This is a genomic window from Psychrobacter sp. 78a-MNA-CIBAN-0178 (assembly GCF_040309625.1).
GTDB classification, from domain to species: Bacteria; Pseudomonadota; Gammaproteobacteria; order Pseudomonadales; family Moraxellaceae; genus Psychrobacter; species Psychrobacter okhotskensis.
The window spans coordinates 230,687-288,357 of sequence record NZ_JBEOOZ010000001.1 but is presented as its reverse complement, the minus strand read 5'-3'; the positions used below and the strand labels follow the sequence as shown (position 1 = coordinate 288,357).

General features: G+C 43.7%; 44 protein-coding genes (1 of these 44 cut by a window edge). 32 read left to right on the top strand and 12 right to left on the bottom strand.

The genetic code is table 11. The annotated features are described in order from the left end of the window. The 4 genes from gltS to AAEY80_RS01250 all read right to left on the bottom strand — a co-directional run. On the bottom strand, positions 1-1,150 hold the 5' portion of the coding sequence (gene gltS, locus AAEY80_RS01265; RefSeq protein WP_025651675.1) for a sodium/glutamate symporter. 125 nt of this gene lie to the left of the window's left edge; the window shows 1,150 of its 1,275 coding nt (coding positions 1-1,150); it begins with the start codon at positions 1,148-1,150; its stop codon lies off the left edge, out of view. A 117-nt stretch (positions 1,151-1,267) separates the two neighbouring features. Beyond that, a complete protein-coding gene (locus AAEY80_RS01260) occupies positions 1,268-1,615 on the bottom strand; it encodes a barstar family protein (RefSeq protein ID WP_173239117.1) in 348 nt (115 codons plus the stop codon). Position 1,616: 1 nt separating this feature from the next. Beyond that, positions 1,617-2,381 (bottom strand): ribonuclease domain-containing protein, encoded by a 765-nt coding sequence (locus tag AAEY80_RS01255; protein ID WP_350587772.1) that lies wholly within the window; start codon positions 2,379-2,381, stop codon positions 1,617-1,619. A 123-nt stretch (positions 2,382-2,504) separates the two neighbouring features. Next, entirely contained in the window at positions 2,505-3,806 is a 1,302-nt protein-coding gene (locus AAEY80_RS01250; protein WP_350587771.1) for a glutamate-5-semialdehyde dehydrogenase, read from the bottom strand. A 560-nt stretch (positions 3,807-4,366) separates the two neighbouring features. Between AAEY80_RS01250 and AAEY80_RS01245 the strand changes: the two genes are divergently transcribed. From AAEY80_RS01245 to AAEY80_RS01180, 14 genes are all read left to right on the top strand, one after another. Further along, positions 4,367-4,690, top strand: a complete 324-nt coding sequence (locus AAEY80_RS01245) for a hypothetical protein (RefSeq protein ID WP_201582397.1) — start codon at positions 4,367-4,369, stop codon at positions 4,688-4,690. Between the two features lie 335 nt (positions 4,691-5,025). Then, positions 5,026-5,826, top strand: coding sequence for an ABC transporter ATP-binding protein (locus tag AAEY80_RS01240; protein ID WP_025651670.1), 801 nt, complete (start codon positions 5,026-5,028; stop codon positions 5,824-5,826). Between the two features lie 344 nt (positions 5,827-6,170). Then, on the top strand, positions 6,171-6,971 hold the full coding sequence (locus AAEY80_RS01235) for a transporter substrate-binding domain-containing protein (RefSeq protein WP_025651669.1): 801 nt from the start codon (positions 6,171-6,173) through the stop codon (positions 6,969-6,971). A gap of 89 nt (positions 6,972-7,060) precedes the next feature. Beyond that, positions 7,061-7,999, top strand: a complete 939-nt coding sequence (locus AAEY80_RS01230) for a transporter substrate-binding domain-containing protein (protein WP_173239120.1) — start codon at positions 7,061-7,063, stop codon at positions 7,997-7,999. A gap of 197 nt (positions 8,000-8,196) precedes the next feature. Further along, positions 8,197-9,057 (top strand): ABC transporter substrate-binding protein, encoded by an 861-nt coding sequence (locus AAEY80_RS01225; protein WP_413772500.1) that lies wholly within the window; start codon positions 8,197-8,199, stop codon positions 9,055-9,057. Between the two features lie 470 nt (positions 9,058-9,527). Beyond that, on the top strand, positions 9,528-10,262 hold the full coding sequence (locus AAEY80_RS01220; RefSeq protein WP_025651666.1) for an ABC transporter permease: 735 nt from the start codon (positions 9,528-9,530) through the stop codon (positions 10,260-10,262). 12 nt (positions 10,263-10,274) lie between these two features. Continuing rightward, positions 10,275-11,000, top strand: a complete 726-nt coding sequence (locus tag AAEY80_RS01215) for an ABC transporter permease (protein WP_025651665.1) — start codon at positions 10,275-10,277, stop codon at positions 10,998-11,000. 95 nt (positions 11,001-11,095) lie between these two features. Then, the gene (locus AAEY80_RS01210; RefSeq protein WP_227523234.1) at positions 11,096-11,812 is read left to right on the top strand and encodes a fumarylacetoacetate hydrolase family protein; all 717 of its coding nucleotides are present in this window, start codon (positions 11,096-11,098) and stop codon (positions 11,810-11,812) included. Positions 11,813-12,071: 259 nt separating this feature from the next. Then, positions 12,072-14,276, top strand: coding sequence for a PhoX family protein (locus AAEY80_RS01205; protein WP_350587770.1), 2,205 nt, complete (start codon positions 12,072-12,074; stop codon positions 14,274-14,276). Positions 14,277-14,510: 234 nt separating this feature from the next. Further along, positions 14,511-15,992 (top strand): alpha/beta fold hydrolase, encoded by a 1,482-nt coding sequence (locus AAEY80_RS01200; protein ID WP_350587769.1) that lies wholly within the window; start codon positions 14,511-14,513, stop codon positions 15,990-15,992. 221 nt (positions 15,993-16,213) lie between these two features. Beyond that, the gene (locus AAEY80_RS01195) at positions 16,214-17,602 is read left to right on the top strand and encodes a DNA methyltransferase (RefSeq protein WP_201565787.1); all 1,389 of its coding nucleotides are present in this window, start codon (positions 16,214-16,216) and stop codon (positions 17,600-17,602) included. Next, complete coding sequence (locus AAEY80_RS01190) at positions 17,599-18,567, top strand: phosphoribosyltransferase-like protein (protein ID WP_201565789.1); 969 nt, start codon at positions 17,599-17,601, stop codon at positions 18,565-18,567. The genes AAEY80_RS01195 and AAEY80_RS01190 overlap by 4 nt, the downstream gene beginning before the upstream one ends. Before the next feature lie 12 nt (positions 18,568-18,579). After that, the gene (locus AAEY80_RS01185) at positions 18,580-20,616 is read left to right on the top strand and encodes an ORC-CDC6 family AAA ATPase (RefSeq protein ID WP_201617239.1); all 2,037 of its coding nucleotides are present in this window, start codon (positions 18,580-18,582) and stop codon (positions 20,614-20,616) included. Between the two features lies 1 nt (position 20,617). Then, positions 20,618-21,556 carry a hypothetical protein gene (locus tag AAEY80_RS01180; RefSeq protein WP_201565793.1) on the top strand — a complete coding sequence of 313 codons (939 nt, stop codon included), beginning with the start codon at positions 20,618-20,620 and terminating at the stop codon, positions 21,554-21,556. Positions 21,557-21,643: 87 nt separating this feature from the next. On the opposite strand, the gene hslO is transcribed toward AAEY80_RS01180, so the two are convergent. Next, positions 21,644-22,624: an Hsp33 family molecular chaperone HslO gene (hslO, locus tag AAEY80_RS01175; RefSeq protein WP_025651661.1), complete on the bottom strand. Its 981-nt coding sequence runs from the start codon at positions 22,622-22,624 to the stop codon at positions 21,644-21,646. Between the two features lie 417 nt (positions 22,625-23,041). On the opposite strand from hslO, the gene AAEY80_RS01170 reads away from it, so the two are divergent. The 13 genes from AAEY80_RS01170 (at position 23,042) to AAEY80_RS01110 (ending at position 39,997) form a co-directional block, all read left to right on the top strand. Next, a complete protein-coding gene (locus tag AAEY80_RS01170; RefSeq protein WP_272487607.1) occupies positions 23,042-24,022 on the top strand; it encodes a glutamate/aspartate ABC transporter substrate-binding protein in 981 nt (326 codons plus the stop codon). 99 nt (positions 24,023-24,121) lie between these two features. Continuing rightward, complete coding sequence (locus AAEY80_RS01165) at positions 24,122-24,868, top strand: amino acid ABC transporter permease (RefSeq protein WP_025651659.1); 747 nt, start codon at positions 24,122-24,124, stop codon at positions 24,866-24,868. Next, positions 24,865-25,536 (top strand): ABC transporter permease subunit, encoded by a 672-nt coding sequence (locus tag AAEY80_RS01160; protein ID WP_101211769.1) that lies wholly within the window; start codon positions 24,865-24,867, stop codon positions 25,534-25,536. The genes AAEY80_RS01165 and AAEY80_RS01160 overlap by 4 nt, the downstream gene beginning before the upstream one ends. A 193-nt stretch (positions 25,537-25,729) precedes the next feature. Then, positions 25,730-26,461, top strand: a complete 732-nt coding sequence (locus AAEY80_RS01155) for an amino acid ABC transporter ATP-binding protein (RefSeq protein WP_173239201.1) — start codon at positions 25,730-25,732, stop codon at positions 26,459-26,461. 212 nt (positions 26,462-26,673) lie between these two features. After that, complete coding sequence (locus tag AAEY80_RS01150) at positions 26,674-27,900, top strand: FAD-dependent oxidoreductase (RefSeq protein WP_350587768.1); 1,227 nt, start codon at positions 26,674-26,676, stop codon at positions 27,898-27,900. Between the two features lie 342 nt (positions 27,901-28,242). Next, entirely contained in the window at positions 28,243-30,030 is a 1,788-nt protein-coding gene (locus tag AAEY80_RS01145; protein WP_350587767.1) for an AMP-binding protein, read from the top strand. 282 nt (positions 30,031-30,312) lie between these two features. Beyond that, complete coding sequence (locus AAEY80_RS01140) at positions 30,313-32,067, top strand: AMP-binding protein (protein ID WP_201565801.1); 1,755 nt, start codon at positions 30,313-30,315, stop codon at positions 32,065-32,067. Between the two features lie 145 nt (positions 32,068-32,212). Beyond that, on the top strand, positions 32,213-33,823 hold the full coding sequence (locus tag AAEY80_RS01135; RefSeq protein ID WP_201577492.1) for a carboxyl transferase domain-containing protein: 1,611 nt from the start codon (positions 32,213-32,215) through the stop codon (positions 33,821-33,823). A gap of 256 nt (positions 33,824-34,079) precedes the next feature. Then, complete coding sequence (locus tag AAEY80_RS01130) at positions 34,080-34,874, top strand: enoyl-CoA hydratase/isomerase family protein (protein WP_201577494.1); 795 nt, start codon at positions 34,080-34,082, stop codon at positions 34,872-34,874. Between the two features lie 166 nt (positions 34,875-35,040). Next, entirely contained in the window at positions 35,041-37,164 is a 2,124-nt protein-coding gene (locus AAEY80_RS01125) for an acetyl/propionyl/methylcrotonyl-CoA carboxylase subunit alpha (RefSeq protein ID WP_350587766.1), read from the top strand. A gap of 36 nt (positions 37,165-37,200) precedes the next feature. Continuing rightward, positions 37,201-38,121, top strand: coding sequence for a hydroxymethylglutaryl-CoA lyase (locus AAEY80_RS01120; protein ID WP_101211776.1), 921 nt, complete (start codon positions 37,201-37,203; stop codon positions 38,119-38,121). 79 nt (positions 38,122-38,200) lie between these two features. Then, positions 38,201-39,388: an isovaleryl-CoA dehydrogenase gene (locus AAEY80_RS01115; RefSeq protein ID WP_025651649.1), complete on the top strand. Its 1,188-nt coding sequence runs from the start codon at positions 38,201-38,203 to the stop codon at positions 39,386-39,388. 123 nt (positions 39,389-39,511) lie between these two features. After that, positions 39,512-39,997, top strand: a complete 486-nt coding sequence (locus tag AAEY80_RS01110) for an energy transducer TonB (RefSeq protein ID WP_201565812.1) — start codon at positions 39,512-39,514, stop codon at positions 39,995-39,997. A gap of 91 nt (positions 39,998-40,088) precedes the next feature. Here AAEY80_RS01110 and AAEY80_RS01105 read toward each other — a convergent pair whose 3' ends face one another. After that, complete coding sequence (locus AAEY80_RS01105; RefSeq protein WP_350587765.1) at positions 40,089-40,817, bottom strand: pantothenate kinase; 729 nt, start codon at positions 40,815-40,817, stop codon at positions 40,089-40,091. 37 nt (positions 40,818-40,854) lie between these two features. Next, positions 40,855-41,805: a biotin--[acetyl-CoA-carboxylase] ligase gene (locus AAEY80_RS01100; protein ID WP_025651646.1), complete on the bottom strand. Its 951-nt coding sequence runs from the start codon at positions 41,803-41,805 to the stop codon at positions 40,855-40,857. A gap of 179 nt (positions 41,806-41,984) precedes the next feature. On the opposite strand from AAEY80_RS01100, the gene AAEY80_RS01095 reads away from it, so the two are divergent. Next, entirely contained in the window at positions 41,985-42,788 is an 804-nt protein-coding gene (locus AAEY80_RS01095) for a sulfite exporter TauE/SafE family protein (protein WP_025651644.1), read from the top strand. Position 42,789: 1 nt separating this feature from the next. Here AAEY80_RS01095 and AAEY80_RS01090 read toward each other — a convergent pair whose 3' ends face one another. Continuing rightward, positions 42,790-43,089 carry a DUF4298 domain-containing protein gene (locus AAEY80_RS01090; RefSeq protein ID WP_025651643.1) on the bottom strand — a complete coding sequence of 100 codons (300 nt, stop codon included), beginning with the start codon at positions 43,087-43,089 and terminating at the stop codon, positions 42,790-42,792. 139 nt (positions 43,090-43,228) lie between these two features. Here AAEY80_RS01090 and AAEY80_RS01085 point away from each other — a divergent pair, with 139 nt between their 5' ends. The 4 genes from AAEY80_RS01085 to AAEY80_RS01070 all read left to right on the top strand — a co-directional run bounded on the left by AAEY80_RS01085 (position 43,229) and on the right by AAEY80_RS01070 (position 52,450). Then, on the top strand, positions 43,229-47,200 hold the full coding sequence (locus AAEY80_RS01085) for an AAA family ATPase (protein ID WP_350587764.1): 3,972 nt from the start codon (positions 43,229-43,231) through the stop codon (positions 47,198-47,200). Between the two features lie 258 nt (positions 47,201-47,458). Continuing rightward, positions 47,459-48,475, top strand: a complete 1,017-nt coding sequence (locus AAEY80_RS01080) for a cell division protein ZipA (protein WP_025651641.1) — start codon at positions 47,459-47,461, stop codon at positions 48,473-48,475. Positions 48,476-48,712: 237 nt separating this feature from the next. Next, the gene (gene ligA / locus AAEY80_RS01075; RefSeq protein WP_502945547.1) at positions 48,713-50,827 is read left to right on the top strand and encodes an NAD-dependent DNA ligase LigA; all 2,115 of its coding nucleotides are present in this window, start codon (positions 48,713-48,715) and stop codon (positions 50,825-50,827) included. Between the two features lie 3 nt (positions 50,828-50,830). Further along, a complete protein-coding gene (locus AAEY80_RS01070) occupies positions 50,831-52,450 on the top strand; it encodes a DUF2971 domain-containing protein (RefSeq protein ID WP_201556097.1) in 1,620 nt (539 codons plus the stop codon). 48 nt (positions 52,451-52,498) lie between these two features. Here the strand turns inward: AAEY80_RS01070 and AAEY80_RS01065 are convergent, their stop codons facing one another. From AAEY80_RS01065 to AAEY80_RS01050, 4 genes are all read right to left on the bottom strand, one after another. Next, positions 52,499-53,062 carry a hypothetical protein gene (locus AAEY80_RS01065; RefSeq protein ID WP_227522862.1) on the bottom strand — a complete coding sequence of 188 codons (564 nt, stop codon included), beginning with the start codon at positions 53,060-53,062 and terminating at the stop codon, positions 52,499-52,501. 432 nt (positions 53,063-53,494) lie between these two features. Next, positions 53,495-53,905 carry a hypothetical protein gene (locus AAEY80_RS01060; protein WP_101204281.1) on the bottom strand — a complete coding sequence of 137 codons (411 nt, stop codon included), beginning with the start codon at positions 53,903-53,905 and terminating at the stop codon, positions 53,495-53,497. A 329-nt stretch (positions 53,906-54,234) separates the two neighbouring features. Then, on the bottom strand, positions 54,235-56,682 hold the full coding sequence (locus AAEY80_RS01055) for a YgiQ family radical SAM protein (RefSeq protein WP_350587763.1): 2,448 nt from the start codon (positions 56,680-56,682) through the stop codon (positions 54,235-54,237). 233 nt (positions 56,683-56,915) lie between these two features. Further along, the gene (locus AAEY80_RS01050) at positions 56,916-57,671 is read right to left on the bottom strand and encodes a YidX family protein (RefSeq protein ID WP_350587762.1); all 756 of its coding nucleotides are present in this window, start codon (positions 57,669-57,671) and stop codon (positions 56,916-56,918) included.

Below are 57,671 nucleotides of genomic sequence, written 5' to 3'. Positions count from 1 at the left end.
CCTGCATATTGGCAATCGCCGTCGGGGTTGCGCCCATACCAAAACCACAATGACCCGCTGACAGCACGGCCGCATCGTAGTCCTTACCCATGACTCTAAAGGTAATAAAGTAAACATAGATAATCATAATCAAGGTTTGCACCAGCAAAATAATCAGCACAGGGCCCGCTAAGTCAGTCAACTGCCAGAGCTTCAATGATAACAGCGCCATCGCCAAGAATAGACTCAAGGACGCATTACCAATGACATCGATAGCACGGTCAAACATATCAAAGTTGAAGACGATAGTTAACGAGTTACGAATAATTACCCCAGCCGCTAGCGCCCATACGAACGTTGGCAGTTGGAACCAAGTGCCTTCTGCGACGATGGTCATTATGTCGGCGAAAGCTAAGGCCGCCGCAAACAGTGCTAATGATTCAATCGTAGATGAGGCGGTAATAAGGCGGATGTTATCAGGTTTTTCAAACATCTCTTCCTGTCTATGATCCCCATCTTCGGTATGTTTGGTGCTGTATAACGACTGTTCGCCAGCCAGTTTTTCGACATCGCTTGGGTTTGGATTAGCCGGAGTCGGTTTTAGACCAAGACGTTGAATCAAGCGACGAGCGACAGGTCCACCAATGAGACCACCGGCCACCAAGCCATAAGTGGCAACAGCGATACCAAGTGTCGTCGCACCGACCACGCCATACTCTTCTTCTAATACCACGCCCCAAGCCCCTGCCGTACCGTGCCCACCAGTGAGCGCGATAGAACCAGTCACCAGTCCAAGCAAAGGATCGAGTCCCAGTGCGCTCGCCATCGCGACGCCAACGACGTCCTGCAAAATGATAAACACCGAGACCACAACCGTGAAAATAAATAATGGCGAACCACCGGCTTTTAGTCGTCCAAAATCGGCACTGAGACCAATAGAGGCAAAAAACATCAGCATAGTCGCTGTTTGCAGACCTTGATGAAAGTTGAAACTGTAGCCCCAAATTAAGTTAAGCGCGTAAACAATCATCGCGGCGACCAAGCCACCCACGACAGGCTCTGGAATATTAAAATCCTCTAATACCTTGATTTTTTTAATCAAAAAACGTCCGAGTAATAGCACGAACGTTGCCAAGATCAGCGTGTAATATCCATTTAAAGTAATTTCCATGAGTTGATCCTTTTTACAAATATAAATTAACCTGAATGTAGGACAGAATCAGTGCTGTCTTACATTTAGGTTTTTTCAATAAGGCACTAAAGCATGTCATCGATGACACACCCCAAATTATTTATCTTTACTCGATACCACAATCCATAACTGCGGCTTACCAAAATCTCTATACGCATCTTCGATGATACTTTTAAATATAGTAAAGTCTTCAGTATTTATGTTTTTTACCCTTGTTAAATCAAGCTTTAACTGCGTGACCTCGCTATCGGTTAAGCAGTCCCATGCACTGTCCCAGTTATGCGAAAAGTAGCTAGGAAAATCACAGGCTTTAGCCAAACTGACTAAAAGTGCGCGCTTATCAAGCACCTCATCGAGTGGAATGTCGATAGCGTGTGCAGGAACAGAAGCGATGTCGTTAAGCTCGCTGTTGGCTGAGTCAATATAATAAATGGCGTCACTCATCTTAATTCACCTCCAGTTTGCTAAAGCTATCATAATGGTCCACCGTCAAATAATAAATGGTCGGCGGGTTGCCACCGGTGACAATGCGCCGCGCCCCGCGATGAGAAACGCTAGGAGTAGGGACGGTATATTCGTGATAGTAGCCTTGCGACTGAGCAGGTAGTAGGCCTTCGCGATTATAGAACGTCGTGCCATCTTTATTTGGATAGGGAAACGGCCCGCCTTGCTTTATCAGCGCAATGGTAGTGTCAATCTGTGCATCACCAGTAATGGCTGACGTCTGTGCTTGACCCGCTGCTATAGAGGAAGTCTGTGATATGGGCGTCGACTGAGTATTGTCAGCAAGAAGGGTGGATTTTAGATCGGCAAAGAAATAAACCGCTACCGCTATGATCGCAATCAAACTAAATAAAGTCGAGAGCGGGCTTTTTTTCTTTTGATGACCACGACTCTTTTTAACATTATTATTTTGAGTCGTGTGGCGTTTATGCTGCTGGCGGTCTCGTTCAGTATTATTGGAGGAGCGGGCAGCAGGTGTGATGTCTGAGGTTTCTAAAATACTTAAGTCCCTAGAAGTAACTTCAGTGGCGCGTAATTGGTTTTTGTCATTACGCTGACTATTAAAGTAAACGCGCTGACCTTCACCGATGGGCTGTGACAAGCGCACGATACTCACATGAAAAAACACGTCTTCGTTTTGATCGTCTACATCGATAAAGCCGTAGCCTTTATCTTGATTCCAGTGCTTAATTTTGCCACTTTGCATCAGTATGTCGTCCTCTAAGCTTCCTGTTTTTATAACTCATAAAAAACGCCAGCAATTAAGCTGACGTTTTTTTTGGATTATACGTTAATTTAGACGGTAGATGATAGGGCGGGGCGCAATAAATTAGGCGCGTGTCTCACCATGACCATAAACGATCCATTTTTGTGAGGTCAAACCTTCTAGTCCAACAGGACCACGCGCATGAATTTTGTCGGTTGAGATGCCAATCTCTGCACCCAGACCATATTCAAAACCATCAGCAAAGCGGCTAGAGGCGTTAATCATCACGCTGGCTGAGTCTACTTCGCGGATAAAACGCTGCGACTTGGTGTAATTATCCGTAATGATGACGTCGGTATGATGACTGCCGTGAGTATTGATGTGTTCGATGGCCTCATTAATGCCTGATAATACTTTGATCGCTAAGATAGGCGCAAGGTATTCGGTATCCCAATCCTCAGCAGTTGCGGCAGATAAATGACCAGCAAGCTTAGCGTTGTCACTTAAGATGGCTTGCGACTTGTCATCAAGACGTAGTTGCATGGCATCATCGGCTTGAATAATAGCTTCAGCGATTTTTGGTAATAGCTCACCCGCGACTGATTCATCGACCAAGAGGGTCTCCATGGTATTGCAAGTACCATAGCGATGGGTTTTGGCATTGACGCTGACTTTGATAGCAATCTCAGGATCGGCATCACTGTCAATAAAGGTATGGCAGTTACCATCTAGATGCTTAATCACAGGAACTTTGGCATCGCGGCTAATACGCTCAATCAAACCCTTACCGCCGCGTGGCACGATTACATCGACATATTCTGTCATCGTAATCAGCTCGCCGACAGCAGCGCGATCGGTCGTTTGTAGTACTTGCACACTGTGCTCAGACAGTCCGACTCTTTTTAGACCTTCTAAGATACATTTGGCGATTGCTTGGTTGGATTCGAATGCTTCAGAACCACCGCGCAATATAATCGCATTGCCCGACTTTAGAGCAAGAGAGGCGGCTTCCAATGTGACGTTAGGACGCGACTCATAAATCATACCGACCACGCCGAGTGGTACACGCATTTTGCCCAAATGAATCCCTGATGGCTGGTAAGTCATGTCAGTGACTTCGCCGATAGGATCAGGTAACGCCGATACGTCTTTTAAACCTTGTAGCATACCGTCGAAGCGCGCATCGTTTAGCTCTAGACGGTCAAGCAAGGCGGCGTCTAAGTTGTTTTTTCGACCATTGTCCATATCGATTTTATTGGCAGACAAAATATCCTGTTTGGCGTTCAGAAGGACGTCATAAATCGACATCAAAGCGGCATTTTTGTCACCCGTATTGGCCGCAGCTAAAGCACGTGATGCGGCGCGCGCTTGTTTGCCAACAGATTGCATATAGGCGGTAACGTCTGTGGTGTTCGATTGACTCATAAATCTTTTTCCTTATATTTCTAATTTAACGATTCGTAGACTAAGTAATGACAGACACTCAATTTTTATCAAAGGGTTACTTTTGTCAAATAACTGCTTTGATCAAATAATCGCTTTTATCAAATGATCAGTTTTATTAAATCATTATTTCTATTAACTGATTAAAAGTAACAAAAATAACTAAAGTAGCTGCAAAAATACCTAAAAAGGCAGAAAAACTGCCAAATATCATCAATAGTCTACAAAAAATGCTTTTGAGCGCGGTTATAACGCTATGCCATTTAACATAGAGCAGATTAGGTCGATAGTAAAGTTGAATTTGTGAACAGAACCCGCTTTACAAAGCGCTTATAGAGGTTTTTTATAGCGAGGTGGTTGTAATTGCTAACCTAAAATAAAACGATATGAGTGTCATTACAAAATGAATTGATAATTACGTGTTTTTAACAGAACTGCGCTGCAATTACTAAGGACGCCAGTGTCGATGGTCAGTATAGTCATTACTAAGTCTACAAATTGTTGACTATCAATTTATCGATTAACGAGCATGGAGAAGGACAATGGCTATCATTAATGACAAGAATGACAAGGGTAAAAAATGGTTGTATGCCACGCTAGCCGCTGCAACCTTAATGCTAGGCGCTTGTGCTGATAAAGAAGCAACAACGGCTGAGGCCGGTACCGCGACTGACGCCCAAGTCGAAGTCGAGCAAGGCGCCACTGGTGTCTCAACGGCTGACAAAGCGACAGAAAATGATATAGCCATTGCTAGTGCCGACGATGAGGCTATGGCAGTGGGCAATAAAGATGATGTGGCTGTCGCGACTGCTGATGACGACGTATTAGACGGCTCTGAACAACAAGAGCACGTCTCAACCTATTAAATGAGTACGTCAAAAATCGTCTTAAGACGTCAGGTTGAAGTATGATGACTCGATGCTCAGATAAAACAACGTCTTGTACGCTAAAGTGATAAAATAAAGCCCAGCGCTTAAATGCAGTCTGGGCTTTTTTGTGCCAGTCATTTATTGGCTGATTCATGAGCCAATGCTGTGCAAAGTTTGCGTTTTCTCTGCATTATAGGAGACAATACCTCTCTTATGGCACATCAGTCATCGCGCTATCATATAAAGCGGTCTATAGAGCATTGATTTATACTATATATAGTGCTGTTTTTTATTCTCGTATTCACTCATATTTATTGGAAGTCTGCTGAACCATGCTTGATATTGCAAAAAATCCGACTCGGCCTATCGCCTTAGATTTACAAGACGTCCATAAAAGCTATGGCTCATTGGCAGTACTAAAAGGGGTGTCGCTCACCGCCTATGATGGTGATGTGATCTCTATTTTAGGCTCGTCTGGCTCTGGTAAATCTACCTTATTGCGCTGTATTAATCTGCTTGAAAAGCCCAATCAGGGTCGTATCATCATTGGTAACGACGAGCTGATGTTAAAGCCCAGTAAATCAGGTGAGCTTCAAGCCGCAGATATCAAGCAATTAGAGAGTTTGCGTGCGCGGGTGGGCTTCGTCTTTCAGAACTTCAACTTGTGGCCACACAAAACGATTTTGCAAAACATCATCGAAGGGCCAACGCAAGTTTTAAAGATTAAAAAAGATCAAGCCATTAGCGATGCTGAAAAACTGCTCGATAAAGTGGGCCTGCTGGATAAAAAAGACGCTTATCCTGCCAATTTATCCGGTGGTCAGCGCCAGCGCGTCGCTATTGCCCGTGCCCTTGCTATGCAGCCACGAGTATTATTGTTTGATGAGCCAACGTCAGCGTTAGATCCAGAGCTGGTGAATGAAGTACTGGCAGTCATGCGTGAATTGGCAGAAGAGGGGCGCACCATGCTAATCGTCACTCATGAGATGCGTTTTGCCCGTGAAGTCTCCAGCCAAGTCGTATTCTTACATCAAGGAATCGTTGAAGAGATGGGTACGCCCGAACAAGTCTTTGACAATCCTACCTCTGAGCGTGTCAAAGACTTTATGGCATCGCATCGTCAACACCTATAACCACTGACGCTTGACCAATAATATTTAGCCAATGACATTTAGAATGATGATGCATTCCGATAAAATGCATCGTCGCTCATGGTGATTAAGCTTTTATTGCACATGGGCTTATGCTGCGCAAACTGCTGATTGGTAAGTACCGTTGACCATTTATTACCCAATAATAACAGTCGGTATGCAAAACGTTTGTTTTTGATATTTTACTCAGGTATTATCAAAAGGTTGACAGGCGGTCGTTAATAACGGTTGCTTGCATTTTCTGCTATCTATATTGCTTGTCTGGCAGGGAAGTCAGAGAACAAAATATCAGAACCCTAAAAAACCCATTAGAACTTAAGGAATGTATGATGTCGAATTCTCGCCTATTATGGTCATCGATGACCGTCACTGCAGCGTTAATGCTGAGTGCTTGTAGTCAACCTGCTGATGAAACGGCTGCTACCAACGCCGATGCGCCAGCAGCAGAAACGGCTGGCAAAACCATTCGTATCGCAACCGAAGGCGCTTACCCTCCTTTTAACTACACCAATGCCGATGGTACGCTGGCCGGTTTTGATATTGACGTTGCCAATGCCCTGTGTGATCAGATGCAAGCCAAATGTGAAATCGTTGCCCAAGATTGGGACGGTATCATTCCGGGTTTGTTGGCACAAAAGTATGATGCTGTGGTCGCTGGTATGTCTATCACCGCTGAACGCCAAGAAAAAGTCGATTTCAGCGAGCCCTATTTTGCCAATACTATGGTATGGCTGACCGATACCAAAGGCAGCTTTGATCCGATGGCAATCAAAAACCTAACCCTTGGCGGTCAACGTTCAACGACGCCAGGCGCGTACCTACAAGACAACTATGAAGGCAAAGACGGCAACACCGTCAAGCTTTATGACAATTATGACAATGCTTATTTGGATCTAAAATCTGGACGTAGCGATGCGGTATTGGCTGAAAAAGTCTCAGCCAAGTCATGGTTAGCAGACAATACTGAAGGCTTCGGCGTCGTTGGTGATGAGATTGATAACGACGATAATATTGCTATTGCTGTCCGTAAAGGCGACCCACTCAGAGACGAATTTAACAAAGCGCTTAGCGAAATCCGTAGTAATGGTGAGCTGGCACGTCTTGAGCAAATTAACTTTGATCAGTAAGCGTTGATGAATATGCTTTAACGAATAAGCGTCGATCAACGAATAGTGGGTTAATACACGGCTGGTAAATATATTAAGGAATAGCAAACATGACCATTTCAATGACATCATTAATGACCAAAAAAGCCTTTTGGCTTGCGCCGCTCAGCGCTGCCATGCTAATGCTAGCAGGGTGTAATAATAGCTCAGCACCAACAGACAGTGCCGAAGCTGATGCGGCAACTGATACACCGTTGAACATCAAAATCGCCACCGAATCAAGCTATAAGCCTTTTAGCTACACAGATGCCGATGGCAAACTGATCGGCTATGAGATTGAGCTGGTCGATGCACTATGTGCGCAAATGAAAGCAGAGTGTGAAGTCATCTCCCAAGATTGGGATGGTCTGATTCCGGGACTGAATGCACAGAAATTTGATGCGGCCATCGCAGGGATGTCAATCACCCCTGAGCGTAAAGAAGTCGTGGAATTTAGCGACCCTTACTTCCACAGTGGCATCATCTTAATCGGTAAAAAAGGTGATGATATCAGCGTAGAAGCTCTCAAAGGCCAGCCCGTCGCCTCACAGCGCTCAACGGTTGCGTCACAGTACTTGCAGGACGAACATGCCGATGCCGATGTCAAGCTTTATGATACTCAGGACAACGCTTATCTAGATCTCACCTCAGGTCGTGTACGTGCGATGATGTCTGATAAAGTAACGGGTATTGACTGGCTAAAAACGGAAGCGGGCAAAGACTACGAAGTCAAAGGTCAAGAGATCAGCACCAATGATGACGCCATGGGTATTGCCTTCCGTAAAGGCGATCCACTAGTTGCCAAATTTAACGCAGCATTGGCAGAGCTAAAAGCCAATGGCACCTATGATCAAATCACTGGCAGCTATTTTGGTACTAGCACAACGGCTGCTGCACAAAAAACAGCCGCTAATGGTAGTGTTGAGCAAGTGGTTGTCGTTGATGAAGGTAATGTCGATGCCAATGCAGTGATTGCTGAAGAAGAACAAACAGAAACGGCAACCAACTAGGACGAGTTTGGCCTAGGGCATGTCCTAATATGAGACACGCCCTAATAAAAGGCAGGCGTTGTTTTACTAAGCTGTTTTCTACTGTATAAATATCAAGGATGATCATGAGCCACTATCTTATCCCAGCCCTCAATATGACTCGTACCTCAATCAGAACGCTGGTAACGACCAGCCGCTGGTCTATGCCGCTGTTGGGCATGGCTGCTGTCTTTACTTTAGCGGGTTGTAACAACAGTCAAAACAGTGCTGACGACAGCAACTCTGCAGCTAATGAGACCACTGAGACCGCAACTGCGGCGACAGAGGAGGTGCTACGTATCGGTACTGAAGGCGCTTATGCTCCTTTTAACTATACCAATGCAGATGGCACACTCGGCGGCTTCGATGTGGATATGGCCAATGCCCTTTGCGATGATATGCAAGTCACCTGCGAGATTACTGCCCAAGACTGGGATGGTATTATCCCTGGTCTCAAGGCTGGTAAATATGATGCCATCGTCGCGGCGATGTCAGTGACCCCTGAGCGTGAGCAACAAGTTGCCTTTACGAATCCTTACTTTAGTAATACGTTGGTTTTTTTGGCCAAAAAAGACAGCAGCTTTGAGCCAAGCAACAGCGATGATATCAATGCGCACTCGATTGCCGCGCAGCGCTCGACCATCTCTTCGCAGTGGTTAGAGAATACGTATCCAAAAGCCAATATGAAGCTCTATGATACCTTGAGTAATGCCTTTTTAGATTTGGGTTCCGGTCGCGTTGATGCAATGATATCTGACAAACTACCGGCGTTAGAGTGGCTTAGCTCACCCACAGGCAGTAATTATGTGCTAAAAGGTGATGAGATTGATATTAATGATAACTTTGCCATAGCGGTGCGTCCTAATGATGAGGCACTACAAGCAAAGATCAATCAGTCATTAGCCAATCTAAAGGCCAATGGTACTTATGACAAAATCAATCAAAAGTACTTTGCCGTGCCAGCCGCTAGTAACAGCATAGTTACGGACGCTACGTTAGAAAATACTGAGCAGCCAGTGGTAGATAGCACCGCGCAATAACCGTTTAATATAAATATTATCGTAAGGTTTGAAACTTTAGTATTAATAACGAGGACATTACTATAATGGTGATGTCCTTTTTTATTGTTTTATAGAATGCCTTATAACCTTTTGTGTAATAATTTGAACGCTTCGATGACATCTTGCTGATTGAATCAATATTGAGGGTCAACTTTGGTCAAATCTTGCTTATTTATTTTCTTTTTGTAGAGATAAGTGGCGATTTAGGGCGCGCTTTTACGTGTCAGTATTAACATAGCGGCGAGCGAATATGATAAAATCGGCGCTCATTTCTACTGTGTCAATTACCGCTTCTATGATGGTATTAATCTGTTGTCGTGCTATTAAACAGATTGTCCGTATCAATTTGATATAAAATACGGTTATAGGCAGCGCTCAGCTATTGATGCTGATTCTTTTAACTCATATTTTGCTAATATTGCTAATATAAAGAGACTGAGTGGATAATTGTGTTTGATTTACAAGGATTTGGCGCGCTTCTATTAAGCGGCGCTACCGTCACCATACAACTTGCCATGACCAGTTTAGTCATCGGCATGTTTTTAGGTCTGCTCGGTGCCACAGCTAAGCTGTCAAATATCTGGCTGCTACGTAAGCTTGCGACTGTTTATACCGCCACGATGCGCGGGATTCCTGAGCTGCTCTTGGTGCTGTTCATCTATTATGGCGGTTCTATACTGCTGATGAGCATTCTCAAAAAGTTCGGCTATAACGACTATGTCGAAATTAGTGCTTTTTGGGGCGGCGTCATGGCGTTGTCGATTGCTTTTGGTGCCTATGCGACTGAAATTTTTCGCATGTCGATTCAAGAGATTCCGATAGGCCAACGTGAGGCGGCGCAAGCGATAGGCATGCGTCCTTTTCAGACCTTTTATCGTATTACCCTACCGCAAGTATGGCAGATTGCGCTGCCCGGATTGGGCAATCTATTCTTGGTGTTGCTCAAGGACACGGCATTGGTATCGGTGGTTGGTCTCAAAGATATCATGTATCAGTCTTCGCGCGCGGCGCAGTCAACACAGCAGCCGTTTACTTTTTATATGGCGGCGGCGATTATCTATCTGGGTTTAACCGTGCTGATTACGGGTTTTATGATGTGGCTTGAATGGCGTGCCAACCCAGCGGCGCGCTATGCTAAAAAGCTGAGTCGTCAATCCGTTCAACGTCAATCGACCATAGGATAGAGGAGAGATACTATGGATTGGAATTGGCAGGTTATTTTTGAGCATATCCCTGACTTACTAGGCGGCGCGGTTTTGACCGTTCAGCTTGTGGTCATCTCAGGTATTATAGGACTGTTCTTTGGTCTGATTTTAGCGCTGTTACGACTGTCTAAAAATTGGGTGGTACAGATACTGCCCTTTTTATATATCTTCTTTTTCCGTGGCACGCCACTACTGGTGCAGATATTTTTGATTTATTATGGTCTTGGTCAGTTCGAAGCGGTACGTGATTCATTCTTATGGGAGCCAGTGCTGAGCCAAGCCTATTGGTGTGCCATCATTGCCTTCACGCTCAATACCAGCGCTTATTTGGCAGAAATCATTCGCGGCGCGATTCAAAACATTCCCGTGGGCGAGCTCGAAGCTGCTGATGCGATTGGGATGTCAAAATGGCAGAAGCTGACTCGTATTACCTTACCGCGTGCTTTTGGCATTGTGATTCCCGCTTACAGTAACGAAGTTATCTTTATGCTAAAGGGCAGCGCTCTGGCGTCAACCATTGCTTTGATGGATATCACGGGCGTTGCTCGTACGATTAGTGCCCGTACTTATACCTTGATGGAATTGTTCTTTGCAGCCGGTATCGTCTATTTGTTGTTATCGTGGGTGATCTTATTTAGCTTTAGACTGTTTGAAAAAAGAATGAACCGTCATGCCAGCTATGTGCCACCAGATGTGATGACCAATACGATTCCTTAATGATTTATTATTAAAGTGATTTATCGCTAAAGTCATATTGGATAATGCTAAATTTGCCAATAAAAATTTCCATAATTTTGCTGTGAGAATCTAGTATGAGCCAATCACCACATATGTCACTAGTCGATGCCATTGCCGCAAATGTCAATGATGATGACGGCGCTGCGAGTGCCAATCAGAGCTTACGCGCACCCATCGGAAAGGTCGTCTGCGTCGGTCGTAACTATGCCGCTCATGCTCACGAATTGGGTAATGAGGTGCCAGCCGCGCCCATGCTATTTATGAAACCCGCCTCTGCGGTGGTCTCTATTCGTCAAGGCGTTATCCGCCCAAATCCAGAAGTATTTGGTGAGACCCATTACGAAGCAGAGCTATGCGTTCAGCTGTCAGCTGACCTGTCGGCTGCGACCATTGGGCAAGCTCAGCAGGCGATTGGTGGCGTGACCTTAGGACTAGATTTGACCTTGCGTGACTTGCAAACTGAGTTAAAAGAAAAAGGTCATCCATGGGAGCGTGCCAAGTGTTTCGACGGTGCTTGTGTACTCGCTGACTGGCTCGATCCGCAAGCGTTCGGTGACTTTACCGATGTGCACTACCAACTGACCATCAATGACACGCTTAAGCAAGATGGCGAGAGCGCTTTGATGTTGTTTCCGGTTTATGAATTATTGGCCAATATCAGTCATGCGTTTAGCTTACAAGCAGGCGATGTCATCATGACTGGTACGCCAAGCGGCGTTGGGATATTGCATGCAGGTGATAAGCTCATGCTAAAGTTGGGCGCACATGAATGGCAGGCGCAAGTACAATAAACTTGCTAAAATTAGTCTCAAGTATGAAGTATCAAAAATCCCAAGTTAACGCTTGGGGTTTTTGTTTTATCAGTGTCTATAAAAGCTGTCCATCAGCCATTCTTTATCAGAAATATTGTCATCAAACTGTCATCTGGCTTTCAACGTACTGTCATAAATGCTCGGTAGACTTAAGCGTAATTCGTATTGTTGTGGCGGACAAAATACCGCCGCAACGAGCCTTTTTATGCCAATCCAGCCAACAGCAAGGTGACTGATAATGACCGTATTGAATAATAAGCAACTGCTTGCCCATGAAGTTGTTGAAGACTCTAATCCTACTAATAATATTGACTTTCAAACCATTATTAGCCGCCGCTTGAACCGCCGCAGTATCTTAAAAGGTGGCACGGGATTGACGGCTGCTGCTTTTTTTGGTGCGCTGCCGTTGGTCGGCTGTAGTGACGACGATGACAGCAATACCATCAATAATAGCGCAGGCAACAATGCTGCTATTCCTGCACAGGGCGATCTTAAGCGTCCGGAAGCCTTGAAGTTTACCGCAGTAGCGCATTCGACTGCCGAAACGATGAGCGTGGCTGAAGGCTACAAAGCGGAGATGATATTACCACTGGGTACGCCGCTCATGTCTGGTATCGATGATTGGAAAGACAATCGTGAGCAGTCTGCCGAGTCGTTCGAATGGCGCATGGGTGACAACCATGATGGTATGTGGTTCTTTGGCAAAAAAGGCGGCGCATATGATGCCAAAGCGTCAGACAATGGTCTGCTGGTCATGAACCATGAGTACGTGAATAGTAGCGAGCTTAGCCCGTTTGGCTACTATGTGACTCAAGATAATGATGCTGCGCCGATATTCCAGAACCGTCGCCTCGCGAGCGATGTACGCCGAGAGGTTAATTGCCATGGCGTTGCGGTGGTTGAGATGAGTCGACGCGCCAATGGGATAGGCTATGAGATGGTGACTGATTCAAAATACAATCGCCGTATTACCAGTAGTACCACGACGCAATTGGCGGGGCCTGTTGCTGGTTCTGATTTGGTTAAGACCAAATTTGACCCGACCGGTTTTCAGACTCGCGGCATCAATAATAATTGTGGTGCAGGGCTGTCACCTTGGGGCACGTATCTGACCACCGAAGAGAACTTCCTAGGGGTATTCGCGCGTGGACAAGATGCCAGTCAATTGAGTGCTGAACATAACTATGGTCGTAAGCGCTATGGGGCAACAGAGAACTTTGCTGGCTTTGAATATTTATGGCACACACCTGAGGCCAAAGACGCCAAAATCCCTGACGAATTCTCACGTTGGGACATGACTGCCGTTGGAGCAAGCGCTGCCGATGATTATCGTAATGGCTTTAATACCTTTGGTTATATCACAGAAATCGACCCATTTGAGCCGCAATCCGTACCACAAAAGCGTACCGCACTAGGGCGTTTCGCGCATGAAAACTGTGCCTACGCGCCTGTTGAGCAAGGCAAGCCCGTGGTCTTTTATATGGGCGATGATGCACGCGGTGAGTATATCTATAAATTCGTCTCCAAAGCCACATGGTCAAATACTGATATCGGTGGCGGCCTAAAAGCTGGCGACAAGTATATGAATGAGGGCACGCTCTACGTCGCGACCTTTAATGAAAATGGTCGAGGCGAATGGAAGGCACTGATTCATGGTCAAAATGGACTGGACGCTTCTAATCGCGACTTGCCTTTTAATGGACAGGATGAGGTTTTAATCTTTGCCCGTGCTGCTGCTGACGCGCTAGGTGCAACCAAGATGGATCGACCTGAATGGGTGTCAGTCAGCCCCATGACTGGCGAGGTGTACGTGACCTTGACCAATAATAAATATCGCGGCGAGCGTGACGACCAGCCCGTTTCAGCGTCCAATCCGCGCAGCTATGAAGCAGGTGGCAAAGCACGTGGCAATGACAATGGGCATATCATCCGCTGGGCAGAAGCGGGCGGCGATCATGCGGCAACGACCTTTGAATGGGATATTTATCTGTTTGCTGCGCCTAGTGGTTTGTCCGCAGAAAACTTATCGCAGTTAAATGCCAGCAATGATTTGTCTTCGCCAGATGGCTTATACTTTGACCCACGTGGCGTGTTGTGGATTCAGACCGATGACGGCGCTTATACCGATACCACGAACTGCATGTTACTGGCGGCGCTACCGGGCAAGGTGAGTGATGGTGCGCTTACCACCACCTCGGCTGGTCAACAAACGCCAGTCGGCATGCTTGCTAGTGATGATAATATCAAACGTTTTTTCGTTGGTCCCGAAGGCTGCGAAGTGACGGGTATTACCATGACCCCAGACTTCAAAACGTTATTTATCAATATTCAGCATCCTGGTAATACTTGGGGCGCCATCGCTGGCGGCAAGACACCACGCTCAGCTACAGTTATGATTACGCGCGAGGATGGCGATGTCATACTGGCCGAGTCATTTATATAAGCAATTAACACTATATGGCAGATTTATAAAAAATTAATCAGTCAAAAAAATCCCAAGTAATGGCTTGGGATTTTTTTGTTTTATGAGACCAATGACATCGTCTAAGGCCTATCTCTATAAAATTATTAAGTTATTTACCAACAAACATACTCGAAAGGCAAATCATTCCCTTCTATTTAGCTCATTTAAAGGATAATATGTAAAACTATCTCCTTTGCTGAATATTTCAATATTATGAATCGTCCAAATTTATCTTATGCTGATAGTGTTATCCCTGATAGCGCTAACAGCGATGCCCGCAACCGCCATGAACTTGAGGCGCATTTCGTCTCAGACGATAGCATGCCGCTGCATGGTGATTTGTACGAGCAAATAGACCAGCTTGAAGCCATCGATGTCGATGAGTTGGTCAAACTATTGGCAGATGATAATAATGCGACAACGTCGCGTGAGCCTATCTCGTTGGCTGATTTTTTTGAGGGCTTAGCACAGCTGGCGACGATGGGGGTGGTTGAGGTCACTGAGATTGTAGAAGCCATCCACCGCGAAGTTATCTTGCGTCCTTTGGGGCGTTTTAACGAAGGCAATGTTAACAATTGGCAACGTGGTATCACCGGACGCATCTATGGCACGATACGCCATATCATGCTGATGGTGGGCAATAATCTCGCATCGGTGCTGCGTATCTACAAAAACATCATTAGTCAAAAAAGTGCGCGACCACTACCAGATTCGTTAAAAAAGCTGGTCAATGTCCTCAATGGTGTCATGGGCGATCACCTCGTGAATAATGGTAATGCGCTTGCGGTGCCGATGGTGCTATACGACAGAGACGGCAATCTGCAACGTGACGCGCTATCAGGGCGTGTCACCATTTTGTGTCATGGTTTGTGTATGAGCCACTTGAGCTGGCAATCGCGAGAAGGTAATGGTATCGATGATGCCATCAAGAACACCCAGCCAGACACTACTGTGCTGTTGCTGGACTATAATACTGGCCGACGCATCTCACGCAGTGGTCGTAAATTTTCGCAATTGCTAAAAGACTTAGTGGATAACAATCCAAACATCAGTCAGATAGATCTGGTCGGGCACAGTATGGGCGGCTTGGTCGCTCGTAGTGCACTGTTTTATGGTCAGCAAGAACGCTTGGATTGGGTCAAACGGGTGGGCAATCTTATCACGTTAGGCTCGCCGCATCATGGGGCTGTCCTTGAGCGCATCGGCAACCACGTCCAAGATATTATCGCCAAGCTACCCTTTGCAGGCTCACTTGCCAAGTTAGGCGATATGCGAAGTGCCGGTATTATTGATCTGCGTCATGGTAGCATTCGGGATGCTGATTGGAAGTCTCTAGAAGGTCGTAGCGTGCTACCACAAGATTTCCGCCATCCTGCACGGCTGCCAAGTGGTATCAAAACATATTTTGTCGCTAGTGCCTTGGTCGAGACTCATTATGATTCAAAGATGACAGATTTACTTGGCGATAGCTTGGTATCGGTCGCATCAGCGCTAGGCGAGGATGATGCCGAGCATGCGTTATTTGTCCCAGATGGTCATAAAGCGGTGTTTTATGGCGTCAATCATATGAACTTAATTCATAGTAGAAGGGTGCGTGAGCAAGTCGTTGAATGGTTGCTTGATAATGGAAAAAGCGATTATGCTGGTAGAACGCGCATATATTCTTATCCTAGAAGTTTGGCTGTGGCGGTGTAGGGAATTTTATTTTTCAATTCATTGTGAGCTCTGATAGTATCTTAAGTGTTAATGAGAACTTAAGTTTCTGTAATAAGATGTTTATTCAGAGCTATAGTAATACCTCAAGTCGCTTAACTAATATGATATTATGTGTTTTAGTTAAAGTCGATTTTCTAAAACACTGGCTAACATTATTAATAACCTAACCAGATAAGTAAAAGAGAGTGTTTGATAGTTATATGAAAGTTATTGATGCTGATTGTTTGATTGAAGACTCTTGTTTAGAAAGTGCCGACATTCCAACGTATATTGACTATATTCTTGATAAGTTGATAGAAGCATATTCTGAAGATAAAACCCCAATTCAAGTTGATTTCAGGAAGTTAGTATATTGGGTACCATATGCTGATTCCTACACACATTATATACATCCATATCCAGCTAAATTGATTAAGCACATTCCTATATTTTTCTTAAACTCTAAACGAATGCTTAATGGTACAAACAGAATAGTTTTAGATCCATTCTGTGGGTCGGGTACAGTTTTATTAGAGGCCATACTACATAATTACAATGCTTACGGTTGTGATGCTAACCCCTTAGCTACCCTGATTAGTAAGGTGAAAACTACATCTTTAAATCCAGAATTACTTTTAAGTGTAACTGAAAAAATTATAACTAATGCAAGGCGATATAGAAAATACGACTTACGTAATGTTGTAAACGTTGATCTATGGTTTTCCAAAGGAACACAACATGATCTATCACGTTTATTAAAAGCAATCGAAAAAATAGAGTCGCAAGAGGTAAGAGATTTCTTTTTGGTAACTTTCTCATCGATTATAAAAAAATGTAGTTATTCTGACCAAAACATGAATGTTCCAGTAAGAATAAATCCAGATAAATATAAATCAGTAGAGATGCAAGAAAAACTCAGGGAAAAACTGAAACTGTTAGAAAGCATTGATGTGTTTTCAGTATTTAGGAGGCAAGTAAGAAATAATATTCTAAGAATGGAAAAGCTTTATGAGAAATCTATTTTGCATAAAGCTAAAATTATTAGTAGTGACGCGAAGAACCTATCAAAATCCGAAGTTTTTGATAAAGAAAAAGTAGATTTTATTATAACATCACCGCCTTATGCTGGTGCACAGAAATATATTCGCTCCTCTTCTCTAAGCCTAGGTTGGCTTGGTTTTTGTGAAGATAAAAATTTACGTGATTTTGAAAAGTTAAATATTGGTAGAGAGCACTATAGTAAGGGTGAATATAAATCCTTAGCGAATACTGGAATCCGAATAATAGATGAAATGCTCCAGTCGATATGGACTATAAACCCTTTAAGAGCACATATAAATGGTAACTATATTATCGAGATGGAGCTATCGATAAGAGAGATGTATAATGTTCTTAATAAAAATTGTTATTGTGTAATAGTAATGGGAAATAATAAGGTTTGTGGTCTCGATTTTGAAACACAAAAGTATATTCAACTAATAGCAGAGAAAGTTGGTTTCTCAACCGAGTTAGTCTTAGTTGATGATATTCACTCTAGAGGATTAATGACTAAAAGAAATAAAACCTCTAGTGTTATGAACTCAGAATGGATTTTGGTTTTTAAAAAATGAATGAATTAAATTTTGAGGATAGTCTCACAGTTAAGATAAAGAAACTTTCAGAAAATATATGGGAGAACAAAGTTGATAATGTGGATATTGATAAATGGTTAGATAATTTTACAATCACTAACTTTGATACTGATATAGACAAACAAAAACTACATGCACTGTATTTGCTAAGTTGTTTCATGTATTTCGGTAATCGTGAGATAAGAGAAATGCTTAAATCAGTATTTAGAGATAAAGTTAAGCATCCCTTAATTAAATCTATAAGAAAGAGTAATAGTAATTCAAATAATTTCCAATTAATCAACAGTCAATATTTGAATAGTTTGAGGAAGGTTAGATTTATTGGCGTAGGTAATCCTGCTGAAAGTGGAACACATTTATTATATTATTTTCGACAAGAGAATAATTTATCGAGTAAATTATTTATAAATCAAAGCGAAATATTTAATTTTACTAACAATGAGAATGGTGTCGTTGGCGTAACTATACAGGATATGTCAATTAATAGGTATGTTTTTCTAGACGATCTGAGTGGTACAGGTACACAGGTTATCAAGCGTACTGCTGAAACTATTAAGACGATTAAAGCTCAGAATAGTGAAGCAGTGATTCAGTATGTAGCATTATTTGCTACAAAAGAAGCAATTAATAAAATTAAGGAAAAAGTAGACTTTAATGATGTTGCATGTATTTTTGAGTTGAATGATACATTTAAATGTTTTTCTACAGATTCTCGGTGCTTTCCTACTACAGTAAACCCTTCCATTGATAAGTCATATCTTGAAAAAATGAGTAGAACTTACGGAAAAAAAATATCAAGAAATCATGTTGATGCTTTGGGATATAATGATAGCCAATTATTACTTGGATTCACTCATAATACTCCAAACAATACATTGCCTATTTTTTGGTCAGTACGTAAACAGTGGCAACCAATATTCAAAAGATATAGTAAATTAAGCTAAATGGGGTAAAATATGGAAATGAATAAAAATCCTTTTACTACAATTAAAGCAAACGATTTGAATGATGATGAAGTAAATAAAAATTGGGTAGATTTAAGTGAGGCGAAGGGGTTGTTAGAGTATTTTTCGGCAAAATCCTTGGTAGCTAAGTACATTATTGGTGGTAAAGGTAGCGGAAAAACGCATCTAATGAGGTATTTTTCTTCTAGTGCACAGTTACTTAGAAATAAAGAAAATGAATTAAATGGTATTAAAAGTGATGGGTATTATGGTATTTATTTTCAATCTAGTAGTTTACACGGTTCCCGATTTGATAATTTAAACATACCACAAGATCAGATTGATAGATTGTTTTCATATTCATTTGATTTATGGTTGGCAGGATTGTTTCTTGACTCATTGGTCAGATTAAAAGAAGAAAATAATTTTTTCGATAATGAAATGCAGTTTTGTAAAGATATAATAGATATATTCCAAAAAAATGATGATATGCAAGGTATTAAGAATATAGTAGAGTTAAAATATTGTATTGACGAAATTTCTCGGAAAATAGACTATGAAATAAACAATTCATTATTCAAGACAAGTATAAATGTTGAAATTTTGACTAATTATGGTGATCTTATTTTTGGAATACCAATAGCTCTAAGAAAATATTCTTCTTATTTTAAAAATGTCAATTTTCTTTATCTAGCAGATGAGTTAGAGAATATAAGTTTTAACCAGCAGAAATATATTAATACTTTAATCCGAGAGAAAAAAGATCCGGTAACTTTTCGTATTGGTGTTAGAAAACATGGTATGAAAACTTATGAAATAATGGGGTCTAACGAGAGTAATAAAGAGGGCCATGAGTTCGATGTTTTGCGACTTGATAGCATATTATCAGAAGAAAACTCCAATTATGAAAATTTTGCGATAAAATTAATAGTAAACAGACTGGTTTCTTCTGGTCTCGCAGAGGATGTTTTGTTGGTCAATAGCAAATTAAGCGAAGAAGAATTAGCTAGCAAGAGGAAAGAATATTTATTCAATCTATTTGAAAATCCTAATATAGAATATCTTGTACAACAAGACAAAAATTATTCTGAAAAAACTTTAGTTAAATTTGTCAATAAGTGTAATAGAAAGTTAGGAAAAGAGAGTAGTGAATACATCAAAAAAAATCTATATGTTGAGAAAAATCCAGTCGTGGAAAAGGCTGCAATTCATCTATTCAGTCAAAGATGGTCTAAGTGCAAGCCCACTGAAGAAGAGCTCTTAAAAGTTTCTGATAAAATAAAAGTAAACTTAGATGAGTTTGAAGCGACAGGAAAAGGTGATATAAAGGTTAAGCTTGATAAATACAGAACTAACTATATAGGCGCTATTTTGAGGGAAAAGCATGGAAATAATTCATATCAATACGTAGGTTTGCCTAATTTACTATTAATCACTAAAGGGTTTCCTAGGCATATTATTACCTTGCTTAGGCATATATATCAGTACGAAGTATTTGCTGGAAGAAAACCGTTTGATCCTAATTTTAAAATTAGTGCCAAATCCCAAATATTATCTCTGAAAGAAGCTGCAGACTGGTTTTACAATGATAGCGTGAGTGAAGGTGAGTTAGGTAAAGAGGTAGCATTATTTATTAATAAACTATGTGAGATATTTAGAATTGAGATGTATGCAGATAAACCAGTTGAATGTTCTGCAATTAGTTTCTCAATTAATATGTCTCAGTTAAGTCCTGATTTTGTCAATATAATTAGGTGGGCAGAGAGAATACGAGTTATTATTTCTCACGATGATAAACGACAGGATAAAAATTCACAGAATATCTCGGATAAGTATCATTTAAATGGGCTGCTCTGCCCTAGATGGGGGCTTCCAATTAGTAGAAGAGGATCTTTATCACTAACAACTAACAATGCTGAACTGCTCATAGACTCTACTAAGGATGAGCTATTCAATAAGTTTAAAAATGAATTTGAAAACTCTAGGAATGCTCCATTCTCGACCACTAGTATTTCTGAAGTATTAACACAACAGCTATTGGATTTTTAGAATGGATTTTTCTTTTTTTTATCGAGATGAATTAGAATTAAATAACGATATTAATTGGGACTTATTTCTATCTTCATTTAATAATAGTGACCGAGTTAAAGACGTTTTCAGAGATATTACTGCTACGTCTAAATTTTGGCTAATACAGCCAGAGTACGACTTTTCGACAGCTGAAATACCAAATTCAAATGTAATAGTGGTAAAAGGAAAAAATGAACTAGAACAGTTGCAATCTCTAGATAGCTCTTTAAATCTGAGTCAGTATATTGATCAACGCGTATGTATTGATATAACAGGATTTATGAGACCACAACTAATTCTCCTACTGAGGTATTTAAAAAACGAGAATTTTAAGTCAGTAGATTTTATTTACAGCGAACCAAGTATATACAAGAGTAAGGAGAAAACAGAATTCTCTTCGGGATCTGTATATGAAACTAGACAAATAACAGGTTTCCAAGGTAGTAATAATGCTAATGATAAAAGAGATTTGATCATTATTTTAGCAGGATACGATAAAAATTTGATAGGGAGAGCTGTTCAATATAGTGAAAATGCTGATGTTGTGATGCTTTTTGGTTTTCCTTCCTTACAACCTGATATGTACCAAGAGAATATTTTATGCACTGTTGAGGCTTATGACTCCATGGGTGAGAAACCTAAAGATCCATTGTTTGCTCCGGCATGGGATCCATTTGAGACAGCCTCTGCTTTAATTAATTATATAGACGACAATAAGTGCTTACGCAAGTATAGGCACGTGTATATTTGTCCACTCTCTACTAAGCCACAAGCATTAGGAGCAGGATTAGCTTGGATGTCACGTTATGAAAATGAAGCTGTAAGTTTAATATATCCTTTTACAAAGAATTATCAAAAAGAGACTTCAACTGGTGTTGCTAAAACTTGGCTATACACAGTTGAATTTGATAACTTGTAAATATAACCTTGATTTAGACTAAACAAAAACCCCTCAAGCAGCATACTTGAGGGGTTTACTATAAATACTAATTTATAGTAATAAAAACTAGTCAGCAAATACCGCTGCGACATCGTCTTTATTAAATTTATAAACTTCACCGCAAAAGCCGCAATCCATCTCAAACGTACCGCCTTGCTCTTCGACGATCTCTAAGGCTTCTGCTTCACCGATTTGCTCAATCGCCATTTCACACTTCTCGCGTGAGCAGGTACAACCAAATGCCAAAGCAACAGGATCGGGCGCTACGACGTTTTCTTCGTTATATAAGCGATAAATAATCTCGTTGGCATCCAGCGTGGTCAATTCTTCTGCTTTTACTGTACGAGTTAGCACACTTAAACGTGTCCACAAATCATCATCGATGCCCGCGTCTTCGTTTTGCTCGACCTCATAGGTTTCCTCAGCCGTACGCGGTAGCATCTGTACTAAAATACCACCTGCCTGTAGGCCATCAGACGCCAAGTTAATCAGCGTTGGAATCTGCGCAGATTGCTTTTGATAATGCGCTAAGCAGTCAGCCAAGTTGTCATGACTGCGCTCGACGATACCTTGGTACGGCTCGCCGCCATCAGGCTGGATATTGATAAACAATACGCCTTGTCCCGTCGCGCCCAACTCAGCAAAGGCTTCTTTGGCATGGGTCATATCATTCCAAGCTTGCACTTGTTCATCGGTGTCGCCTTTCCAGCTGGCAAGGGCGCGGATGATACCGTCTTGATCACATTCTGCCATTGCCCAATTGAGCAGGCTATCGCTGTCTGATGATTGCAGTTGAATCGATAGACGACCATTGATTTTAACGGTACTGATCAGCAAACTTGCCGCTGTCAGCATTTCACCCAATAAGCGTTTTAGCGCTTCAGGATAAGGCTTTTGAGCAATGGTGCTCGCATAGCTGCGTGATAGGCGCACCACGTCACCGCGTACGGGCGAGTCTTCGATAAAAAAGCGTTGGCGGATATCGTTATCAGTAGGGTTGCCAGCAGTTTGGTTGTCCACATTTGGGACTTGAGTATCTTGGGTCATAAGTCATTTGTAGTATTAAGAAGTTGTTAGCTTTATGGGGATTGCTCAGGATTTATCAATCGTATTTACTCGATTGCTTTAAAGTCTGAAGACATTTATTTAGCATAAATGTCATTATTAATTAACCTGATGTTTATCAACATGTCTGTCATTGTGTACCTCGATGTATCTGTCGATATTTCTTGCAATGGCTGGCTTTCATTCAATCGTTGCGTCTTGGTATAGCACTTAAAAATGAAAGTCGTCGTTTCATTAAAAAAAGTTTACCACCACCCGCAAATTTGTTGTACAGTAACATTAAGTTGCATTATGATAAATAACAGCAACAACTGCACGGATGCAGGGCGATACTGTCAAATCAATAAGCTTCATGTCGCTCAAGTATCCTTTCAATATTGTGATAAAAGGATGTATCTCATGACCTACTTATTCTCCAAACCGTTGACTCTGGTTGCGTTTATGGCATTAGCCCTAACGGGCTGTAATAATAGCAACCAAACCACTGACGAGTCAGCAGCAGGCGATGCGACCGCCACAGAAGCGGCAGCAAATCCTAACGGTACGCTACAAAAAATCAAAGATTCAGGCACTATCGTCGTCGGTCACCGTGACTCCTCTATTCCATTCTCCTATATCGCTGATGATCCTAATCAGCCTATCGGCTATGCCCATGATTTAGAAATGAAAGTGGTGGAAGCAGTCAAGCAAAAGTTAAACATGCCCGATCTAAAAATTCGTTATAACCTGATCACCTCACAAACCCGTATCCCATTGGTACAAAACGGTACGGTAGATTTCGAATGTGGCTCAACGACCAACAACGAAGAGCGCCAAAAACAGGTAGCGTTCTCCAATGGTTTCTTCGAAATCGGCACTCGTCTATTGACCAAAAAAGATTCAGGTATCAATGATTTTGCTGACTTAAAGGATAAAACCCTAGTCACCACATCGGGTACGACCTCAGAGCGTTACATCCGTCAGTACAATGATGATAATAAAATGAATACCAATATTATCTCAGCAAAAGATCATGGCGAAGGCTTCTTAATGCTAGAAAACGGCCGTGCGGATGCCTTTATGATGGACGATGTCTTGCTGGCTGGCGAAAAAGCCAAAGCAAAAAATCCTGATGAATGGGTCATCGTCGGTGAGCCACAATCGTTTGAGATCTATGGTTGTATGATGCGTAAAGATGATCCTGAGTTCAAAGCTGTGGTCGATGAAGCGCTTGCCAATGTTTATAGTTCTGGTGAGATTAATAGCATCTATGACAAATGGTTCTTGAACCCAATTCCACCGAAAAACGTCAATCTAAACTTTGAGATGTCAGACAACTTAAAAGCTTTGATTGCCAATCCGCATGATAGCGCTCAGCCTAAAGCTGCGACTGCGCAATAACGTTACTTGTCCCACCACATAGCTTGCTGACGTGCTCAGAGTCATAGGTAAAACCCATCTGGCGCGTCGGCTTATCAATCGCTGCTCGGAGAGCCAACCATGAATTATAGCTGGAACTGGGGTGTGCTCTTTGAGCATACCGGTATCGGTAGCGAGCTTTATATCCATTGGATGATGACGGGTCTTGGCTGGCTGCTATTGATTGGTAGTATTGCTTGGACAATCGCCATGGTCGTCGGTACCGTCTTTGGTATCATGCGCACCTTACCCAATAAGACCGCGCGGACGATCGGTACGGCGTATGTGACGTTTTTTCGTAATATTCCTTTGCTTGTCCAGCTATTTTTTTGGTTCTATATCGCCCCCGGCTGGTTGACACCAGCGATACAGGACTGGTGGTATCGGGACCTATCGCCCAACACTTCAGCCATGCTTTCAGCCAGTATTGGTCTTGGTTTGTTTACCGCCGCTCGTATCGTCGAACAGGTACGGACAGGTATCGAGTCATTACCCCAAGGGCAGATCAATGCCGCTTACGCGCTGGGTTTTAGTATTCCACAAGTCTATAAAGAAGTGCTGTTACCGCAAGCCTTCCGCATCATTTTGCCCCCGCTGAGCTCAGAGCTGACCAACTGTTTTAAGAACGCGTCTGTCGCTTCCTTAGTGGGGGTGATGGAGCTGATTAGCCAAACCAAAACCATCAGCGAGTATACGCAAAATAGTATTGAGATTTATACGTATGCGACGATTATCTATTTAGTATTTAACCTGTCATTGATTGCCATTATGGGCTTTATTGAACGCAAACTGCGTGTGCCGGGGCTTATTGCAGGGAGTCAGAAATGAGTATGATGACCGAACTTGCTACTGCTTATCCTGGTCTCATGGGCGGTATGCTCATGACTTTAAAAGTACTGTTTTTGGCGATTGTTGGTGGCATCAGTTTAGGCACGGTATTGGCATTGATGCGCTTGTCAGGTATCAAAGCGCTTGAAATACCAGCAAAGTTATACGTTAATTACTTCCGCTCTGTACCATTGTTATTGGTGCTGCTGTGGTTTTATTTTGCCGTACCGATGATTTATTTTTGGGTAGCAGGTAAGTACCTACAGCTTGATGCCGCTTTTGCTTCTTGTGTCGTCGCCTTTATGATGTTTGAGGCCGCTTACTTTTCAGAAGTGGTGCGTGCTGGTATCCAGTCGATTGGTAGTGGACAGGTTAATGCCGCTAAAGCCTTGGGCATGACTTATGGGCAGACCATGCGCCTTGTGATTTTGCCACAAGCATTTCGCAAGATGCTGCCACTGATTTTGCAGCAGTGTATTATCTTATTCCAAGATACGACGCTAGTTTTTGCCATTGGTTTGACGGATTTTTTCCGCGCCGCTTACGTTCGTGGTGAGTTGATGGGTCTATTGACGCCTTATATCTTAGGTGCTGGAGCAATTTACTTTATCATCAGCTTGAGCGCCTCTATCGGCGTGCAGCAATTACAAAAGCGCTTAAGGTTTTAAGCGTTTTAATCAAAGCTTTTTAGTTGAATAGGTTGAGTCTGATACTTTTACTAAAGTACTTTTATTTAATAATGATTACCGAACATAATGTGGTTAGGAGCCAGTGATGAATGAGCCAGTGATAAATAGTGCTGACACTTATACAAATGACTTTGGCGGACTGGTCACAAATAATGGTCATGCGACTGATGAGATGGTCATTGAAATAGACAGTGTCAGTAAGTGGTATGGCGACTTTCAAGTGCTGACTGACTGTACCGCTCATGTCCATAAAGGCGATGTCGTCGTGGTCTGTGGTCCATCAGGTAGTGGGAAATCCACCTTGATTAAAACGGTTAATGGACTTGAGCCTTTCCAAAAAGGACAAATTATCGTTAATGGTATCTCTGTTGGCGCACCTAAGACTAATTTACCTAAGCTGCGTAGCAGTGTGGGAATGGTATTCCAGCATTTTGAGCTGTTTCCGCATTTGACCATTATCGATAATCTGACGGTCGCGCAGATTAAGGTATTGGGTCGTAAAGAGAGCGAGGCCAAACAAAAAGCCATGGCCTATCTTGACCGCGTCGGACTGACGGTACAAGCCGCGAAATATCCTGCGGAGCTATCTGGCGGTCAGCAGCAGCGGGTGGCGATTGCGCGGGCCTTGGCGATGGATCCGGTAGCCATGCTATTCGATGAGCCAACCTCTGCGCTTGATCCAGAGATGATTCAAGAGGTGCTCGATGTGATGGTAGAGCTGACCCGTGATGGTATGACCATGATGTGTGTGACCCATGAAATGGGCTTTGCCAGTCAGGTTGCCAACCGGATTATCTTTATGGATGAAGGTCATATCGTCGAAAACTGTAGTAAAGATGAGTTTTTTGAAGGCGCAAAAAGTGAGCGCGCGCAGATGTTCTTGTCAAAGATTCTCAATCATTAGAGATGGCTACTAAAAACAGCTACTTTGTTATTTGAAGCTTTTATAAGTAATATTTATCAATAGCGTCTATTAATAGGCGCTTTTTTTGTGCCCACAGCATATCAGTAGATTTATATAGGACTGACTATATATGAGTGAATGGCTGTTTACTGATACAATAGCAGCCAATATGTCAAAAATTAAAATAATTTATAAACGATATTGGAGCTAATATGAGTGTAGAAAATTCATCAGTAGTGGCGAGCAATCCATCGGCAGGTATTGTCATTGTTGGCGCAGGATTGGCTGGCTGGCACGTGATTGATGCGATCCGGACTAAAGATAAAGACATTCCGATTACTTTAATTACTGCTGATAATGGTGATCGTTATCATAAACCAATGCTAACGATGGCGATTAGCCAGAAGAAAAGCGCCGCCGATTTGGTGCGGGCTACAGGTAGTGATGCCGCAGAGGCTGCGCAAGTGACGTTGCTGGCTAATACGCATGTGATAAATATTGATCCTGTGAGTCAAACATTGCAGATTGCATCTAGCACGCAGTCGGAGACATCGACAGCGATAAGCTATGACAAGATGGTACTGGCAATGGGCGCACATCCTATTTTCCCAAAAAGCTTGCCTGAGGATTTGGTCTGGCACGTCAATCATATTGAGCGTTTTGGTCAGCTGCAAGAAAAGCTAGCAAGCGGCAGTCAGCACGTTGCCATTGTAGGGGCGGGCATGGTTGGGACAGAAATCGCCGAGGATTTACTCAAGGCTGGTCATCAAGTAACGCTGATTGATTTAAATGATGCACCGCTTTCACAAATGCTACCGTCAAAAGCGACGGCACGTATTGCTCAAGCGGTCAAATCACAAGGGATTAACTTTTTGGGCGGCTATCAGATAACTGAAGTTATTCGAATAAGTGATGGCAACAATATTGGAAAGTTACAAGTCAGCTATGAGCCATTAGATGCACAAAACACAGTGTCTTCGCAGTCCGAACCATTAATCGTCGATCACGTGATTGCCAGTACCGGGCTGACGGTTGATGATAAATTGCCTGCTGCTGCTGGCGTTGAATTCAATCGACGTACCGGTATCGTGGTTGATGCGACAACGTTGCGTACTAATACTTCTAGTATTTACGCCATTGGTGATTGCATGTCTATCAATGGCGTCGCTTGTCGTTATGTTGCACCGCTGCGTGCGCAAGCTGCGACCATTGCCGATGATATTTTAGGTCATGACCACGACGGCTATGAGCATAAGCCTCCGATGATTCGTCTAAAAAATAAAGCCATCTCTGTCATGGTTACTGGCGTACCGCAAGCGGCAGGTAATTGGCAGATAACTACTGAAACGGATGAAGAGTTAATCATGAATTTGTTAGATGATAACAATGAAGTCAGTGCGACAGTAACGATTAAAGCGCCCGTTATACTTAAATCGTAATGGTTAAAAGAAAAGCTTCTAACGTTAAGTCAGTGTTGCCATCCTAAGGCAGCGCTGGCTTTTTTTATTCACATGTACCACATCTCTTGTATCGATATTAGACTTAAGAACGCTTCAGTCTAATATCGATACATATCGTATTATTATTGATATTCTTTAATTTAAAGCACTGTATTATTGGTTAGAACTTAGTTTAGTTTAATCACAATCTGTGGTGATAAATCTATAGCGATAAAGAGGATGCGTTAAAAACTGTTCAAGGAAAAATATCACATTTACTTTGGTAGTCTATTTTTATAGCACTGCTAAAAAAACCTCAACCGTAAAACGAAAGGACTCGTTATGACTCAGCTTGCCGATTTCGACAATATTCTCAATGACAAGATTCTTAATGACAGTATTCTCAATAATGTTCCCAAAGTTAATATAGGTGCGCGCTCAGCGAATGCGCCACTCACCCAAAGCCATGACAAAGGACTTGATGTACCGCTAATTGAGGCGACCATCGGAGATTTTTTTGATGCGATTGTCGATAAATATCCTGAGCGTGAAGCCTTGGTTTCTCGCCATCAAAATATCCGTTGGACTTACCGTGAGCTACAGGAAAAAGTCAATCAGTTAGCCAGTGCCATGATTGAGATGGGACTTGAGATAGGTGATCGTATCACTATTTGGTCGCATAACAATGCTGAATGGTTGCTGATGCAATTAGCAACAGCAAAAATTGGCGTCATCTTAGTCAATATCAATCCTGCTTATCGAACGTTTGAGCTGCAATATGCGCTGAATAAACTGGGCTGCTCGGCCTTAGTATTGATGCGTCATTTTAAAACCAGTGATTATACGCAGATGATTCGCGAGCTATGTCCTGAAATTTATCATAAAGACTATACTCAGCTTGATTTGGTCGAGATTCCTACCATCGAGCGCATTATTTGGATTGATGAACCAGAAAGCGATGAGGACTTTAATTTTATGCAGAAGTTCTCTACGTGGATGGCAGAGGGAGATGCAAACGACCCTCGCGTAGCGGAACGCCAAGCCCAGCTTAAGAATACTGACGCTATTAGTGTGCAGTTCACTAGTGGCACGACCGGCACACCCAAAGGCGCCACCTTAACGCATCGCAATATCCTAAATAACGGCTATTTTATGGGCGAAGGAATGAGGCTGACAGAGGAGGATAGGTTGTGTATCCCATTGCCACTCTATCACTGCTTTGGCATGGTGGGCAGCAACTTAGCTATTTTAACTCACGGTGGTTGCGCGGTTTATCCTAACGATGGTTTTGATCCGCTAACGGTATTGCAGACGGTCGAAGAGGAGAAATGTACCGCTTTGCTTGGTGTACCGACGATGTTTATCGCGGAGCTCGATCATCCAGAATTTGATAGCTTTGATTTGTCCAGTTTGCGCACGGGTATTATGGGCGGCTTGAGCTGTCCTATCGAGGTCATGCGCCGTGTCATGGATAAGATGCACATGAGCGAGGTCACGATTGCTTATGGAATGACTGAGACCAGTCCAGCCTCTTGTCAGACCAGCTCGCAAACGCCCCTTGAAAAGAGAGTATCGACAGTAGGGATGGTGCTGCCAGCGCTTGAGGTCAAAATCGTCGATACCGAAACGGGTGATGTCGTCCCGATTGGAGAAACAGGCGAATTACTGACATACGGCTACGCGGTCATGAAAGGCTATTGGGGTAGCCGCTTTAAAACCCGAAAAGCCATTCAGGATGGTTGGATGTACACGGGTGATTTGGCAATGATGGACGAAGATGGTTATATCACTGTGGTTGGGCGTAGTAAAGATATGATCATTCGTGGCGGCGAAAATATTTATCCAGTAGAAGTTGAGAACTATCTCTATCGCCATCCAAAAATTCGTGATGTGCAAATCGTTGGTGTTCCTGATAAAAAGTATGGTGAAGTATTGGCGGCGTGGATTATTCCAAAAGAGCCGGGTAGCTTAAACGAAGAAGAAGTGCGTCAATTTTGTCGTGACCATATCGCTCATTATAAAGTGCCGACCTATTTTCGCTTTGTGACTGACTATCCAATGACCGTGACTGGTAAAATTCAAAAATATAAAATTGTTGAGCAAATGATAGAAGAACTGCTCCTAGAATAAGCGTGTACTATTAATAATAACTGGAAAAGCCAGCTTTATACTATTATGGTATAAGGCTGGCTTTTCTAATGTAATTCATATAAAAGAATGGTCATTTGGTAATCAATGATACGTTAATTTTATATATTCTTTTTAAATGATACGTAGTGTATTACTATTATTGACAGCCTTTCATTGATAACGGTATAGTAGCGACATGCTAGGTAAGAGCTGTACAACGGAAAAAGCTCTAATCACACGCAACTCATTAGCACCGTATAAAGTAAAACGAAAGGACTCGTTATGACTAAAAATCCTGATTTTGATACCATTCTAAATAATATCCCCAGCATCAATATGGGCGCGCGCTCAGCAAATGCGCCACTTACCCAAAGTTATGATAAAGGTCCTGATGTGCCGCTGATTGAAGCGACCATTGGTGATTTCTTTGATGCGATTGTATCAAAATATCCAGAGCGCGAAGCACTGGTCGTGCGCCATCAAAATATCCGCTGGACGTATCGTGAGTTACAACAGCATGTCAATCAGCTGGCTAGTAGTATGATTGAGATGGGACTTGAGATTGGTGATCGCATCGGTATCTGGTCGCACAACAATGCTGAATGGCTTTTGATGCAATTAGCGACCGCGAAAGTCGGCGTTATCCTCGTCAATATCAATCCTGCCTATCGTACCTTTGAGCTGCAATATGCGTTAAATAAACTCGGCTGCTCAGCACTCGTGCTCATGCGCCATTTCAAAAGCAGCGACTATGCAGGTCTCATCCGTGAGCTGTGTCCCGAGATTTATCATAAAGATTATACTCAGCTTGATTTGGTCGAGATTCCAACCATTGAGCGTATCATTTGGATTGATGAACCAAACTCTGATGAAGCGTTTGGTTTTATGCAGAAGTTCTCTGCTTGGATGGCGGAAGGCGATGCCAACGATCCACGGGTTGCCGAGCGTCAAGCCCAGCTTAAAAACACCGATGCTATTAACGTCCAATTTACCAGTGGCACGACAGGGACGCCAAAAGGCGCGACGTTAAGCCATCGCAATATCTTAAATAACGGCTACTTTATCGGTGAGGCCATGAATCTCACTGAAGAAGACAGGCTGTGTATTCCAGTACCTTTATATCATTGCTTCGGTATGGTGCTCGGTAATTTAGCGATTCTGACGCATGGCGGCTGTATCGTTTATCCGAACGATGGCTTTGAGCCGTTATCAGTCCTGCAAGCAGTCGAAGAAGAGAAATGTACTGGTCTGCATGGCGTACCGACGATGTTTATCGCCGAGCTTGACCATCCTGAGTTTGAAAATTTTGATTTATCGACTTTGCGTACTGGCATTATGGCCGGCTCTAGCTGTCCGATTGAAGTCATGCGCCGTGTCATTGATAAGATGCATATGAGTGAGGTCACCATTGCTTATGGCATGACTGAGACCAGTCCCGTTTCCTGCCAGACCAATGAGCATACGCCGCTTGAGAAGCAAGTATCGACCGTTGGTTTGGTGCAACCTGCGCTTGAAGTAAAAGTCGTTGATACTGAAACGGGTGAGATTGTACCCTTAGGCGAAACTGGCGAGCTCCTGACCCGTGGTTACTCAGTGATGAAAGGCTATTGGGGCAGCCGCTTTAAAACCCGCGAAGCCATTCAAGATGGCTGGATGCATACCGGTGATTTGGCCACCATGGACGAAGATGGCTATGTCAAAATCGTTGGTCGTAGTAAAGACATGGTTATTCGCGGCGGTGAAAATATTTATCCTGTCGAGATTGAAAACTATTTATATCGCCATCCAAAAATTCGTGATGTGCAAATCGTTGGCATCCCAGATGAGCGTTATGGTGAGGTGCTTGCGGCATGGATTATTCCTAAAGAGCCAGATTGCCTGACTGAAGAAGAAGTGCGCCAGTTCTGTAGCGAGCATATCGCTCATTATAAAGTGCCGACCTACTATCGCTTCGTGACCGAATACCCGATGACCATCACTGGCAAAATTCAAAAATATAAAATTATCGAACAGATGAAAGAAGAGCTAGGCTTATAGTAAGCTTGCTTATTAGGTCTGAAACATTTAGGTTTTAAACATCACGGATTAATCATGTGAGTAACGCTTAAAATAAACACCAGTTAAAATAACTCGCATAATATAAAAAGCTACTCGCATTTACGTATCAAAGAAAAGGGATATCATGAGCGCTATCATAACCAGTAAACTGAGTCCAAACGCTGCTGAATTTCAGCAAAACAGTGCCGCCATGCAAGCGGTAGTCGATGACCTATATGTGCACTTGCGTAAAGTCGTTCAAGGCGGTTCAGAGCGTGCGCGAGCTAAGCATCTAGCACGTGGTAAGCTACTACCTCGTGAGCGTGTCGAGCGTTTGCTTGATGTCGGTACGCCATTTTTAGAAGTCGCTCCGATGGCGGCGCACGATATGTATGGCGAAGAGATTCCCGCTGCTGGCGTGATTGCGGGTATCGGCCGTATTAACGGCACTGAGTGTATGATTGTCTGTAATGATGCCACGGTAAAAGGCGGCACTTACTACCCAATGACGGTCAAAAAACACCTACGTGCACAAGAAATTGCCCAAGAAAACAACCTACCTTGCGTATATTTGGTGGATTCAGGCGGTGCTAACTTACCCAACCAAGATGACGTATTCCCTGACAAAGAGCACTTCGGCCGTATCTTTTTTAATCAAGCCAACATGAGTGCTGCAGGCATTCCACAGATTGCCGTGGTCATGGGCAGCTGTACGGCGGGCGGTGCATACGTACCAGCGATGAGTGATGAGTCTATTATTGTTAAAGACCAAGGCACCATCTTTTTGGGTGGCCCGCCACTCGTAAAGGCAGCAACCGGCGAAGAGGTCACTGCCGAGGACTTAGGCGGCGGCGATGTACATACGCGTCTGTCAGGAGTCGTCGATCATTTGGCGCAAAACGATACTCATGCACTATCGATTGCGCGTAATATCGTCAGTCATCTCAATCGTCCTGCCAAGAAAATTCCGAATCAAATCAAACCACGTCCACCACGCTATGATGCCAAAGAGCTATACGGCGTTATTCCAACAGATAAGCGTAAGCCATTTGATATCAAAGAAATCATCGCTCGTATCGTCGATGACAGCGCCTTTGATGAATTCAAAGCACGCTTTGGTACCACGCTGGTTTGTGGTTTTGCTCATATCGAAGGTATGCCAGTTGGCATCATCGCTAACAATGGCATCTTGTTTAGTGAGTCGGCGCAAAAAGGCACACATTTCATTGAGCTGTGCTGTAAGCGTAAAATCCCGTTGATATTCCTGCAAAACATAACTGGTTTTATGGTTGGTCGAAAATACGAAAACGAAGGGATTGCTCGTCATGGCGCCAAAATGGTGATGGCGGTTGCTAACGCGAAAGTGCCGAAATTTACCGTCATCGTTGGCGGCTCATTCGGTGCCGGTAACTACGGCATGTGCGGCCGTGCTTATAGCCCACGTTTCTTATGGATGTGGCCAAATGCGCGTATCTCTGTAATGGGCGGTGAGCAAGCAGCCTCAGTACTGGCGACCGTCAAGCGTGATAATTTCGACCGTAAAGGCGAGGAATGGAGTAGCGAGGACGAAGCAGCATTTAAAGCCCCAATTCTCGATATGTATGAAAAGCAAGGTCATCCATATTATGCAACGGCACGTCTCTGGGATGATGGGGTTATTGATCCTGCCGATACCCGTAATGTACTAGCATTAGCGCTTAGTGCGGCTCACAATGCACCGATTGAAGAGACAGCTTTTGGTGTCTTTAGAATGTAGATTAGTATTATATTTTCGTTGAGAGAATGCTTTAGTTTAAAATGAAAGCTGTGTTACTAAGGTCAGTACGTGACTGGTAAAAAAAATTTTCTTGCGTGCTGTACCTATGCCGACAGAGGCTGCGAAAATTTCTACCAGTCACCCATTTCTTTTCGAAGATAGAATGACGGTGTTAGAAGTAAAAAAGAACATTACGCAAAACTATCTGTAAAAAAAGACATGCAAAAGTTATCACAAAACATTGAGAAAAACCTATATGAATAATTATAAAAGCCTATTGGTCGATATTGAGCAGCACGTGGCTACGGTAACATTAAATCGTCCTGAGATACGTAATGCCTTTAACGATGAAATGATTGCTGAGTTGACCCATGCTTTTAAGACGCTTGGTAATGATGAGCAAGTACGCGTCATCGTCTTAGCGGCTGCTGGTAAAGCCTTCTGTGCTGGCGCGGATCTGAACTGGATGCGCGCGATGGCAGATTATAGCTATGAAGAGAATCTAGCCGATGCGGATAAGCTCGCGCAAATGCTTAAGACCATTTATGAATGTCCTAAGCCAACGATAGCTGCTATACAAGGTGATGTCTATGCAGGTGGTATGGGTTTAGTCGCCGTTTGTGATGTAGCAATCGCGGTGAGAATCGCCAATTTCTGCTTGAGTGAAGTGCGTTTAGGGTTAGCGCCTGCAACGATTAGCCCTTATGTGATAAAGGCATTGGGCGCACGAGCTTCGCAGCGCTATTTTTTAAGTGCAGAAGTATTCGATGCTAAAAAGGCGCGTCAGTTGGGCTTTGTCCATGAACGCGTCAGCGAAGAGTCGCTTGACGATGCCGTTGCGGCGTTTTGCGATAAAGTGGTCAAAAACAGCCCCGACGCGGTCAAAACCTGCAAACGTTTGTTGCATGAAGTCACGGGCGCACCCATTACCGATGAATTGATTGCCGCTACGGTAAAAGGCATCGCTGATATCCGTTCATCAGAGCAAGGTAAGGAAGGGGTGCAAGCATTTTTACAGAAGCGCAAGCCTGACTGGCTGACCGCAGATTAATAATAGAAGAGACTTTTGTTAAATTGACGTTAAGTTAACAGCAGATGTCATTTTTTTTAAAACAGTCACACGTGAACATCAACCTATATTTTATTATTTATCATTATTTATTAATGTCACAAACGAATGTTAAAAACGATAAAAACGACAAGACACAGGGATAGTTATGTTTTCTAAAATTCTAATCGCCAACCGTGGTGAAATTGCCTGCCGTGTTGCAGCAACTGCCAAGCGTCTGGGTGTAAACACCGTCGCTGTTTATTCTGATGCTGACCGTGAAGCTAAGCATGTCGCTGTCTGTGACGAAGCGGTTTATTTGGGCGGATCGTCTCCCAAAGACAGCTATCTTAAAGGCGATGCTATCATTGCGATTGCTAAACAGACTGGTGCAGAAGCAATTCACCCAGGTTATGGGTTTTTAAGTGAAAATGCGGATTTTGCGCAAGCCTGTCAGGATGCAGGACTGGTCTTTATTGGTCCATCCGCTGATGCGATTCGCGCGATGGGCGGCAAGTCTGAGTCCAAGCGTTTGATGGAAGCGGCTGGCGTGCCACTGATACCAGGTTATCATGGTGACAATCAAGATGCCGAGTTTTTAAAACAGCAAGCGGACAGCATTGGCTATCCAGTACTGATTAAAGCCAGTGCGGGTGGTGGCGGTAAAGGCATGCGTATCGTGGAAAAAAGTAGCGATTTTATTGGTCTATTAGACTCCTGTCGCCGCGAAGCCATTACCAGTTTTGGCAATGACCAAGTATTGATTGAAAAGTACGCGCTAAAGCCACGCCATATCGAAATTCAAGTATTTGGTGATACGCATGGCAACTATGTGCATCTGTTTGAGCGTGATTGCTCGGTACAACGCCGCCATCAAAAGGTATTAGAGGAAGCGCCAGCTCCAGGTGTTGACGCTACAATGCGTGAGGCGATGGGCACAGCAGCTATTGAAGCGGCGCGTGCGGTCAATTATTTCGGTGCAGGCACGGTTGAATTTATCGTTGAGCAGCGCGAAGGCTCTATGAATTTTTATTTCATGGAAATGAATACCCGTCTGCAAGTTGAGCATCCGGTTAGTGAAGCCATTACGGGTGTCGATTTGGTCGAGTGGCAACTCTTGGTCGCCGCCGGTCAGCCATTACCTAAGCAGCAAGATGAGCTGGCGATTAATGGTCATGCGATTGAAGCGCGTATCTGTGCTGAAAACCCTGACAATGGTTTTTTACCTGCGACAGGTACTTTATTTACCTATCGAAAGCCTGAGCACAGCACCTTTGTTATTAATAACGACAGCGCAGGCGTGCGTATCGATGATGGGGTACGCGAGGGTGATGTCATTAGCCCGTTCTACGACTCTATGATTGCCAAGCTTATCGTTCATGCGCCCACTCGCGAGCAAGCATTGGCGAAACTTGATCGCGCATTGGGACAAACGCGCATCGTTGGCTTGCCAACTAACGTGGCATTTTTGCGCTACATTCTCAATACTGAGTCGTTTAGTAAAGCCAACCTCGATACCGCATTGATAGAGCGTGAGGCAGACGAGCTGTTTAACCAGCATCCGCTTGAGTTATCGACGCTTGCTGTGACTGCCATTACTCAGCAGCTTGCGAGTGAAGGGATTGTACAAGACGCAGATGCAGATCCATTTAGTAAACCTACTGGTTTCCGTGCTTATAGCGATTACACAAGATCGTTTAGCTTGGTTTATGATGAACAAGCTTATAGCGCCCGTATTAGTAATTGGCACAATGCGAATGATGCTGACAGCAAAAAGGGTAGCGATACTCTCAGCAGCTTTACGTTGGCCATTGAAAAAGAGATCGCGAGTAACGACACTCAAGATAATGTCAATGTGGCCGCTCAGACAGAGAGTGTTTATGAAGGTGAAGTCAGCTACGCCAGCAGTGACGCACACAATCATACTTTATGGCTAGAAGGCGCACGTATTAGTGCTCAAAGTTGGGTACATAATGAGACCGTTTATGTGTTCACAGATAGCGGTCGGGACGAGATTACGCTGATTGATATTATGGCACATGTGGGCGAAGAGTCTGCAGCGGTCGGTAGTTTGAAGTCACCAATGCCAGGGCAGGTCGTTGCCTTCAAAGTGGCTGTCGGCGATAGCGTGAAAAAAGGCGAGCCACTTGCCGTTATTGAAGCGATGAAAATTGAACATACCATTACCGCACCAACTGACGGCGTGGTGGCAGAATTGTTATTTGCGGCGGGTGACTCGGTTGCTGATGGTGATGAGTTACTGCGCATCGACACAGAAGCTAGCGAAGCTTAAGAACTGAAGTATAAGAACAATAAAAGGATAATAACCATGAGCCATTCGTATCCAGACCATGTCACCATCGTGGATGTCAGCCCACGTGATGGCCTACAAAACGAAGCCATGACGGTACCGACGGCGGTTAAGCAAACGCTTATCAACGATTTAATCGCAGCAGGCGTCAAGAAGCTTGAGGCGACCAGCTTTGTCTCGCCAAAATGGGTGCCGCAAATGGGCGACAACAGTGAGCTAATGACCGCGCTTGCAGATAATAGGCATGATGACGTTATGTATTCGGTACTCGTGCCAAATATGCGCGGTTTTGAAAATGCCATTGTACATCGTCCTGATGAAATAGTAATTTTTGGCTCAGCCAGTGAAACCTTTAGTCAAAAAAACATCAATTGCAGTATTGATGAAAGTATTGAACGTTTTGCACCCGTTGCCGCTGCCGCAAAAGAGCAGGGCATCAAAGTGCGCGGTGTTATCTCTTGCACGGTCGGTTGCCCTTATGAAGGCGAGATTGACCCTAGCCAAGTGGCTTATGTGACTAAGCGTTTGGTTGAGATTGGTTCAGAACAGATTGGTATTGCCGATACGATTGGGGTAGGTACGCCGCTGAAAGTACAGCGCGCGCTACAAGCCGCTTTAGAATATGCCGACATCGCTATGCTATCAGGCCATTTCCATGATACTTATGGTCAAGCAGTCAGTAATACCTTAGCCGCACTACAGATGGGCGTCAGCGAATTCGATACCTCAGTGGCTGGGCTTGGCGGTTGTCCATATGCCAAAGGCGCAACGGGTAATGTCGCTACCGAAGACGTTGTCTATATGCTGCATGGCATGGGTATCAGTACTGGTATTGACTTGGATAGACTGGTCGTAGCTGGCGAGCGTATCAGTGAGTTTCTAGGTCGCCGCAATGGGTCAAGCGTGGCCCGTGCGTTGATCAATAAGCGTCAGTCCTAATTAAATGCGCTAAAAATATAATGGCTTTAAAGACGAATTAATATTTAATATTTAAAACATCAAAATACAAGGAATAGTTATGAGTTTACCTGGATTGAATTTTCAGCTTGGCGAAGATATCGACGCGTTACGTGATGTGGTACAGCAGTTTGCAGCGAAAGAAATTGCCCCGCGTGCGGCTGAGATTGACAGCAGCGATGAATTCCCAATGGATTTGTGGCAAAAGATGGGTGACTTAGGTTTGCATGGTATCACTGTTCCTGAAGAGTACGGCGGTTCTGATATGGGCTACGTCGCTCATATGGTCGCAATGGAAGAGATTAGCCGCGCTTCTGCGTCCGTGGCGCTGAGCTACGGTGCGCACTCTAATCTGTGTATCAACCAAATTAAACGCAATGGTTCAGAGGAACAAAAGCAAAAATATCTGCCGAAACTCATTAGCGGTGAATTCATTGGTGCGCTAGCGATGAGTGAAACGGGCGCTGGCTCAGATGTGGTCAGCATGAAGCTAAAAGCCGAAGAAAAAGACGGTGGCTACATTTTAAACGGCAGCAAAATGTGGATTACCAATGGTCCTGATGCGGACGTAATGGTGGTTTATGCTAAGACCAATCCAGAAATGGGTGCGAAAGGCATGACGGCATTTATCGTTGAAAAAGGCATGGAAGGTTTTGGTACCGCGCAAAAGCTAGACAAATTAGGCATGCGCGGTAGCCATACAGGTGAGATGACCTTTAACAATGTTGAAGTCCCTAAAGAGAATATTTTAGGCGGCCTCAACGAAGGCGTTAAGGTACTGATGAGTGGTCTAGATTACGAGCGCGCGGTATTAGCAGCTGGTCCTATCGGAATCATGCAGGCAGTGATGGATAATGTCGTTCCTTATATCCATGATCGCAAGCAATTTGGTCAAGCGATTGGTGAGTTTCAGCTTATCCAAGGTAAAGTCGCGGACATGTATACCATCTTGCAGGCGGGGCGTAGCTTCTTATACACCGTTGGTAAAAATCTCGACATGTTAGATCAACGCGGTGCTGGTCATAGTCGAGAAGTGCGTAAAGATTGCGCCAGTGTGATTTTATGGTGTGCCGAAAAAGCCACTTGGATGGCAGGTGAAGGCATTCAAATCTTTGGCGGTAATGGCTATACCAATGAGTATCCGCTAGGTCGTTTCTGGCGTGATGCCAAACTCTATGAAATCGGTGCAGGTACCAGCGAGATTCGCCGTATGCTGGTTGGTCGTGAGTTGTTTAACGAGACTAAGTAAAGTTTAATGGCGAATTAAAAGTTAACTTTTATCGAATTTTTCTGCTCTAAGATCTAAAAATGTGCTACGTTATATGTCTCATAGCGTGGCACTTTTTAATGATTTGGATAAAAGACTTTTATAATGACTCGTAAATTAAATATTAAGTTAGCTGTTAATCACATAGCTTCTAACGATACAGTTTTTCACTTTCTAACCAGTATAAAATCTATCAGTGCTTATGGCCTGTTAGTCACCTTATTTACATTATTTACGCTGTCAGTAAGTACGATGCCTGCACAGGCAGAGTTGGTTGATTTGTCTAATTTTGAACCCGTTACTCAAATTTCTATTAGCAATGCAAATTGGGTAGTAAGACCTATTTTGAGAATCGAATCTCATTGTATAAACACTGTGAGTACCGGCGATAAGCTCACTCTCTTGTTAGATGGATCGGTTGATAAACAAGGCAAAATTACTAGAGTACAAGTCAAAAAAAGCAGCGGTAATCAATGCTTGGATGAGAATGCTATTCGACAGGTAAGAAGCGGCAGAATGAAACCAGTCATGGTTAAAGGAAAAGCCGTAAGGGCAAGTTTTAGCTTACCTATCATTTTTACAGTGCCATAGGTAGTAATAGAGAAGTTAGACGTATTTAAACCAAAAAAAGCAGTACGCTTAAAACGTACTGCTTTTTTTATTTATACAAACGCTCAAAACACTATATCTGTTTACTATGATCAAAATAACGTGCCAGACCATTTAACAATAAATCATCGCGCAGGCGCACTGGGCGATTGACATGTTGCGCGATGATATGAGCATCACCACCAGTCATGATGAGCTCAAAGTTGGGATGACGATGGCTAATCTCATTGATCGCCCCAACGATGGACAATAATATCCCACGATGGACCGCATCTTGCGTGGTAACTCCCTGACTGACGCTATCAAAAGTACCATTAGAGATGGTAATTTGCTTGGTGCCTGAAAATAGTGATTCACGTTGCAGGTAAATACTGGGGAAAATATAACCGCCTAAATGCTCCGCGTGATCAATCAAATCAATCGTCACCGCTGTACCGCAACCAATCACGCACTGGCGCTTTTTCTTATCAACTGCGCCCAGCATCTGTAGCCAACGATCGCAGCCGAGCTGCTCGTCATTGTAGGCGCTACGCATCAATGGGTGTTCAGCATCAACATGGACAAACTCAAACGGAATATCTAGACGACTCAAAGTCTCTGATACTTTTACGTTGAGCTCGTCACCCAGTACCGACGAGATACCGATAAAGTCGGGCGCATAACGCTCAAAACGATCGGTCAGACCCATGAGTAATTCGGCAGGCGCTTGCAAGTGTTGTTTGGCATCGTGCGCGACTATTTGCCCGATATCATCGGTGAGCCAGTATTTTAGACGGGTATTACCAAGATCTAACCAGAGCATAAAAATCCCTTTATATGGTGCTCGTTAAGTATGTGATTTAAGCCTCACAAATCACATCAATACGACCGGTAAAAAGCGCAGAAATCTTACCGTTATCTTCACGCAATTGCAAACAGCCGTTTGTATCAATACTGCAGGCGTCACCAGTGATGACATGCGCTTTATCATCATGGTCTTGGCTGACACGTAATCGCAGACCCGCCAATGCATCCATCGTCGCAAACTCTTGCAAAAAGCTATCCAGATAATAGGTATGCCCAGTGGGCCTTTCGATATCAAAATGCTCAAAGCGTGTCATAGCCGCCAGTAACGCTTCACTAATTTGCTGATAAAGCGTCTGTAAGGTTGGTAGACTGTTCGCGTTATCTGACGCTAGTATTCCATAAATATCTTGTAAGCTAATGGCTTGATAGCTCATACCTTCGCAAGTCTGCGCGGTTAGCTTTGGCGCAGCCTGTACATTAAGTCCAACGCCCATGACCACACCAACCAATTTTCCTGCCTTCCAAACTGGTTCAATTAAAATACCAGCAAGCTTATTGAATTGAATAATTTGCGTGTCTGGTTCAGCTTTATCTGATTCAGAAGAATTTTGATAAAAGCCCAGATCATTGGCCCATTTTACGCCGATAGGGGTTAAACCTTGCGCGCGTAATTTCTCATTCAATGTTTGGATAACAGGCGTTTTTGCCAGCTCAACGCCGATGATTAACGATAACAAACCGCTAATGGGCATGTGTACTGGGTGGTATAACGACAGATAGACATTACCGCGCGGTGATTGCCATGAGCGACCTCGCTGTCCGCGTCCTGCACTCTGGGTTTCAGCTGTTAGTAGCTGCAACTTAGTAGCATCCAGCGTGCCATCTTGCACAGCGTCTATCAGCTCACTATTGGTAGAGGCGCTGCTGAGCACATGACGATGCGTAAGCTCAGCTAAATGAACGAAAGGATTGGCTGGTGACGGCATAGATATAGATAACGGCATAAATTTAGTCGCTGTAGTTCATATACTGTTTGATAGAGTCTTTAAGATAGCATTTGATATACTAAGGCCATTGTTAAGAATGACAGCCATCGGCAGAATTGTCACGACTTAGATGCTAATGACGCGCAGGCGCTGGTTATTATCATCTAAAAATAACCATTATAAAAGGTAGTACTATGATGTTGTATGTGTGGTTTGTCATTGCAGGGGCGTTTGCTGGGGTCAGCGCAGGTTTATTTGGCGTCGGTGGCGGCATGATTATCGTGCCAGCATTGGTATGGATTTTTACTGCGTATCATTTTCCTCCTGAAGTGGTGACCCATTTGGCAGTTGGTACCTCACTTGCGACCATCGTAGTGACTTCTATTAGCTCACTCACGGCGCATAATAAGCGCGGCGGTGTACGCTGGGAAGTGTGGCGAAAAATGGCATTAGGTTTGGTCATAGGCAGCCTCGTTGGTGCAGGGGTTGCTGACATGATTGACGGTAAGGTATTGCAAGCTATCATCGGTGTCGGCGCGTTATTGGTCGCTTTAAAGATGTTGTTCTTCTCTAACAAAGAGCAGTTAGGTAAGCCGTTACCGCCTGCTAGTGTACAGTTTGGCGCAGGAGCAGGTATTGGTATGGCATCGTCTATTTTTGGGATTGGTGGTGGCAGTTTGACCGTACCGTTTTTAAATTGGGCGGGACTACCGATGAAGCAAGCGGTGGGCACTTCAGCGGCTTGTGGCCTGCCAATTGCATTGGCTGGCGCAGCAGGATTTGCATGGTTCGGTCAAGATGTGGTCAACCTACCTGAAGGTACGATAGGCTTTGTCCATATCACAGGGTTTTTATGTATTTCAGTCGTTAGCTTCGCTATGGCAAAAGTCGGTGCCAAGCTTGCCCATGTATTACCTGCGCTGACGCTTAAGCGTGCCTTTGGCATATTGTTATTATTTGCTGGTGGTCAGTTATTGTTAAGTGGGATTGGGGTGATTTAAGTTACTTCTTATCAATCGCATCTAGCCCCAAACGCATCCACTTTCTTGCTAACTCATCATGGTCGCTGAGCATACTCCATAGCGCATCTTCACTAAAGATAGAGTGCTCTTTACCTGAATGTTCAATTGGCAGATCCGCTTCACGATCTGTCATCCATTGCGGATTTAGATAGTAATCTTTTAATTCGTTTTGCAATGTTTCAGCTTTTAAGAACTGCTGTTGCGCCTCAAGCTGTTTACGATGTAGCTCACACCATTCTTCATATTTTTGTTGTAATTCTTGCGGATTATAATCAGTCATATTAATGCTCTTAATTTTTAGTGTTTAGATGAATTATATAGATTTTCAGCCATATTATAGCATTCCTCACAAACTCTAAAAACTCGTCACAATTTCAGGTAGAATAGCCGCCTGTTTTCGCTAAGTTTATTGATTATTCATGCGTTTAAAATCTTTAAAATTGGCAGGCTTTAAATCCTTTGCCAATCCAACAACTTTTACCTTCCGTCATGGCATCACCGCCATTGTCGGGCCAAACGGCTGTGGCAAATCCAACGTCATCGATGCCATTCGCTGGGTGCTAGGCGAAACTTCCGCCAAGCAGTTACGTGGCGGGGCAATGAGTGATGTTATCTTTGCAGGAACGCAAGATAAATCCGCCAAAAGTGTTGCCAGTGTCGAGCTGACTTTTGAGCATACGCAAGACGAGCAGACGGGTATTCGCCATGAGTTTAATTTATATCAAGAGCTGTCAGTCCGCCGACAGGTAAATAAAGAGGGACGCTCAGACTACTTTATTAATGGCACGCGCTGCCGTCGCCGTGATGTAGTTGATGTGTTCTTGGGAACTGGGCTTGGCGCGCGCAGTTATGCGGTTATCGAACAAGGTATGATTGGGCGAATTGTTGAATCTAGCCCCATGCAGCTGCGAGAGTTTATCGAAGAGGCGGCAGGGGTTTCGCGTTATCAAGCGCGCCGCGAAGAAACGCAAAAAAAGCTAGAGAAAACTAAAGATAATTTAGCACGTCTGCATGATATGCAAAGCGAGCTGATTAGCCAACAAAAACGGTTATCTAAGCAAGCAGAAAGCGCTCAGCGTTACGAAGAGCTAGCGTTAACACTTGCTGATATCAAGCAGAAACTTGCCATTCAGCAACTGTATCAGGCCAAGCATAATCAGCAGCAGCAAAAAATATCTCATGAGCGTAGCGCTAGTGAGGTCGCCACATTACAAGCCAGCTATGAGACTTTAAAAGCCAAACAAGATAAGCTTGCTGCCCATATCAATCAAGAACAGTGGCTAAAAGACGATGCCCAAAGCAGCCATTATCAGCAGCAGCTAAGCTATCAACAAGCTGAGCACCAGCTAAGTGATGCAAAGTCGCAGCTAACCGTTATTGAACAGCAACTAGTCAGTTTAGAGCAGCAGCGTGAGCAAGCAGTCGATGAGATTGAGCGTTTAAAAGCTGAGCAAGCTACGCAGCAAAACGTGCTAGAAGAATTGCGTCCGCAGCTAATTGAACTGACAAATAAACGTGACACGTATAAACGCAATGAGCAACCATTACAGCGCGCATGGCATGACGCGCAAAACAAGCTGTCACGCCGGCAAGATAATGCGCGTACGCTTGAGCAGCAGCAAGCGATTAATAGCCAAGCGCAAAAACGTCATCAGCAAAATCATGAGAAATGGCAGCGTCGCCAGCAAAACTGGCAGAAACTATGGCAGCAACTACAACAGTCACTAGCACCAGCTGCCAATGCTGACAGGGCTGATGGTGATGGGCAAGAGCAGGCTGATGCGAACAATTTGCAGCGCCCATTAGAGATGCAAGTGACTGAGCTGAATAAGCAGTTGCAGCAGATTGAGCGTCAACAAGATAGCGTTGATGAACGACTGTCTGAACTACAACCGCAAGCCCATGATTTACAACAACGCTTGAACATGCAGCAACGCGAGTTGAGCGAGGATGAAAAACGTCACGCAGTTTTGGCAGGTGAGTACGATACTCTACATCAGATATTGCATCCTAAACCACTACCAAAATCGCAACCGCTCGTTAATACAAAGACTGCTAATGCTAAAAGTGATTTAGAGGGCGAAATAGCCAGCGAGTATAACGAATTGGCAATTACTACCTTACGTGAGCAGATTGAACTCAGCGCAAAAGGGCAACAGCATGCCGAGTTACTCGATAGCGTATTGGCATTATGGTTGAATAGTCATGTGCTGATTCCTAAGCAAGCCAATCAACCAAGCGTTGATAACGCGAGTGATGACTCTGAGCAAACAAATAGCTTATGGCAAGCGCTTGAGCATGACTTAACGGATTTGTTCACTTATCAGAATGCGCAAAACGAACAGATTAATAAACAGGACAATTTTTCAATAGAAAATGGTCATAGCCTGTGGCTATCTGCTAAGCAAAGTGATGTAAACGCAAAGCCAATTGTTAGCGAATTGCCTGACGGTTTGACTGATACAATACTGCCTTTATCACAGCTGATTACTGCACCTAACTTAGCGCTTTGGCAGCAATGTTATTTATATGTCGCACAATCTGAGGTCACTAATAATCAGACTCTTGACGCGCTCGCTGATATTCTGAAAATATTACCATCATCAGCAATTCTGCTAACCTCTGACGGTTGGCTTATCAGTCGTCAGGGTACGATGAATCTAAGCAAGTTTGCTGGCGCGCAAAATGGTCAAAATGAGAGCAATAGTCAATTTTTAAGCCAGCGCTTACAGCAGCGTAGTCGTTTGCAAGCGTTAGAAGCGTTGCTTGATGAATTTGAAGGCAAAATACAAGATCAACAAAAGACCATCGCTAATAACCAGCGCAACTACGATGCGTTAACGATCAGCTTAGAAGAAACTCGTGCGCAAGCGGAGCAATTGACCCGTGATAAGCATCAATATCAGCAGCAGCTTACCACTCAGCGCGCCAACGCTGAACGTCTACAAGCAGACAGCCAGCGTCTAAATGCTGACAAAGAAGCCCTTGAGCAAGAGCAACAAGAGCTTGAGCAAGAACAGCAAGCGCTTAACGATGAGCAGCAACATATTGAAAGCGATATAGCGGCATTGACGCCACAAATCTCCGATGCGCGTGCATTAAGTCAGCAATTGCAGTCCGAGCGTAGTGAGCTCGCCCGCACACGTCAGGTGGATGATGACGCTTGGCAAGCATTGCAGCTTCGTATTCAACAAAGCGAGATGCGTTTAGAGCATAGCGTGAGTAGTCTTGCGCGGGCAACTGCGCAACATGATAAATCGCTACAAAGCGAACAAAGTCTAAAAGCGCGTCATGAGCAGCAGCAAAGTAAACTGCCAGCCTTGCAAGAAGCGTTACAAATTGCACAGACAGCACGCGATGAGCAGCAAGTAGTATTAACGACACGCGAAACCGCATTGAACGTGCTTAAACAAGAGTATAGTCAGCAGCAGGTCGAGCTAGATACGCTGCAAAATACTCTGCAAACACAACAAAGTGAGCTTGCACGTCTTGCCACCGATTTGGCTCTAAGCATGGCACGGCTAGAGGATGCTAGCAGCCATACCCAAGAAGCGCTAGATGCTTATGATAAAGTTAGCCATAAATATCAAGCGCAATCGGAGATGTCGCAGCAGCCACAGCATAAGCAACAAGTAATGAGCGTAACAAACTTATTAGCAGATTTTATCGCCCATGATCGCCGTGTACGCCCAGATAAAATCGCAGAATTAGAATCTGAGCGTAATAAGCTTGAACAGCAACTAAGCAAAATAGGCGCAGTCAATCTTGCCGCAGTGGCAGAGCTTGCGGAAGTTAATGAGCGTTTAGAGCCACTTGCGCAGCAAACAGCCGATATTGCTGCGAGTATGCAGACGCTGACGGAAGCGATTGCCTCTATTGATGAGACCACCAAAACGCTATTTATGCAGACGCTTGATGCGGTCAATAACGAGCTTGCCAATTTGTTTGCCAAAGTCTTTGGCGGTGGACAGGCCAGCCTAACGTTAAATACTGACGACATGCCTGCTAATGCACTAAAGTCAGAACAGTGGCGGGCAGGGTTAACCTTGATGGCGCAACCAAAGGGCAAGCGTAATAGTCGCTTGGCCGTACTCTCAGGCGGTGAGAAAACTTTGACTGCGCTAAGCTTAATTTTTGCGATATTTAAGCAGCATCCAGCGCCGTTTTGTGTACTTGATGAAGTTGATGCGCCACTTGATGATGCCAACGTTGCTCGCTTTACCAGTCTGATTCATGAGTTGGCAGACGATTTGCAGTTTATTTTTATCAGCCATAATAAGCTGACGATGCAGATTGCTGATGAGCTAAAAGGTATTACCATGCCAAACGCAGGTATTTCGACTTTAGTCAGTGTTTCACTTGATGAAGCGGTGCGTTATGTAGAAGGTTAAGACTAAACAAGTTAACATTGAACAAAATGATGTTTCACAGAATGATGTTGACGCTACTATTAGCATGGTCACTGATAGCAGTGTTACTGATTGGCTATAATAAAATTGCACGCCACAATCGTTGCAAACGACTCAAATAAAGCGTGCTGACTATAAAATACACAATGTGGTGACGACATGGGTCAGCCATGCTAGAATATTGCCATTTATGCCTTCTTATGTATTCCCTTTTATCATAGTTATTAGGATATATTTCTCATGACCGCTATTCAGTTTATATTGATTGCCATTGCCGCGTTTATCGTGCTCGCAGGGCTGTTTATGGTCATTCGCAGCTTTAAGCGCCGCAAAACGGCTGAGGCTGCCGCGGTCAATTATGATAAAAACGGTATTCCTATCATACCGCGCCACGAGCGTAATATCGTCGATGAGCCAGACTTAGAAGATACCGTCGCTGGCGAGACTAGCATCGGTCCTGATCGCAGTTATTTGGATGCCGTCGTCGAAGAAGAACCTTTGACCCAGACGCATACCACTGTCGATACGCAGTTGACCGCTGGGCGTGGTGAGACTAATGACGTTAATCATGACGTGATGGCTGATACCGATTATGCGCGCTGGCAGGACGAACAACAGCGTAGCGATAATAGCGAGTTTGCAGAAACGGCGCAGCAGATGCAAATCGAGCAAGAGCCTGATGCCTTTTCTAGCCTGATGTCGGCGACTGACAATTTGATGCCGTCGATTGATACGGCAGAAGAGCCAAGCTTTGATAATAATAGTCCGATATTGGATCAGCATCTGTCAGAGCCTGTTGATGAAGCGCAAAACGGTCCATTGATTAATGCCAAAGACAATATCAATATCACTATTTTGCCGCATCAATACCGTGACCGTCCAACAGCAGTGATACGTGGTCGCGATTTATTGGCGTTAATCGATAAATATGGCTTACGCTATGGGGCGATGAATATGTTCCATCGCTACGAGCAAAAAGACGGCACCGGTATGCTGTGGTTTAGCATGATGGGCATCACCGATAGTGGCATCGCACCTTTTGACCCGCATAGCGTGGCGACCAATACCTATAATGGCGTGGTAGTATTTTTATCGTTGCCGCATCCGCAAGCGCTGCGTAGCTTTGATAGTATGATGAGCATTGCCTATATGATGGCAAGTGATTTGGACGCGATTATGCTCGATGAAGAGAACGAACCAATCACCCCTGAATACAAGCAGCAACTGCGTAATCAAGTTCGTGATTATGAGGGTTAGCAGCTTAAAAGCTACGAAAGTTAAAATCTGCTTAATAGCAGAAATCATAAAAAGGGCAAATAGCGATTAACGTTATTTGCCTTTTTTAATGGACTTTAGTTTCTGCAAAATTCTAACCATAGATAGTAGACTGAGCGAGCCTGACACAGTATTTGATTTATATAGGATTGACTATACCGAGCTTCCTACAAACTTGTTATCATATCGACATCTTGAATTGCGAAAAAGACGCCGACTATGACTGACTCTACCTCATCAAATAATTCTAAAAATTCATCTGCTCAAGTAGAAAGCCAAGCACTTGCGACATCTAGTCCGACCGACAGTAGTACCAATAATAGTGCAGAGGTTGTCTCAAAAATGCGTGCGCTTATTGAAGCGATTAAGACGCATAACTATGCTTATTATGTGCTCGACAATCCGATATTAGAAGACAGCGAGTATGACCAATTGCGTCGCTCGTTGCTTGAGGCTGAAGAAGAATATCCAGATTTGGTGCAGCCAGATAGCCCAATCAATCAAGTCGGCGATATGCCGCTATCGGCCTTTACCCAAGTCACGCATGATATTCCGATGCTGTCGCTAGGCAATGTCTTTGAATATGATGATTTGCGCGATTTTATGCGCCGTGTCAATGATCGTCTCAGCGACTCGCAGCAAAACCCTGAATACGAGATGGAGCTAAAGCTCGATGGACTGGCGGTCTCACTGAAGTATGAGCACGGAAAATTTGTCCAAGCGGTCACGCGCGGTGATGGGCAAACAGGCGAAGATATTACCCAAAATGCCAAAACCATTCGTAACTTGCCACTATGGATAGCCGATGCTGCTGATATTGAGTTGCTAGAAGTACGCGGTGAGGTATTGATGCCAAAGGCAGGATTTGAGCGTCTTAATCGATTGGCAGAAGAGAATGAGGGTAAAACCTTTGCTAATCCACGTAATGCCGCTGCGGGAAGTTTACGACAGCTTGACCCAGCCATTGCTGCCAGCCGTCCGTTAGCTTTCTATTGCTACTCAGTCAATCAAGGTCTGCCTGAAAGTATTAACACCCAATCAGCAGCCCTTGCTTGGTTAAAGGACATCGGCTTTACCGTCAGCGCGGTGGAAGTCGTGAAGAATCCACGCGAGGCGCAAGCTTATTATGAGTCAGTGATAGAAGGGCGTAGCGATCTGCCATTTGAGATTGACGGTATGGTGATTAAGGTAAACAACCTTGCGTTACAGCAGCAGTTAGGCTACCTATCACGTGAGCCACGCTGGGCAACCGCTTATAAATTCCCTGCCGAAACGGTAATGACACGTCTCAACGATATCGAATGGCAAGTTGGCCGTACGGGTCAAATCACACCAGTCGGCAAGCTTGAACCTGTCAAAGTTGGCGGCGTCACTGTCAGCAATGTCACCTTGCATAACTTTGGCGAGATTCAACGTTTAGATGTGCGCGCAGGCGACACGGTCAGCGTTCACCGTGCAGGTGATGTCATCCCAAAAGTCACTCGTGTCTGGCACGATCAGCGCCCAGCCGATAGCGAGCCGGTCACGCTACCTTCGACTTGTCCTGTCTGTGACTCTCCTGTCGTGCTGCCTGAAGATGAAGCATTGGCGCGCTGTACGGGTGGGCTGTTTTGCCCAGCGCAGCAGCAAGAAGCACTTATTCATTTTGTCTCACGCCGTGCCATGGATATCGATGGACTTGGTGCAAGTTGGCTGATTAGCTTCTTTGAGCATGGTCTGGTCAAAACCGTTGCTGATATCTATCAGTTGCACAATCATGCGGATGAGATGGTCACCTTTGAGAAACTGGGTGAAAAATCGGTACAAAATATCATTAACGCTATCGAAGCCAGCAAGCATACGACATTGGCTCGCTTCATCTATGCACTCGGCATCCGCGGTGTCGGTGAAGGTACGGCGCAGAACTTTGCCCAGCAGTTTGGTGATTTAGATAGTCTGATGGCGGCGAGTATCGAGACCCTGATAAAAACCCCAGATGTCGGAGAAATCACTGCCGAGCTGACCTATAAGTTCTTCCGTGCGCCGCACAATATCGAAGTGATTAATTCATTGCTTGAAGCTGGCGTACATTGGGATAAGGTCGAGCAAGTCGCCTCAGAAGGGCTCCCACTCGATGGGCAAACGTGGGTCATCACGGGTGCGCTCGATAGCATGGCGCGTGATGAAGCCAAAGCCAAACTACAAGCGTTGGGTGCAAAAGTCTCGGGCAGCATCTCTGCAAAAACCACTGCGCTACTGGCAGGGGATAAGGCTGGTTCTAAACTGACCAAAGCGGAAAAATTGGGTGTGAAAGTGGTGGGTGAAGATGAGTTTTTAGAGTTGGTTAGGGAGTAAATGATGAATATTGATGAATTAAATGGTCTCGATGAAGTGACTCAAAAAGAAGTTGAGAAGTTACTGAAAGTGACGCGTGAGAAGAATGGAGATGAAGAATATATAAGTGCTCAGTTTGAGCTAGAAGACTACATGGATAAGAATAAAAAATATGAATTAGGTGTGAAGTATTTAAAGAATATAAGAGAAGATGATGGTGCTATTTACTATAAAGCATTAATACTTATATTTGCTAATCAATACTTTTTTATGAATGATTTAGATGCTTCTTATGACTCTATAGTTGAGTTCTTAGAAGGTAGTGAATATGCTTTTAATGGTGTGAAAGAGGACACTTTTGATAGTATAAGAGGCGATGCTTTTGGGGTTGCAAAAAAATATTTTTACCAAGAAAACTATATAAAATCTCTAAATTTATTTAAATTAATTGGAGGTTCTTACTCATATCAGTCCAGTTGCTACGAAAAAATATGTAAATTAAAAATGAATATTGAGACTAAGAAAATAGGAGAGATGAGTAACGATTTGAAAGGCAAGGTAGAGAAAATTATAGACATCTTAAAACTAGATTTTCTTCCTTTATCAGAAGACGAGCAAGCTCCTGAAAGAAAACTGGCACACTATACAAGTACATATACAACCAATAAGCTGCTTTCTAAAGAAAAAAATAAAGACAAGCCAAGCGCTTTTCGTTTAAATACCATCAATAATGTTAATGATCCTAGCGAAGGTAAGTTGCTTACAAACTACCTTGAGTCCGTGAAAGAGAACTCTTTTTATAAGCCTGATTTTGATGAAAGGTTACATGCGTTTATCAGCTGTTTCACTTTCAACCATGACAGTTTAAATCAGTTTCGATTATATGGAAAAGAAGATAACAAAGAAGCTTCTGGTGTTAGCTTGGTTTTTAATAAAGATTTCTTTAAAGAGAATGACTCCCAGTCCTGTATGAACAATATATTTATTAATAGAACGATAAAAAATGTAAAAAATAATTCAGATGAAGGTGATAGTTCAGCTAAGAGAATAGAAAAGCAATCAGTCATGAGATGCGTTTATATTGATCCTACCTCCGACTATATCCATCTAGCTCAACGCAACCGGTTAACATTTTTCCGTGAGTTTGGTCGTGAAAATTTGGAAGGAGGTAGTATCCCTAAAGCTGAAATTGAGTGCATTGAATATGAGAATTATATAGACAAGAAAACCGAAGATTTTAGAGAGGCGTTTATAGAGTTAAAAAGTATTTATAACGATGCTATAGATAAGAAGAAATCTTTAAAAAAACTAAGTAAAGAAGATTCAGATAAAATAGATAGCTTACTGGATATGATAATCTTACCTCTAAAATATCTAGTCAAACATTCAGCTTTTCAAGAAGAGCAAGAATGCCGTATGGTATATATCACCTCACTTGATGACCCTAAAGTTAAAATGGATTTTGGCAAGTTTCTATACGTAGAGTACGAACCAGAGGTAAAAGCGAATTTAGACAAAATTTACATCGCACCAGCTGCAACGCAATATCAGCCTTACTTAGCGAAGCTATTATGTGGTACGAATAGTTTAGGAAAAAAAATAAAAATCGAACTCTCAAACAATCCTTACCGCCATACTTCGTAATAAAATAGTAGCGTGTGTCATATAAGTCAAAACACACGCTATTAATCTTTACTCACTCATTTCCCCATGCGCCTTTGCGTCACCTTTTTTGCCATCTGGTTTGATCACAATAGGTAATACCAACCCTTTAGCAAAGTCATCAGACAGCACATAATCATAGCGACTGGCAGCGACATCAGGCGTGGTATGAATGATAAGCGTCATCTCATTGCCATCGGTTAGCTCATGCGAGACATAGGTTTCGCTGAGCTGATCCAAGGCTTTAGATAGTGCTTCGTTACTTGCCATGCTCACCGTCAGATTGTGCTGAGCGGTCGCAGCGTCCACTTTGAAATAATCTGCATAGTCTCGGACGTTTTGACTATCGATGGCAAATGGATACTTATAGTTGGTAGGGTCAGCAGGCTTTTCACCACTATCTACCAGTGACCAGTCGATGGTGTCGGCTGTCGATGCAGTTGGATCTGCTGCTGTCTCCGCAGTTTGCTCAGTGGCATCGACAGAATCGGTAGCGTTATCGCAGCCTGTCAGCGCCCACATGCTTGCCGTTGCAATTACCATCATACTTATCAGACGCTTTGCCATCGAGTTACCCTTTTGATTGTTGGTCATGATTGATTTGCTCTATCTGCTATTTTGACAGCTTTCCTTGTGCTTCTCTAGCGAAATACATTAGATGGTCAGTTTTGATATAGTCTAATCCTCTATAAAAGAATGACAAAGTTAACCTCGCTTGCAGTATCACAGTTATATCTGCACTCGACTGCCTTGTACTACTTTTAAATTGAATCAACTATATAGTCAAGTCTATATAAATCCGCTACATCGTCATCCTCGCTAAGCATACTAATGTATAACTTGCATTCAGTTTCCTTTTATCGAAATTATATTGAACTGACTATACAACTATCTGATACTATTTTTTATAGCCGTCTTTATACGCGTATCAAACGAACACGCATAAAAAAGCAGCCACTATTTAATGACTGCTTTTTGTCTATTACGACTATTTGTCTATTACGATATGAGCGTATCTTTAGCTGATTAGATTTGGCAGTTTACTTGGTATTCTTTACCGTCAGCCCACTTCATCGCAAAGATACCTTTGTCACCTTTCATGTGCCATGCATAGACGACTTCTGGGTTTGAGTCGTTTACATAGCTTGCGACTTCGCCTTTCACTTTACCGTTTAGGATGATTGGCTGCTCAGCCCATTTTACTTTTGGCAAGGTGACGTTGAGCATCACTTGTTCTTTATTGATAGATTGCTTTGCCATGATTTTGCTGTCATCGGTACAGGTGTATGGTGCTGGTGCCATACGATCATAGGCAGCGGTTACTTTTTCTGGAACTGGCGTATCAGTTGCATCTGGGGTAGTTGGTGCAGTAGTCGCACAAGCGCTCAATAGGGCAAGAACTGGTAGGGTAGTCGCAATTTTAGTTATCATTTTCATAGTGCTCTCCAAAGCTTTTTACTAATGTCATTTACTTGTTCTTAATGATGCGTTTAGCATATGAGGGTTATAGTAGCGAAAACGAACTATTTCAGTGTTAGAAATTGTTCGTTACCTGTTAGCTTCGTTACCCAACCGCTGTCTAATGTAACTTGCAATTTGCGACATGATGAAAAGCAAGCCGTGTTAGCTATGAAGTGCGCGTCTATAAACTTGATGCATAAAAAAGCGCCTATCACCGAGTGGCTGATAGACGCTTTTTTATTTTACTTAACACGCTCTAGATTGAGCATGCATTTTTATAATATGAACATTACTTGCTATGAACACTACTTGGTTTTACGCGGTGGCAGACCAGTATGCTGCGTTTGGAAATTGCCTTTGCTGACTTTCTTCTTACTGTTTTTACCTACTGCACCTTTAGCTGACGCACTGTTGTTTGACGAGCCATTACTGCGCTTCACTGAGTCATTGCCAACACGGCTATTCTTTTTGCGCGCTGACTGATAAGTATCTTGCGCAGCATCACGCCCTTCTAAACTGGCGTTAAATGGTGGAATCAAACAACCACGGTTTTTACCAATCAAGTCACTACGACCCATGTCTTGTAAGGCTTTACGTAGTAATACCCAGTTTTTTGGATCATGATAGCGCAAGAACGCTTTATGCAGTTTGCGCTGCTTGCCAGACTTGACGATATCCATGTCACCTTCATCACGGCTGACCTTATGTAGCGGATCTTTGTGCGTGTGATACATGGTAGTCGCGGTCGCCATTGGGCTTGGGTAAAACGCCTGTACTTGGTCAGCACGGTAGCCATTACTTTTGAGCCAAAGCGCAAGGTTCATCATATCTTCATCTTTGGTACCCGGATGGGCGGCGATGAAGTAAGGAATCAGATATTGCTCTTTGCCAGCTTCTTGGCTGAATTGCTCAAACATGGCTTTGAACTGATCATAACTGCCCATGCCAGGTTTCATCATCTTCGATAGCACGCCTTCTTCAGAGTGCTCAGGCGCAATCTTGAGGTAACCACCGACGTGATGACTGACCAATTCTTTCACATATTCAGGATCTTTTACTGCCAAGTCATAACGCAAGCCTGAAGCAATCAGGATTTTTTTCACGCCTTTGATATCACGGGCTTTGCGGTATAGCTTGGTCAAATTACTATGATCGGTAATCAGGTTTTCGCAGACGTCAGGATAGACACAAGACGGCTTACGACAGTTCTTTTCAATCGTTTCATCTTTACAGCTGAGGCGATACATGTTTGCCGTTGGGCCACCAAGATCAGATATCACACCAGTAAAGTTCGGTGCGGTATCACGAATTGCTTCTACTTCACGCAAGATTGAGTCTTCTGAACGGCTCTGGATAATGCGGCCTTCGTGCTCAGTGATCGAGCAGAAGGTACAACCACCAAAACAGCCGCGCATGATATTGACCGAAAATTTGATCATGTCATAAGCAGGGATACGCGCATCGCCATAGCTTGGATGCGGCAGGCGCGCATATGGCAAGTCAAACACATAATCCATCTCTTCAGTTGAGAGTGGCACTGGTGGCGGATTGAGCCAAACGTCGATAGAGGTATGCGAGTTACCAGCACCGCTACTATGACGCTGCACCAGTGCGCGCGCGTTACCCGGATTGGTTTCTAGATGCAGGATACGACTCGCATGAGCATAAAGCACAGGGTCAGATTTGACATGCTCGTAGTCAGGCAGACGAATCACTGTCTTTTCACGTGGTGGCATTTTTAGCTTATGCTTACGTGCGGTCATTGGCTTATCAAAGCCGCGCATTTGTACCACTTGCGTCTCTTCATCGACTTGTTCAGCGTTGATAACTTTATTAGCAACTGGTTCTGCGACAAAACCCTGATATTGCGATGACATAGATGAAGGCATGGCTTGGCCAACAGGCGAGTCCGATGGTTTGCTCTGCTCAATTGAACAATTATCAACGTCTTCGGTCATTACATAAGGGTTGATGATTGGATCGACACGGCCAACGGTATCGACATCATTACTCGCGACCTCAGTCATGTCTTCTTGCCAATGACGACGAGTCGGGGTCAATAAGTAAGCAGTACCACGCAGTTTGCTCATCTGCTCAAAGCTATAGCCTTTAGACAGACCATGTACCACATCGACGATCGCACGCTCAGCATTACCATACAGTAAGACATCAGCACGCGCATCCAACAAGATACTACGGCGGACTTTGTCTGACCAGTAATCATAATGGGCGATACGGCGTAAGCTACCCTCAATACCGCCCAAGATAATTGGCACATCAGGATAGGCTTCACGGCAGCGCTGGCTATAGACGATAGCCGCGCGGTCAGGGCGTTTGTTTGCCACGTTGCCCGGAGAGTAAGCATCATCGCTACGGATTTTGCGATCGGCGGTATAGCGGTTGATCATGCTGTCCATGTTGCCCGCCGTCACACCATAAGCATAGACAGGTTTGCCCAGTTCCATAAAGGCATCTTTGCTCTTCCAGTCTGGCTGGGCAATGATACCGACGCGGAAGCCTTGTGCTTCTAATAAGCGGCCGATAATCGCCATGCCAAAGCTTGGATGGTCGACATAGGCATCGCCTGAGATGATGATGACGTCACAAGCGTCCCAGCCCAAATCATCCATTTCTTTACGGCTCATCGGCAGATAAGGCGCAGGCTCGTAGCAGCTCGCCCAGTGTTTGTCGTAGTCGTAAAGTGGCTTGGTGCCTTGTTTAAAGGCGGTGCGGGCGATGGTATCGGCAGACATGGGCAGACCTGTTAATTAAAAAGTGGCACTAAAAATAAGCCGTTATTGTTATTCATTAACAACGGCTCATTTAAAAGCGCTCATTTTAACATGAATCGCACTCATGATGCGACCTATTCTATGATGGGCGATTAATGATAAGTTATTGATAGTGTAAGACAATCTATGAATAAAAAGGCTTTTAGAAACCAATCATCTTTTCGTTCTAAATCATCGTTTATAGTAAGGAATTACTACTCTAATAACTGGAATGGGAAAGTCACCACATCAAATGCTAGGGCGAAAGGCAATAAAACCAACTTTTGAGCCGTATTCGTACCACTACGAGTGACTTGGTCTTGCTGCGTTTGTGTATGGAAGCTGACCATATAAGGCTTGCTTAAAGCGCGATAATTCGACTGAATTAGGCTTAAATTGCTGACTTGCGGATAGATAGCGCCTTTTACAGGAACGCTAAAGCAAAAGCGCTGAGCATTGATACGCAGATCGCTGGCGGAGGTGCACTCGCGGCCATTATTCTGTAAAAAGAACTGATAGTCAGAGCGTTTAAATTCATCCTTTAATTTGGCGTAAGACAGCTTCATCTCTCCCTGAAAATACCCATCATTATTGGGCACAGCAAAGCTCATGTCATTATCGACTTGGATGTTCTTTGGCGTCAGATTGGTGAGCAAATTGACCATTTCTGTGCCGCCTTGGGTCAGCACGTAGCTGTTCTTTTCACCGACGATCACCATGGTCGCATTTGGCGTTTTTGGCAATGCTTGCGCAGGACGACCAAAAGCCACGATTTGGTCTTCAGACAACACACTCTTAGTCGTGGTTGTGCTGACACGGTTATTGTCTTCTAACAATGAACTGGTGGCACAGCCTGAGCTGGCGAGCAATGCCGCGAGCGACGCCCCTGTTATCACTGTTTTAAAACTTAATGCTTTTAGTGCTGGATTATCACTTTCTTCTTTTTTAAGGGCACGGGTACTTTTAGTCAT

What these genes read in the sequence shown, in the direction of transcription:
- AAEY80_RS01260 (WP_173239117.1), bottom strand. Translation starts at nt 1,615, where the DNA reads ATGAGTGACGCCATTTATTATATTGACTCAGCCAACAGCGAGCTTAAC.
- AAEY80_RS01255 (WP_350587772.1), bottom strand. Translation starts at nt 2,381, where the DNA reads ATGCAAAGTGGCAAAATTAAGCACTGGAATCAAGATAAAGGCTACGGC.
- AAEY80_RS01250 (WP_350587771.1), bottom strand. Translation starts at nt 3,806, where the DNA reads ATGAGTCAATCGAACACCACAGACGTTACCGCCTATATGCAATCTGTT.
- AAEY80_RS01245 (WP_201582397.1), top strand. Translation starts at nt 4,367, where the DNA reads ATGGCTATCATTAATGACAAGAATGACAAGGGTAAAAAATGGTTGTAT.
- AAEY80_RS01240 (WP_025651670.1), top strand. Translation starts at nt 5,026, where the DNA reads ATGCTTGATATTGCAAAAAATCCGACTCGGCCTATCGCCTTAGATTTA.
- AAEY80_RS01235 (WP_025651669.1), top strand. Translation starts at nt 6,171, where the DNA reads ATGATGTCGAATTCTCGCCTATTATGGTCATCGATGACCGTCACTGCA.
- AAEY80_RS01230 (WP_173239120.1), top strand. Translation starts at nt 7,061, where the DNA reads ATGACCATTTCAATGACATCATTAATGACCAAAAAAGCCTTTTGGCTT.
- AAEY80_RS01225 (WP_413772500.1), top strand. Translation starts at nt 8,197, where the DNA reads ATGGCTGCTGTCTTTACTTTAGCGGGTTGTAACAACAGTCAAAACAGT.
- AAEY80_RS01215 (WP_025651665.1), top strand. Translation starts at nt 10,275, where the DNA reads ATGGATTGGAATTGGCAGGTTATTTTTGAGCATATCCCTGACTTACTA.
- AAEY80_RS01210 (WP_227523234.1), top strand. Translation starts at nt 11,096, where the DNA reads ATGAGCCAATCACCACATATGTCACTAGTCGATGCCATTGCCGCAAAT.
- AAEY80_RS01205 (WP_350587770.1), top strand. Translation starts at nt 12,072, where the DNA reads ATGACCGTATTGAATAATAAGCAACTGCTTGCCCATGAAGTTGTTGAA.
- AAEY80_RS01200 (WP_350587769.1), top strand. Translation starts at nt 14,511, where the DNA reads ATGAATCGTCCAAATTTATCTTATGCTGATAGTGTTATCCCTGATAGC.
- AAEY80_RS01195 (WP_201565787.1), top strand. Translation starts at nt 16,214, where the DNA reads ATGAAAGTTATTGATGCTGATTGTTTGATTGAAGACTCTTGTTTAGAA.
- AAEY80_RS01190 (WP_201565789.1), top strand. Translation starts at nt 17,599, where the DNA reads ATGAATGAATTAAATTTTGAGGATAGTCTCACAGTTAAGATAAAGAAA.
- AAEY80_RS01185 (WP_201617239.1), top strand. Translation starts at nt 18,580, where the DNA reads ATGGAAATGAATAAAAATCCTTTTACTACAATTAAAGCAAACGATTTG.
- AAEY80_RS01180 (WP_201565793.1), top strand. Translation starts at nt 20,618, where the DNA reads ATGGATTTTTCTTTTTTTTATCGAGATGAATTAGAATTAAATAACGAT.
- hslO (WP_025651661.1), bottom strand. Translation starts at nt 22,624, where the DNA reads ATGACCCAAGATACTCAAGTCCCAAATGTGGACAACCAAACTGCTGGC.
- AAEY80_RS01170 (WP_272487607.1), top strand. Translation starts at nt 23,042, where the DNA reads ATGACCTACTTATTCTCCAAACCGTTGACTCTGGTTGCGTTTATGGCA.
- AAEY80_RS01165 (WP_025651659.1), top strand. Translation starts at nt 24,122, where the DNA reads ATGAATTATAGCTGGAACTGGGGTGTGCTCTTTGAGCATACCGGTATC.
- AAEY80_RS01160 (WP_101211769.1), top strand. Translation starts at nt 24,865, where the DNA reads ATGAGTATGATGACCGAACTTGCTACTGCTTATCCTGGTCTCATGGGC.
- AAEY80_RS01155 (WP_173239201.1), top strand. Translation starts at nt 25,730, where the DNA reads ATGGTCATTGAAATAGACAGTGTCAGTAAGTGGTATGGCGACTTTCAA.
- AAEY80_RS01150 (WP_350587768.1), top strand. Translation starts at nt 26,674, where the DNA reads ATGAGTGTAGAAAATTCATCAGTAGTGGCGAGCAATCCATCGGCAGGT.
- AAEY80_RS01145 (WP_350587767.1), top strand. Translation starts at nt 28,243, where the DNA reads ATGACTCAGCTTGCCGATTTCGACAATATTCTCAATGACAAGATTCTT.
- AAEY80_RS01140 (WP_201565801.1), top strand. Translation starts at nt 30,313, where the DNA reads ATGACTAAAAATCCTGATTTTGATACCATTCTAAATAATATCCCCAGC.
- AAEY80_RS01135 (WP_201577492.1), top strand. Translation starts at nt 32,213, where the DNA reads ATGAGCGCTATCATAACCAGTAAACTGAGTCCAAACGCTGCTGAATTT.
- AAEY80_RS01130 (WP_201577494.1), top strand. Translation starts at nt 34,080, where the DNA reads ATGAATAATTATAAAAGCCTATTGGTCGATATTGAGCAGCACGTGGCT.
- AAEY80_RS01125 (WP_350587766.1), top strand. Translation starts at nt 35,041, where the DNA reads ATGTTTTCTAAAATTCTAATCGCCAACCGTGGTGAAATTGCCTGCCGT.
- AAEY80_RS01120 (WP_101211776.1), top strand. Translation starts at nt 37,201, where the DNA reads ATGAGCCATTCGTATCCAGACCATGTCACCATCGTGGATGTCAGCCCA.
- AAEY80_RS01115 (WP_025651649.1), top strand. Translation starts at nt 38,201, where the DNA reads ATGAGTTTACCTGGATTGAATTTTCAGCTTGGCGAAGATATCGACGCG.
- AAEY80_RS01110 (WP_201565812.1), top strand. Translation starts at nt 39,512, where the DNA reads ATGACTCGTAAATTAAATATTAAGTTAGCTGTTAATCACATAGCTTCT.
- AAEY80_RS01105 (WP_350587765.1), bottom strand. Translation starts at nt 40,817, where the DNA reads ATGCTCTGGTTAGATCTTGGTAATACCCGTCTAAAATACTGGCTCACC.
- AAEY80_RS01100 (WP_025651646.1), bottom strand. Translation starts at nt 41,805, where the DNA reads ATGCCGTTATCTATATCTATGCCGTCACCAGCCAATCCTTTCGTTCAT.
- AAEY80_RS01095 (WP_025651644.1), top strand. Translation starts at nt 41,985, where the DNA reads ATGTTGTATGTGTGGTTTGTCATTGCAGGGGCGTTTGCTGGGGTCAGC.
- AAEY80_RS01090 (WP_025651643.1), bottom strand. Translation starts at nt 43,089, where the DNA reads ATGACTGATTATAATCCGCAAGAATTACAACAAAAATATGAAGAATGG.
- AAEY80_RS01085 (WP_350587764.1), top strand. Translation starts at nt 43,229, where the DNA reads ATGCGTTTAAAATCTTTAAAATTGGCAGGCTTTAAATCCTTTGCCAAT.
- AAEY80_RS01080 (WP_025651641.1), top strand. Translation starts at nt 47,459, where the DNA reads ATGACCGCTATTCAGTTTATATTGATTGCCATTGCCGCGTTTATCGTG.
- ligA (WP_502945547.1), top strand. Translation starts at nt 48,713, where the DNA reads ATGACTGACTCTACCTCATCAAATAATTCTAAAAATTCATCTGCTCAA.
- AAEY80_RS01070 (WP_201556097.1), top strand. Translation starts at nt 50,831, where the DNA reads ATGAATATTGATGAATTAAATGGTCTCGATGAAGTGACTCAAAAAGAA.
- AAEY80_RS01065 (WP_227522862.1), bottom strand. Translation starts at nt 53,062, where the DNA reads ATGACCAACAATCAAAAGGGTAACTCGATGGCAAAGCGTCTGATAAGT.
- AAEY80_RS01060 (WP_101204281.1), bottom strand. Translation starts at nt 53,905, where the DNA reads ATGAAAATGATAACTAAAATTGCGACTACCCTACCAGTTCTTGCCCTA.
- AAEY80_RS01055 (WP_350587763.1), bottom strand. Translation starts at nt 56,682, where the DNA reads ATGTCTGCCGATACCATCGCCCGCACCGCCTTTAAACAAGGCACCAAG.
- AAEY80_RS01050 (WP_350587762.1), bottom strand. Translation starts at nt 57,671, where the DNA reads ATGACTAAAAGTACCCGTGCCCTTAAAAAAGAAGAAAGTGATAATCCA.